Source organism: Bacillus sp. UNC41MFS5, from assembly GCF_000686805.1.
This window is the reverse complement of the sequence record NZ_JMLP01000010.1, coordinates 171975-229645: the sequence shown is the minus strand read 5'-3', so window position 1 is coordinate 229645 and position 57671 is coordinate 171975. Positions and strand designations below refer to the sequence as shown.

The 57671-nt window shown below is 38.1% G+C and carries 65 protein-coding genes (2 of these 65 cut by a window edge); 51 read left to right on the top strand and 14 right to left on the bottom strand.

Going from position 1 to position 57671, the window contains the following annotated elements; all coding sequences use genetic code 11:
* Positions 1-491, top strand: the 3' portion of a protein-coding gene (locus BR30_RS0103970; protein WP_026563873.1) for a nitric-oxide reductase large subunit. 1873 nt of this gene lie to the left of the window's left edge; 491 of the gene's 2364 nt are visible here — the last part of the coding sequence; its start codon lies off the left edge, out of view; the stop codon is at positions 489-491.
* 226 nt (positions 492-717) lie between these two features.
* Here the strand turns inward: BR30_RS0103970 and BR30_RS37250 are convergent, their stop codons facing one another.
* On the bottom strand, positions 718-864 hold the full coding sequence (locus BR30_RS37250; protein ID WP_197032288.1) for a hypothetical protein: 147 nt from the start codon (positions 862-864) through the stop codon (positions 718-720).
* Positions 865-980: 116 nt separating this feature from the next.
* On the opposite strand from BR30_RS37250, the gene BR30_RS0103960 reads away from it, so the two are divergent.
* Together BR30_RS0103960 and BR30_RS0103955 are read left to right on the top strand one after the other, a co-directional pair.
* Positions 981-1214 (top strand): DUF2249 domain-containing protein, encoded by a 234-nt coding sequence (locus BR30_RS0103960; RefSeq protein WP_026563872.1) that lies wholly within the window; start codon positions 981-983, stop codon positions 1212-1214.
* A 213-nt stretch (positions 1215-1427) separates the two neighbouring features.
* Positions 1428-2930 (top strand): carboxypeptidase M32, encoded by a 1503-nt coding sequence (locus BR30_RS0103955; RefSeq protein WP_026563871.1) that lies wholly within the window; start codon positions 1428-1430, stop codon positions 2928-2930.
* 58 nt (positions 2931-2988) lie between these two features.
* On the opposite strand, the gene BR30_RS0103950 is transcribed toward BR30_RS0103955, so the two are convergent.
* Genes BR30_RS0103950 through BR30_RS0103940 form a run of 3 tightly spaced genes read right to left on the bottom strand, consistent with a single transcriptional unit; the run spans position 2989 to position 5303 of the window.
* On the bottom strand, positions 2989-4656 hold the full coding sequence (locus BR30_RS0103950; protein ID WP_026563870.1) for a b(o/a)3-type cytochrome-c oxidase subunit 1: 1668 nt from the start codon (positions 4654-4656) through the stop codon (positions 2989-2991).
* Complete coding sequence (locus tag BR30_RS0103945; protein ID WP_026563869.1) at positions 4656-5132, bottom strand: cytochrome c oxidase subunit II; 477 nt, start codon at positions 5130-5132, stop codon at positions 4656-4658. Before BR30_RS0103945 ends, BR30_RS0103950 begins: the two co-directional genes overlap by 1 nt.
* A gap of 21 nt (positions 5133-5153) precedes the next feature.
* The gene (locus BR30_RS0103940) at positions 5154-5303 is read right to left on the bottom strand and encodes a cytochrome c oxidase subunit 2A (RefSeq protein WP_026563868.1); all 150 of its coding nucleotides are present in this window, start codon (positions 5301-5303) and stop codon (positions 5154-5156) included.
* A gap of 715 nt (positions 5304-6018) precedes the next feature.
* Between BR30_RS0103940 and BR30_RS0103930 the strand changes: the two genes are divergently transcribed.
* The 5 genes from BR30_RS0103930 (at position 6019) to BR30_RS0103905 (ending at position 13508) form a co-directional block, all read left to right on the top strand.
* On the top strand, positions 6019-7107 hold the full coding sequence (locus BR30_RS0103930) for a type III polyketide synthase (RefSeq protein ID WP_026563867.1): 1089 nt from the start codon (positions 6019-6021) through the stop codon (positions 7105-7107).
* Positions 7108-7683, top strand: coding sequence for an isoprenylcysteine carboxyl methyltransferase family protein (locus BR30_RS0103925; RefSeq protein WP_026563866.1), 576 nt, complete (start codon positions 7108-7110; stop codon positions 7681-7683).
* Between the two features lie 337 nt (positions 7684-8020).
* On the top strand, positions 8021-11677 hold the full coding sequence (locus BR30_RS0103915; RefSeq protein WP_026563865.1) for a dynamin family protein: 3657 nt from the start codon (positions 8021-8023) through the stop codon (positions 11675-11677).
* A 40-nt stretch (positions 11678-11717) separates the two neighbouring features.
* Positions 11718-12545, top strand: a complete 828-nt coding sequence (locus BR30_RS0103910; RefSeq protein ID WP_026563864.1) for a sulfurtransferase — start codon at positions 11718-11720, stop codon at positions 12543-12545.
* A gap of 69 nt (positions 12546-12614) precedes the next feature.
* Complete coding sequence (locus BR30_RS0103905) at positions 12615-13508, top strand: 5'-3' exonuclease (protein WP_026563863.1); 894 nt, start codon at positions 12615-12617, stop codon at positions 13506-13508.
* 104 nt (positions 13509-13612) lie between these two features.
* On the opposite strand, the gene sspL is transcribed toward BR30_RS0103905, so the two are convergent.
* Complete coding sequence (gene sspL, locus BR30_RS0103900) at positions 13613-13750, bottom strand: small, acid-soluble spore protein L (RefSeq protein WP_026563862.1); 138 nt, start codon at positions 13748-13750, stop codon at positions 13613-13615.
* Between the two features lie 84 nt (positions 13751-13834).
* Here sspL and BR30_RS0103895 point away from each other — a divergent pair, with 84 nt between their 5' ends.
* Positions 13835-14326: a divergent PAP2 family protein gene (locus BR30_RS0103895; protein ID WP_026563861.1), complete on the top strand. Its 492-nt coding sequence runs from the start codon at positions 13835-13837 to the stop codon at positions 14324-14326.
* A gap of 29 nt (positions 14327-14355) precedes the next feature.
* The gene (locus BR30_RS0103890; protein ID WP_231507620.1) at positions 14356-14637 is read left to right on the top strand and encodes a DUF6123 family protein; all 282 of its coding nucleotides are present in this window, start codon (positions 14356-14358) and stop codon (positions 14635-14637) included.
* Between the two features lie 35 nt (positions 14638-14672).
* Here the strand turns inward: BR30_RS0103890 and BR30_RS0103885 are convergent, their stop codons facing one another.
* Positions 14673-15602 carry a DMT family transporter gene (locus BR30_RS0103885; RefSeq protein WP_026563859.1) on the bottom strand — a complete coding sequence of 310 codons (930 nt, stop codon included), beginning with the start codon at positions 15600-15602 and terminating at the stop codon, positions 14673-14675.
* 5 nt (positions 15603-15607) lie between these two features.
* On the bottom strand, positions 15608-16015 hold the full coding sequence (locus BR30_RS0103880) for a reverse transcriptase-like protein (RefSeq protein ID WP_026563858.1): 408 nt from the start codon (positions 16013-16015) through the stop codon (positions 15608-15610).
* A gap of 199 nt (positions 16016-16214) precedes the next feature.
* Between BR30_RS0103880 and BR30_RS0103875 the strand changes: the two genes are divergently transcribed.
* Positions 16215-16871 (top strand): reverse transcriptase-like protein, encoded by a 657-nt coding sequence (locus BR30_RS0103875; protein WP_026563857.1) that lies wholly within the window; start codon positions 16215-16217, stop codon positions 16869-16871.
* A 20-nt stretch (positions 16872-16891) separates the two neighbouring features.
* Entirely contained in the window at positions 16892-17077 is a 186-nt protein-coding gene (locus BR30_RS35645) for a zinc-finger domain-containing protein (RefSeq protein WP_331280760.1), read from the top strand.
* 71 nt (positions 17078-17148) lie between these two features.
* Here the strand turns inward: BR30_RS35645 and cspD are convergent, their stop codons facing one another.
* A complete protein-coding gene (gene cspD / locus BR30_RS0103870; protein ID WP_026563856.1) occupies positions 17149-17349 on the bottom strand; it encodes a cold-shock protein CspD in 201 nt (66 codons plus the stop codon).
* 280 nt (positions 17350-17629) lie between these two features.
* Here cspD and BR30_RS0103865 point away from each other — a divergent pair, with 280 nt between their 5' ends.
* The 3 genes from BR30_RS0103865 (at position 17630) to mntR (ending at position 20778) form a co-directional block, all read left to right on the top strand.
* Entirely contained in the window at positions 17630-17917 is a 288-nt protein-coding gene (locus BR30_RS0103865; RefSeq protein WP_026563855.1) for a hypothetical protein, read from the top strand.
* 178 nt (positions 17918-18095) lie between these two features.
* Positions 18096-20285, top strand: coding sequence for a DNA topoisomerase III (locus BR30_RS32590; protein WP_051633449.1), 2190 nt, complete (start codon positions 18096-18098; stop codon positions 20283-20285).
* A gap of 70 nt (positions 20286-20355) precedes the next feature.
* Positions 20356-20778, top strand: a complete 423-nt coding sequence (gene mntR / locus BR30_RS0103855) for a transcriptional regulator MntR (protein WP_026563854.1) — start codon at positions 20356-20358, stop codon at positions 20776-20778.
* Between the two features lie 36 nt (positions 20779-20814).
* Here mntR and BR30_RS0103850 read toward each other — a convergent pair whose 3' ends face one another.
* Both BR30_RS0103850 and metA read right to left on the bottom strand, forming a co-directional pair.
* Complete coding sequence (locus BR30_RS0103850; RefSeq protein ID WP_026563853.1) at positions 20815-21024, bottom strand: DUF3892 domain-containing protein; 210 nt, start codon at positions 21022-21024, stop codon at positions 20815-20817.
* Between the two features lie 113 nt (positions 21025-21137).
* The gene (metA, locus tag BR30_RS0103845; protein WP_026563852.1) at positions 21138-22046 is read right to left on the bottom strand and encodes a homoserine O-acetyltransferase MetA; all 909 of its coding nucleotides are present in this window, start codon (positions 22044-22046) and stop codon (positions 21138-21140) included.
* A 227-nt stretch (positions 22047-22273) separates the two neighbouring features.
* Between metA and BR30_RS0103840 the strand changes: the two genes are divergently transcribed.
* From BR30_RS0103840 to BR30_RS0103775, 14 genes are all read left to right on the top strand, one after another.
* Positions 22274-23977, top strand: a complete 1704-nt coding sequence (locus BR30_RS0103840) for a formate--tetrahydrofolate ligase (RefSeq protein ID WP_442852955.1) — start codon at positions 22274-22276, stop codon at positions 23975-23977.
* An 18-nt stretch (positions 23978-23995) separates the two neighbouring features.
* Positions 23996-24517, top strand: a complete 522-nt coding sequence (locus BR30_RS0103835) for a hypothetical protein (RefSeq protein WP_026563850.1) — start codon at positions 23996-23998, stop codon at positions 24515-24517.
* Positions 24518-24645: 128 nt separating this feature from the next.
* Positions 24646-25497, top strand: a complete 852-nt coding sequence (locus BR30_RS0103830; RefSeq protein ID WP_026563849.1) for a DegV family protein — start codon at positions 24646-24648, stop codon at positions 25495-25497.
* Between the two features lie 290 nt (positions 25498-25787).
* Entirely contained in the window at positions 25788-26435 is a 648-nt protein-coding gene (locus BR30_RS0103825; protein ID WP_026563848.1) for an HD domain-containing protein, read from the top strand.
* A complete protein-coding gene (locus BR30_RS0103820; RefSeq protein WP_026563847.1) occupies positions 26432-28321 on the top strand; it encodes an ABC-F family ATP-binding cassette domain-containing protein in 1890 nt (629 codons plus the stop codon). The genes BR30_RS0103825 and BR30_RS0103820 overlap by 4 nt, the downstream gene beginning before the upstream one ends.
* Before the next feature lie 10 nt (positions 28322-28331).
* Positions 28332-29465 (top strand): conserved virulence factor C family protein, encoded by a 1134-nt coding sequence (locus BR30_RS0103815; protein WP_026563846.1) that lies wholly within the window; start codon positions 28332-28334, stop codon positions 29463-29465.
* A 63-nt stretch (positions 29466-29528) separates the two neighbouring features.
* Positions 29529-29963 (top strand): BrxA/BrxB family bacilliredoxin, encoded by a 435-nt coding sequence (locus tag BR30_RS0103810; protein ID WP_026563845.1) that lies wholly within the window; start codon positions 29529-29531, stop codon positions 29961-29963.
* Positions 29964-30106: 143 nt separating this feature from the next.
* Positions 30107-30700 carry a YpjP family protein gene (locus BR30_RS0103805; protein WP_026563844.1) on the top strand — a complete coding sequence of 198 codons (594 nt, stop codon included), beginning with the start codon at positions 30107-30109 and terminating at the stop codon, positions 30698-30700.
* Between the two features lie 101 nt (positions 30701-30801).
* Positions 30802-31383: a TerD family protein gene (locus tag BR30_RS0103800; protein WP_026563843.1), complete on the top strand. Its 582-nt coding sequence runs from the start codon at positions 30802-30804 to the stop codon at positions 31381-31383.
* A gap of 79 nt (positions 31384-31462) precedes the next feature.
* Positions 31463-32248: a TerC family protein gene (locus BR30_RS0103795; protein WP_026563842.1), complete on the top strand. Its 786-nt coding sequence runs from the start codon at positions 31463-31465 to the stop codon at positions 32246-32248.
* Between the two features lie 75 nt (positions 32249-32323).
* On the top strand, positions 32324-33511 hold the full coding sequence (locus BR30_RS0103790) for an HpcH/HpaI aldolase/citrate lyase family protein (protein WP_026563841.1): 1188 nt from the start codon (positions 32324-32326) through the stop codon (positions 33509-33511).
* Positions 33462-34838, top strand: coding sequence for a phosphoribosyltransferase family protein (locus BR30_RS0103785; RefSeq protein ID WP_026563840.1), 1377 nt, complete (start codon positions 33462-33464; stop codon positions 34836-34838). Before BR30_RS0103790 ends, BR30_RS0103785 begins: the two co-directional genes overlap by 50 nt.
* On the top strand, positions 34819-35940 hold the full coding sequence (locus tag BR30_RS0103780; protein WP_026563839.1) for a cysteine protease StiP family protein: 1122 nt from the start codon (positions 34819-34821) through the stop codon (positions 35938-35940). The genes BR30_RS0103785 and BR30_RS0103780 overlap by 20 nt, the downstream gene beginning before the upstream one ends.
* Positions 35937-36737, top strand: a complete 801-nt coding sequence (locus tag BR30_RS0103775; RefSeq protein ID WP_026563838.1) for an HAD family hydrolase — start codon at positions 35937-35939, stop codon at positions 36735-36737. Before BR30_RS0103780 ends, BR30_RS0103775 begins: the two co-directional genes overlap by 4 nt.
* Here the strand turns inward: BR30_RS0103775 and BR30_RS0103770 are convergent.
* Positions 36727-36978 carry a hypothetical protein gene (locus BR30_RS0103770; RefSeq protein WP_026563837.1) on the bottom strand — a complete coding sequence of 84 codons (252 nt, stop codon included), beginning with the start codon at positions 36976-36978 and terminating at the stop codon, positions 36727-36729. The two genes, BR30_RS0103775 and BR30_RS0103770, sit on opposite strands and share 11 nt — an antisense overlap.
* A gap of 218 nt (positions 36979-37196) precedes the next feature.
* Here BR30_RS0103770 and BR30_RS0103765 point away from each other — a divergent pair, with 218 nt between their 5' ends.
* The 18 genes from BR30_RS0103765 to BR30_RS0103685 all read left to right on the top strand — a co-directional run bounded on the left by BR30_RS0103765 (position 37197) and on the right by BR30_RS0103685 (position 52530).
* Positions 37197-38834, top strand: a complete 1638-nt coding sequence (locus tag BR30_RS0103765; protein WP_026563836.1) for a YceG family protein — start codon at positions 37197-37199, stop codon at positions 38832-38834.
* Between the two features lie 3 nt (positions 38835-38837).
* Positions 38838-39941, top strand: coding sequence for a toxic anion resistance protein (locus BR30_RS0103760; RefSeq protein ID WP_026563835.1), 1104 nt, complete (start codon positions 38838-38840; stop codon positions 39939-39941).
* Between the two features lie 31 nt (positions 39942-39972).
* A complete protein-coding gene (locus tag BR30_RS0103755; RefSeq protein ID WP_026563834.1) occupies positions 39973-40584 on the top strand; it encodes a TerD family protein in 612 nt (203 codons plus the stop codon).
* A gap of 36 nt (positions 40585-40620) precedes the next feature.
* On the top strand, positions 40621-41199 hold the full coding sequence (locus tag BR30_RS0103750; protein WP_026563833.1) for a TerD family protein: 579 nt from the start codon (positions 40621-40623) through the stop codon (positions 41197-41199).
* A 129-nt stretch (positions 41200-41328) separates the two neighbouring features.
* Complete coding sequence (locus BR30_RS0103745) at positions 41329-42036, top strand: anthrax toxin lethal factor-related metalloendopeptidase (RefSeq protein WP_026563832.1); 708 nt, start codon at positions 41329-41331, stop codon at positions 42034-42036.
* Positions 42037-42091: 55 nt separating this feature from the next.
* A complete protein-coding gene (locus tag BR30_RS0103740) occupies positions 42092-42886 on the top strand; it encodes a thymidylate synthase (protein WP_026563831.1) in 795 nt (264 codons plus the stop codon).
* Complete coding sequence (locus BR30_RS0103735) at positions 42883-43377, top strand: dihydrofolate reductase (protein WP_026563830.1); 495 nt, start codon at positions 42883-42885, stop codon at positions 43375-43377. Before BR30_RS0103740 ends, BR30_RS0103735 begins: the two co-directional genes overlap by 4 nt.
* Positions 43378-43589: 212 nt before the next feature.
* Positions 43590-43784, top strand: coding sequence for a twin-arginine translocase TatA/TatE family subunit (locus tag BR30_RS0103730; RefSeq protein ID WP_026563829.1), 195 nt, complete (start codon positions 43590-43592; stop codon positions 43782-43784).
* A 174-nt stretch (positions 43785-43958) separates the two neighbouring features.
* Positions 43959-44699, top strand: coding sequence for a twin-arginine translocase subunit TatC (gene tatC, locus BR30_RS0103725; RefSeq protein WP_026563828.1), 741 nt, complete (start codon positions 43959-43961; stop codon positions 44697-44699).
* A 284-nt stretch (positions 44700-44983) separates the two neighbouring features.
* On the top strand, positions 44984-45235 hold the full coding sequence (locus BR30_RS0103720) for a DUF2535 family protein (RefSeq protein WP_026563827.1): 252 nt from the start codon (positions 44984-44986) through the stop codon (positions 45233-45235).
* 52 nt (positions 45236-45287) lie between these two features.
* A complete protein-coding gene (locus BR30_RS37655) occupies positions 45288-45461 on the top strand; it encodes a hypothetical protein (protein WP_155928426.1) in 174 nt (57 codons plus the stop codon).
* A gap of 103 nt (positions 45462-45564) precedes the next feature.
* Positions 45565-46407 carry a DegV family protein gene (locus BR30_RS0103715; protein ID WP_026563826.1) on the top strand — a complete coding sequence of 281 codons (843 nt, stop codon included), beginning with the start codon at positions 45565-45567 and terminating at the stop codon, positions 46405-46407.
* Positions 46408-46539: 132 nt separating this feature from the next.
* On the top strand, positions 46540-48072 hold the full coding sequence (locus tag BR30_RS0103710; protein ID WP_026563825.1) for a spore germination protein: 1533 nt from the start codon (positions 46540-46542) through the stop codon (positions 48070-48072).
* 11 nt (positions 48073-48083) lie between these two features.
* Positions 48084-49205, top strand: coding sequence for a GerAB/ArcD/ProY family transporter (locus BR30_RS0103705; RefSeq protein ID WP_026563824.1), 1122 nt, complete (start codon positions 48084-48086; stop codon positions 49203-49205).
* Positions 49189-50355, top strand: coding sequence for a Ger(x)C family spore germination protein (locus BR30_RS0103700; RefSeq protein WP_026563823.1), 1167 nt, complete (start codon positions 49189-49191; stop codon positions 50353-50355). Before BR30_RS0103705 ends, BR30_RS0103700 begins: the two co-directional genes overlap by 17 nt.
* Positions 50356-50436: 81 nt before the next feature.
* On the top strand, positions 50437-51015 hold the full coding sequence (locus BR30_RS0103695; RefSeq protein ID WP_026563822.1) for an SCO family protein: 579 nt from the start codon (positions 50437-50439) through the stop codon (positions 51013-51015).
* A 111-nt stretch (positions 51016-51126) separates the two neighbouring features.
* On the top strand, positions 51127-51951 hold the full coding sequence (locus tag BR30_RS0103690) for an SGNH/GDSL hydrolase family protein (RefSeq protein WP_026563821.1): 825 nt from the start codon (positions 51127-51129) through the stop codon (positions 51949-51951).
* A complete protein-coding gene (locus tag BR30_RS0103685; RefSeq protein ID WP_026563820.1) occupies positions 51952-52530 on the top strand; it encodes a YpmS family protein in 579 nt (192 codons plus the stop codon).
* Between the two features lie 29 nt (positions 52531-52559).
* Here BR30_RS0103685 and BR30_RS0103680 read toward each other — a convergent pair whose 3' ends face one another.
* Positions 52560-53312: a DUF4397 domain-containing protein gene (locus BR30_RS0103680; RefSeq protein WP_026563819.1), complete on the bottom strand. Its 753-nt coding sequence runs from the start codon at positions 53310-53312 to the stop codon at positions 52560-52562.
* 341 nt (positions 53313-53653) lie between these two features.
* Here BR30_RS0103680 and rsgA point away from each other — a divergent pair, with 341 nt between their 5' ends.
* The 3 genes from rsgA to msrB all read left to right on the top strand — a co-directional run bounded on the left by rsgA (position 53654) and on the right by msrB (position 55820).
* Positions 53654-54721, top strand: a complete 1068-nt coding sequence (rsgA, locus tag BR30_RS0103675; protein ID WP_026563818.1) for a ribosome small subunit-dependent GTPase A — start codon at positions 53654-53656, stop codon at positions 54719-54721.
* Positions 54722-54852: 131 nt separating this feature from the next.
* Positions 54853-55389 (top strand): peptide-methionine (S)-S-oxide reductase MsrA, encoded by a 537-nt coding sequence (gene msrA / locus BR30_RS0103670; protein ID WP_026563817.1) that lies wholly within the window; start codon positions 54853-54855, stop codon positions 55387-55389.
* Complete coding sequence (msrB, locus tag BR30_RS0103665) at positions 55386-55820, top strand: peptide-methionine (R)-S-oxide reductase MsrB (RefSeq protein ID WP_026563816.1); 435 nt, start codon at positions 55386-55388, stop codon at positions 55818-55820. Before msrA ends, msrB begins: the two co-directional genes overlap by 4 nt.
* A 168-nt stretch (positions 55821-55988) precedes the next feature.
* Here msrB and BR30_RS0103660 read toward each other — a convergent pair whose 3' ends face one another.
* Positions 55989-56579 (bottom strand): DUF502 domain-containing protein, encoded by a 591-nt coding sequence (locus BR30_RS0103660; protein ID WP_026563815.1) that lies wholly within the window; start codon positions 56577-56579, stop codon positions 55989-55991.
* 119 nt (positions 56580-56698) lie between these two features.
* On the opposite strand from BR30_RS0103660, the gene BR30_RS38370 reads away from it, so the two are divergent.
* On the top strand, positions 56699-56857 hold the full coding sequence (locus BR30_RS38370; protein ID WP_081825339.1) for a YjcZ family sporulation protein: 159 nt from the start codon (positions 56699-56701) through the stop codon (positions 56855-56857).
* Between the two features lie 103 nt (positions 56858-56960).
* On the opposite strand, the gene BR30_RS0103650 is transcribed toward BR30_RS38370, so the two are convergent.
* Positions 56961-57671, bottom strand: partial view of a TrkH family potassium uptake protein gene (locus tag BR30_RS0103650; protein WP_026563814.1) — the 3' portion only. 651 nt of this gene lie beyond the right edge of the window; the window shows 711 of its 1362 coding nt (coding positions 652-1362); the start codon falls outside the window, past its right edge; the stop codon is at positions 56961-56963.

The following is a 57671-nucleotide window of genomic DNA, read 5'->3' as shown; positions in this document are numbered from 1 at the left end:
CAGGTGTGCTTGGCTTCTTAATTAACCTACCTGCCGTCAGCTATTTCGAACATGGGCAATTCTTAACCCCAGCACACGGCCATGGTTCGATGATGGGTGTATACGGTATGTTCGCATGTGCAGTACTCCTTTACTCATTAAGAAACATTGTGAAACCAGAAGCATGGAATGATAAATGGATTAAAATTAGCTGTATCCTGTTAAACGTTGGACTCGCAGGAATGGTGTTCCTATCCTTACTTCCAGTTGGATTCATCCAAATTAAAGAAGCCTTTAATCATGGATATGCTGCTTCTCGTTCAGCATCTTTCTTACAAAAGGATATTGTTGAAACACTATTAACTTGGCGCGCGGTGCCTGACACCATTTTCTTAATTGGTGTAGTGATATTGTTAGTATTCTGTATTAAAGCAATCTTTAATTTACGGAAGCCAACCCATAAAGAAGGAGAAAAGCTTCCAGTTAAAGATTTATCAATGGATGAAGATTAATAGGAACAAAAGGCGCAAGCGCCCGTTTAGCGGCGTATGGACTGGAGCGCTCCAACCGAGATAAAGGAAACACGAAGAGCGACAGCGATTCGATGTTGACTTATCGTAGGGCGGAGAGCGAAGTACACTAGCCGCTGGGCGCTGGAGCTGGATTCAGAGAACTATTTCTATTTTTCCACAATTAATTATTTTATAATTTCCTATACTGTAAAAAAATCCGCAAAGGTCAGCTTTGCGGATTTTCTTTGCTCTTTTTCTCAAAACACTCAAAACAATAGATTTCTTTCTCTTCTGTATGGATTCCGTTAAAGAAGCCGTCCAAACAATAGATTTCTTTACTACAGCATGTGCACTTTCCAATGAGTTCCTTCATAGTCATCCCCCCCGTATAAGCAAAATCATGTTTATGGTGTGATACCTCTCACTAAGTTTTCAAACCGGATTCAATATAATATAAGAGAAGTTAACATATTAATAGGAGTGATAATAATGCAAACCTACGCAAAAGTTATCAATGTACCAGACTTCCCGCCACGCGAGAAACATCCTACCATTTTTAACGGCTTTGACGAACTAGCATCAGGTGAAACTATGATGATTGTCAATGATCATGATCCAAGACCATTGTTATATCAATTCATGATGGAAAGAACAGATCAATTTTCTTGGGAGTACCTTGAAGAAGGTCCTGACACATGGAGAGTCGCTATTGCTAAAAAGTAATTTCATTTAAATTAATTCAACTAATCTTGGCTTACTTAATCATCGCTAATTTTTCGATTTATTTATTTTCCAAGATTCACTCTCTTTCCCTATATTTCTATTTTACAACAGAATTTCTTTCTGTTGTTTTTTTATTCGCATAGAAACAGCCGTTTACCTATTTTTCTGAATAATATGTTAAAATTTAAATGGGAATCTAAAGGGGGATTTAGAATGAATAAGGTACTACTAGAAAAAGAGTTTTTGGAATACGTGAAAAAAATGTCAGCATATAATGAAGCTTTAGGATTAATATATTGGGATTTAAGAACAGGGGCTCCGAAACAAGGAGTGGAGCAACGGTCTGAAGTGATTGGAATGCTTTCTTCCGAAGTATTTAAAATGTCAACCTCTGAGGAAATGGCAGCATACATAGCAAATTTAGGAAAACAGTCATTGTCCGAAAGAACTAGAAAAATTCTTGACGAATGCAAAAAAGAATATGAGAGAAATAAAAGAATCCCCGCTGAAGAGTATAAAGAGTTTGTCATTCTCCAATCTAAGGCTGAAAGTGTTTGGGAGGAAGCGAAAGAACAATCAGACTTTTCCCTGTTCAGTCCTTACTTAGAAAAACTGGTTGCTATGACTAAGAAATTCGTTGGCTATTGGGGACATGAACAAAATAAATACGACGTGTTATTAGATATGTATGAGCCAGGCATGACGATGAATGTACTAGACCAAGTATTTGGTGAACTGAGGGCGAAAATTGTGCCTTTAGTCAAACAAATTTCAGAGTCGTCACACAAACCTAAAACTGACTTTCTATTTAAAAAATTTCCTAAGGAAAACCAACGTGAACTGAGTTTAAAAATTCTCGAGAAAATGGGTTATAATTTTAAAGCAGGCCGTCTGGATGAAACAATTCATCCTTTTGCAACAGGATTAAACCCTGGTGATGTACGTGTGACCACGAATTATAATGAAAACGACTTCCGTACCGCCGTTTTTGGGACGATTCATGAAGGCGGTCATGCTTTATATGAACAGAATATTTCCAAATACTTAATTGGTACACCGCTTTGCACGGGAACCTCTATGGGGATTCATGAGTCGCAGTCCCTTTTTTATGAGAATATCCTGGGAAGAAGCTTTTCATTTTGGAAAAATAATTACCAACTGCTAAAGGACTATGCAACTGGACAATTTGATCAGGTGGAAATTGAAGATTTTTATCGTGCTATTAATGAATCTAAACCATCATTCATCAGAATTGAAGCGGACGAACTAACATATCCGCTCCATGTGATCATCCGTTATGAAATTGAAAAAGGGTTATTTAATGATGAAATTGCTGTGAAGGACTTACCAACGATTTGGAATGATAAATACGAAGAATATTTAGGCATTCGTCCGGAAACCGATGCATTGGGTGTGCTGCAGGATGTCCACTGGGCGGGAGGCAGCTTTGGGTACTTTCCTTCCTATGCCTTAGGGTATATGTATGCAGCACAATTTAAGCAGAAAATGGTCGAAGACCTTCCGAATTTTAATCAATTAGTCGAAGAGGGGAACCTTATTCCAATCAAAGAATGGCTGACAGCTAATATCCATCGATACGGTAAAATGAAAAAGCCGCTTGAAATCTTACAGGATGTTACCGGAGAGGGGTTAAATCCCAAATATTTAATTGATTATCTATATGAGAAGTTTGGAAAGGTATATAGATTAAACTAAAGAGAAAAACACAAAACAGGCTTCAATCGAAATGATTGAAGCCTGTTTACTTGATATCTTACCACTTACTCCAGGTCTGGAATCCTTTTGAGCCTGGAGGGGCATTTTGAATAATATCGATAAATGGAATAGTGTAAGCGAAAAGAATTAGGGCTGTGGCAATTCCTAACCATAATTTCCAGTTTTCAAATACCATTGGTGCTTTTTCTTCAAGATTCTCAGCAACCGCTACAGGGAATTCTTCTTCCCCTTTAGGAGCAAAGAATGCAAGATTGATGAAAATGATAATCACAAGAATAATTCCTAGGAATAAAATCGTTCCACCCACTGCTTGTGCAATTTGATAAGGAATCCATTCAGCTGCTTGTTTGGCTCCGCCGTAAGTAGAGAAAGCAGAACGTCTTGGTCCGCCAAGCAGGCCTTGGAAGTGCATGGCACCCGACATGAAGGCCATTCCAATGAACCATACCCAAGCTTGGATGATACCTAATTTATTCATAGCCTTTGTTAATTTCCGGCCAGTTAAATGTGGAACCAGCCAATAAGAAATTCCAAAGAAGGTTAATACAACAGATGTAGCAGCCGTTAAATGGAAGTGACCTGTTACCCAAATGGTATTATGCACCACTTGGTCCATTTGGTTGGAAGCGTTAATGATACCACCAGCACCCGCAGGAATAAATGAAGCCATACCGATAAATGGAACGGTAAATCTGGCATCGCCCCACGGCAGAACTTTAATCCAGCCAAAAAGGCCTGTTGCTCCTTTTGAGCGACCATATCTTTCAAATGTAGCGAATAACGAGAATGCAGTCATTAACGATGGAATAATAACCATGAATGTTAAGATAACCTGTAAGAACTTCCAAGCAGGGTCAATCCCTGGCTCTGTTAATTGGTGGTGAAAACCAACCGGAATCGAGAAGAGCAGGAACAAAATAAATGACAAGCGTGCCAATGAATCGGAGAAAATTTTCCCGCCGATAATTTTTGGGATAATCGCATACCAGCACATGTATGCAGGTAACAACCAGAAATAAACAAGTGGGTGACCAAAATACCAAAATAAAGTCCTGCTTACTAATACATCAACTGTATCCACTAATCCAAGTGACCAAGGGAGTAATTGGAACAATACCGTTGCTGCAACACCTAATGTAGCAATAATCCACATGACAGTATTAATTACAGCCATAAAACTCAATAATGGGCTTGGCTGACCTGGGTTGTTTTTCCGCCATTTTGCATATGTCATGATTTGAGCAGAACCATCAATCCAGCTTCCAATTACTACAAACGTTAAACCTAAGTAAAAAATCCAATGTGCTTTAAGTGGTGCATAAAAAGTGTAAAGTACTGAAGCTTCTTTTAGTAAAACCATGGTTGCTGCCATTAAGGTACCTACTAACATAATCCAAAAACCGATCCAGCCTGTTCGACGGGCAGCAATTGAATGACCGCCAGTGGTTCTACTTACGGCAGCATATTGAAATCCCATAATAAAAAACGTTGTTAAAACCAAGCCCATTAGCACACCATGGACAGTTAAAATTTGGTAATAATCAATGCCCCATGGCAGCTCCCATTTTCCGGAACGGACAAGGGTTTGTAATAGCCCCATTAAACCTCCAAGTGCAAGGGCAGAGAAGGCGACAAAAAAATGCGCCATTGAAAGCTTTGCATCACGCGGGTCTACTTTTACTTTCGTTGTTATGGAGTTGGCCATTATTTTTTCACCTCAATCATCGAACTCATTAGATGGTGTCCAGCACCACAATATTCGTTACAAACAATCAAATATTCGCCGGCCTTATCAAATGTTGTTGTATATTCGCTGACATAGCCAGGCTCTAGCATCATGTTGATATTTGTTCCAGCCACCTCAAAACCGTGGACGACGTCTTTGGTTGTAGCAATAACTTTTACTTTTGCTCCAAGTGGTACTTCCACTTTTACTGGATTATAGGAGAAAGCCGAAGCAACATAGACTAACTCATAATCCCAATCTTTCCCTTCAACCTTATGTAATCCTGGTTTATCAAATGGTTTCGTTTGATCGACCTTATCTACGTTAATCGTCGTTAAACAGCTTGGCGGCTTGTTGCCAAGATAGAACGCGCTTACACCTACAGTTGTTAAGAAAACAACCAAAGCGCCAATTCCAAAAGTAAGCCAAATTTTTTCGAATTTATGCATATGCATAATCTCTTCCCCCTTCAATCATTAAAAACGTTCAACAAATAAGTAATAGACACTTACCCAAGTGACAACAATAAAAGCTCCTAATAAGAAAACGGACGCTAATGTCCCTTTAAGAGAAGAGCTGTCTTCAATTTCTGTTTTATTGGTTGTTTTAAGTTCCGCCTTCGCCATCCCCCGCACTCCCTTCAGAGTAATAAAATAAATGATTAGTTCTCTTTCATAATACAAAACAATTGTGATGAAAAAATAACAAATTTCATAGTTCACAAATTGTTCATTCCTTAGGTATCTACTATGTTAATATTATAAAATTGATGTAACAGTGATTTATATCACAATCACCCAGGGGTATTTGTGAATAAAATGTGAACTATCACACTTCCTCTGTGATATAAGTAATTGAATAATCCTTCACAAACTATAAAAGACATCTTTTTGGAATCAATGTCACACTCTAGAAGTTCGAAAATATGATAGTAATAAATCATATTTTCCTCCAGAAAAGAGTGGATTTTTGTGGAAAAATATTATTGTGAACGATGCCGTCTTTTGTATGATAGTGTTGAAATTTGTAAAATTTGTGGAACGGTAGTAAAAAATAAAATTAAGATTGAAGTTCAAAAACAGCCTGATAAAAAATAGATCGAGAAAAGCATATTTCTTGCTTTTTGTTTAGAAAGTTGAAATTGGAAAACATTAGCTAATGAACGAAATTAGCATCCATTATATAATTTAAGAGCACAGCAACAACCTTCAAAACGTTTGCTCCCTTTAACGAGAAACTTTGGTTTCTCCCCTAAAGGGAGCTTTTTTTATGTGCTGACATTTTGCATAATAATCTTCAGGCTGGAAAAAATACCCTTACATAGCTTGAAGGAGAAAAAACATGCCAACGATTATATCAGTTGCGGAGGTAACGCCGCCATTTGAAGTAGACCAAAATCAAGCCTCGGAGTTTGCTCGCGAGCTGTTCTCCGATTCCTTTAAGGACATTGAAAGACTTTTACGAGCGTTTCAAAATGGTCAAATTGAAAAAAGGCATTTTGTAAAAAATGTTGATTGGTTTAAAGAAGATAAAACGTTTGAAGAAAAAAATACGGCTTATATTGAGTCGGCAGTTGAACTGGGAAGAGAAGCAATCGTGAAGTGTTTACATAACACTGATTTCTTAACAAGGAATATCCCTTATCAGGACATTGACGCCATTTTTTTTATTTCAACCACCGGTATTGCCACACCAAGCATCGAAGCCAGAATTATGAACTTACTCCCTTTCCTGCCTCACACTAAGAGGATTCCAATATGGGGACTTGGTTGTGCAGGTGGTGCTGCAGGGTTATCAAGAGCCTATGAATATTGCCTTGCTTTTCCGAAAGCAAAGGTACTTGTCCTGTCTGTGGAGCTTTGCAGCTTAACCTTTCAGCGCAATGATCTATCGAAAAGTAACTTCATAGGTACATCCTTATTTGCCGATGGTGTTGCCTGTGCGTTAGTTTGCGGTGATGATTCAAATTATTGTGATTATAGGAAGAAGAAGACTTCTCCCTTCATTATTGCAACACAGTCAACACTTATGCCAGATTCGTTAGATGTGATGGGATGGGATATAAAGAGTAACGGGCTCTATGTTGTTTTTTCTCGCGATATTCCTCACATAGTTGAAAATTGGTTGAAGCCGAATGTAACAGATTTTCTAGAAGAAAATCATGTAGACCTTAAAACAATAAACTATTTTATTGCCCATCCAGGTGGAAAAAAGGTAATCGATGCATATGTAAAATCATTAGAAATTCCTTCCTCAATGACAGAGGTTTCACTTGATGTGCTAAAACAGTTTGGAAATATGTCTTCAGCGACAATCCTTTTTGTGCTGAAGCGATTCATGGAGAAAGAAATTCCCGAAGGGGCCTATGGTCTTGGTACCGCTCTTGGGCCAGGGTTTAGTTCAGAACTGCATCTAATGAGGTGGCGGTAAATGGATGGATTTCTTGTATTCGAAATCATCAGTGGCTTCATTGTTCTTCAACGTATGGTTGAACTTAGAATCGCAAAACGCAATGAAAAATGGATGAAGAACCAAGGTGCCATCGAATTTGGTAAAAAACATTATCGATTTATGGTGTTGATGCATGTACTGTTCTTCTTTTGCCTAATTGCTGAAAAAGTTTTTGGGAATAGGGAACTTTCTTATTTTTGGCCGATCCTCTTATCAGTTTTCTTAGTGACGCAAATCATGAGGATTTGGGTGATTATTTCACTTGGAAGGTATTGGAACACGAAGATAATAGTTTTACGAGATGCAAACGTGATTAAAAAAGGTCCTTACCTTTATATCAGACATCCAAATTATTTTGTGGTTGCGATTGAATTAGTTGTGGTACCTCTATTGTTTAACTGCTATATAACGGCGTGTCTCTTTACCATCCTAAATGGCATTATCCTTATGATTCGGATTCCTGAGGAAGAAAAAGCCCTTAAGGAACTGACGGAATATGAAGGGATATTTCAGGATTGTAATCGTTTTCTCCCTAAAGTTGTTAAAAAAATGTGACAATTAAAATTGGACTATTGAAAATGATTATCACCTATGTTAAACTTTGATTAACAATGAAAATCATTCTCAACAACCTTGATAAGGAAGGTGTTACATATGACTTTTGCTTTAGTTGGCGGAACGGTTATTGTTTATGCATTTGTCATGAATCACGTTTTAAAAAACGTTACCCATTAAAAATAAATATCTATTTTTTTGAGCCAAGGTTGTTAACCTTGGTTTTTTGTCGTTTTTGGGAAAAATTTGTTTTAAGCAAAAGAAGTATCAGGATAGGAAAAGTTTGAATTATCGTATAAAATAAAAAATATTACAAAGTTGTTAAGGGGAATAAGTAATGATAAAAATAGCAAACCAAGAAGAAGCCCTCCAGATATTGAAAACGAAAATCGTTTCAATATATGAATATTTAATGAATCAAGAGGATTTTGAACATGCCAAAAAAATTAAACAATTAGCCAAAAAGCTAGGAAACAGAGAGTTTCTGATTGCCTTTTGCGGTCATTTTTCTGCAGGAAAATCGACGATGATTAACCAACTGGTGGGTGAAAAATTACTTCCATCGAGTCCGATTCCCACCAGTGCAAACTTGGTGAAAGTAAAAGCAGGGGAAGAATACGCCAAAGTCTTCTTCAAAAATGAAACACCTCGCATTTATTTAGCGCCTTATGATTATGAACTTGTTAAGAATTATTGTAAGGACGGCGATCAAATTGAAGAAATCGAAATAAGTCACAGCGATACGGGTTTGCCAGATCATACCGTCATTATGGATACACCTGGCATTGATTCAGCTGACGATGCCCATCGAATTGCAACGGAATCGGCAATCCATCTTGCTGATTTGATTCTTTATGTAATGGATTATAACCATGTCCAAGCAGAGTTGAATTTTTTATTTACAAAGGAATTGACTGAAGCAGGAAAAGAAGTTTACCTAGTCATAAACCAAATTGATAAACACAATGATGAAGAACTAAGTTTTCTGGAATTTCAAAACAGCGTGGTAGATTCGTTTGCTTCATGGGGAGTAAAACCGGCAAGGATTTTTTATACCTCATTGAAGCATGAAACCCATCCCTTCAATGAATTTTCTGATCTTCAAGAATTTATTGCAGATAAATTGGCATCTAAGGATCAATTATTAGTTCCGTCCATATTTCAATCTCTGAAGAAAATTACACAGGATCATATCCAGCAAAGGCGTAAATTAGATCAGGAGGAAATGGCACCTATTCTTGCTATTCTAAATGAATTATCTGAAGAAGAAAGAAGTACATTGTCCAATGCTGCCGAAGAAGCGGTTGGTAACCTCAAGACATTAAAAGATGGGGTTGCTGGAACAGAAAAGGAATTTGATCATCAAATTGCTCAAATCCTTAAAAACGCCTATCTGATGCCGTTTCAAACCAGAGAATTGGCTGAAAGTTATTTGGAATCATGTCAGCCAGAATTTAAAATTGGATTTTTGTTTTCTAAGCAAAAGACAGTAGAAGAGAAAAAGGTAAGGCTAGACCGTTTCCAGCATGATATCCTTGATAAAACGAAAGCTCAACTCGAATGGCATGTCCGTGAATTTTTACTGAGTACATTAAAAGAAACAGGGCTTGATGAGGGGGAACTGCAGGGATTGGCGCAGTCTTATTCCATCGATGTTCCGACAAGTCTTTTAACGGAAGCAGTAAAGTCTGGGGCACGAGTATCTGGTGAATATGTATTACATTATACAGAAGATGTGGCCAATGAAATTAAAAGACTGTCACGAATCCAACTCACGACTTTTAAAGAGGAGTTTCTTAAAGCCTTAAAGGAACGAACGACCAGATTAATAGGGAAGTATGAACAAGAACTAAAAAGAACGGATCGATATGTTGAGGCATTAACAGAATTAAAAAAATCTCAGCAGAAAATTACCTTGATGGAAACAAAAATGGAAAAGTTATTAACAACGGATGTTGTGCTACAAGAAGATATTTATCATCTTTTTGAACAGGATGAAGAAGAATTTGAAGTGGTAAGGGCCCAGCCAACAACTAGCACTCGTTTAACTGCCACCACTCCTTCTAAGCCTGAAATCGTTGAAAAATCCATATTAAAGGAACCGGAAGTAAATTCATCGAATGACCATGTAATAAAAACAGTAGAACGTCTCAGTCTGACTTCAACATTAATCAAAGACATTCCAGGATTTCAAAAGCTCTCAACAGAATTAGTGGAAAAAGCAGAAAGACTTGCAAACAAAGGATTTACCGTCGCATTATTTGGAGCTTTCAGTGCAGGCAAATCTTCCTTTGCCAATGCACTTATGGGTGAAAAGGTCCTACCTGTTTCACCAAATCCCACCACTGCTGCGATTAATAAAATTAAACCAGTTACGGAAAATCATCCTCATGGCACTGTGCTTGTTAAATTTAAAGATGCTTCATCCATGCTGGAAGATGTTAATCGTTCTTTAAAAGTATTTGAACTTCAGGTTGCAGATTTAGAAGGTGCATCCAAGAAAATAAATCAGATTATGCTTCAAACAGGGCAAGAAGGCGGTGTTTTAGAAAAGACCCATTATGCCTTCTTGCAGGCATTTATGAAAGGCCATGCATCATATGGGACTTTGTTAGGAACCGTTCTTGAAACGGATGTTACTGAATTTAGCGAGTTCGTCGCAAAAGAAGAAAAATCCTGCTATGTTGAATGGATCGAGCTCTATTATGATTGTGAGTTAACGCGAAAAGGCATCACACTTGTTGATACACCTGGAGCGGATTCTATCAATGCCCGTCATACTGGGGTAGCCTTTGATTATATTAAAAATTCAGATGCGTGTTTTTTTGTTACTTATTACAACCATGCTTTTTCTAAAGCCGACCGTGAATTCTTAATCCAACTTGGGCGTGTGAAGGAATCATTCCAAATGGATAAAATGTTCTTTATTATCAATGCTATCGATCTTGCAGAGAGTGAAGAAGAGAAGGAAACCGTGATTGATTATGTTGAGGATCAACTAAGCAAATATGGGATAAGGAATCCTCATCTTTATCCTGTGTCTAGTTTACTTGCCTTAAAGGAAAAAACGGATCCTAATCCAAAATTTGAATCAGGAATGAATAAATTTGAACAGGCGTTTTATCAATTTATAACCAATGAATTAACAGAAATGGCTATCTCTTCAGCAGAAAAGGAAGTAACTCGTGTCCATGATTTAATCACAAATCTGATTCAGAGTTCACGGGAAGATCAATCGGTTAAAGAGAAAAAACGTGAGAATATTAGAAACCAGCAAGCGCTGATTCAAGATTTATTTACAAACCAAACAGATGGAAATTTACAAAACCGTTTGCATCAAGAAGCAGATGAGCTGGTTTATTACATTAAGAAACGGGTCTTCTTACGCTTCGGGGATTTCTTTAGGGAGTCATTTAATCCAAGCTCCCTTAGGGATGATGGACGTAATTTAAAAAAGGTTTTACAAGGTGCGTTGGATGAATTTCTCGAAAGTCTAGGGTTTGATTTTGCTCAAGAAATGAGAGCAACTACTGTGCGTATTGAGCGCTTTTCTGAAAAACAATTGGCTGATTTCCAATCAGGTCTTATTCGGAATCTACAAGAAATCAATCCAGACCTCTCCTTTTCACCATTTGAAGTAGAGCATAAAGCAACAATCGAATTTCCAAATGCCTTTAAAAATGTTGATAAACAAGTATTTACGAAAGCAATGTCTTATTTTAAAAATCCAAAATCCTTCTTTGAAAAAAATGAAAAGAAACTAATGAGTGATGAACTTAATCAAGTACTAGATTTACCTGCAGAGGAATATTTAGCAGAAGAAGCGAAACGATTAAGTAGTCACTATAGTGATGAAATCACAAACGAATTCAATCGCCTATTAGAACAAATGATCGAACAAGTAAATGATTTTTATTTAAGCCATCTCTCGGCCTTAGACGGCGGCATCTCTATTGAATTTTTAAGGGATATCCAAACAAAATTGGCGGATTAGATTTTAAGTGGGAAATATCAGATTCGAGGAGGATGCTCTAGTGAAATATATTAAAGACCAGGAATGGGTTTTAAAAAGCTTAAATGAGAACCATGTCAGGATTATCGATTGCCGGTTTTCATTAGCTGAACCAGAAAAAGGCAAGCAGGAATACTTACAAGGTCATCTTCCTGGGGCAGTGTTCTTTGATTTAGAAAAAGACCTGTCCAGTCCGAAACAAACCTATGGCGGCAGGCATCCAATGCCTGTGCTAGAAGAATTTATATCCAAACTTGAGAATGCAGGTATTGATGAAAACAAACTTATTGTTGCCTATGACCATGGGGAAGGAGCATTTGCAGCTCGTTTTAGCTGGATGATGCAATACCTTGGCCATGAAAATGTCTATGTGATTGATGGCGGATATAAAGGCTGGGTAGATGCAGGACACCCTGTAACTAAGGAAATTCCTGTCTTTGAAAAAACTGAATTCCATTTTCGGGTTCAGCCAGATTTGCTGGCTACAACGGAAGAAGTAAAAGAAATAGTTGAAAAACAGTTGAATTATAAAACCTTAATCGATTCACGGGAAGAAAAACGCTTTTTAGGTTTAGAAGAACCAATAGATAAAAAAGCTGGCCATATTCCTGGAGCAATCAATAAGCCATGGATGGAAGGATTAAGTGAGAATCGCTATAAACCTTCCGAGATTCAGAAACAAAGGTTCGAAAATCTCGACCCGGCTAAGGAATTGATTGTATACTGCGGTTCAGGGGTGACAGCCGCCCCAAATTACTTGGCTTTGAAAGAAGCAGGTTTTGAGAAAGTAAAGCTCTATATTGGAAGCTTTAGTGATTGGATCTCATATGAGGATAATCAAATAGAATAAAATTTTGGAGCAACTTATGTTATAATGGTAATCGTGTTGTTTTTAAACACCCAACTAAGGAGGTCCAAAATGACGAATCAAAAACCTTCACTGATGCTTGTTGATGGAATGGCTTTGCTATTCCGTGCTTTTTACGCTACTGCAGTTACCGGACAATTTATGATAAATTCAAAAGGAACACCCACGAATGGAATTCATGGCTTTGTGAAGCATTTATTCACGGCTGTAAATTCCTTTAAGCCCACACATCTTGCAGTTTGTTGGGATATGGGAAGTAAGACCTTCCGTACTGAATTGTTTTCTGATTATAAAGGGAATCGGGGGGAAGCTCCGGTCGAGCTTATTCCGCAGTTCGATTTAGTAAAAGAGGTTGTTGCCTCTTTTGATATACCCAACATCGGATTAGCAGGATACGAAGCTGATGATTGCATTGGAACAATTGCCAATCAATCAAAGGAGTACGCACATGTATCGATTTTAACGGGTGATCAGGACATGCTGCAGCTTCTTGATGATAGTATTTCCGTTATTTTATTGAAAAAAGGTTATGGGAATTATTTGGTTCATACGCCAGAAACTTTTTTGGAAGAGAAGGGGATTACTCCTCGGCAAATGATCGATTTAAAAGCTCTAATGGGTGATACTAGTGATAATTATCCTGGAGTAAGAGGAATAGGGGAAAAGACAGCTCTTAAGCTCCTACAGGAGTTCGAACATATCGAGGGTATAATCTCCAATTTAGAACGTTTATCTAAATCCAATAAGACTAAAATTGAACAGGATTTAGAAATGCTCCATTTATCGAGAATACTTGCAGAAATAAAATGTGATGTTCCCGTTAGTTGTGCCTTGGATGAGGCGGGCTTAAGAATTGAAAAAGAAAAAGCATTGAATAAGTTAATGGAATTAGAACTTCGTGGATTGCAGCGTCTACTGCCAATAGACGAAGTGTTTGTTTCATAAAAAAATGAGGTTGTCCATTCGAGACAACCTCATTTTTTATGGATAAACAAGATTTGTTGAAACTGGCTGTCAAAAAATGGGCAGTCAGTTTCATGTTTATCTTCTTATTTTGTATTTTTTTTCTTGGCGGCATTTTCTAATTTGCTTTTCGGTTCTTCGGCAAACTCGGCATCTTGACCATATCCCTGAGGATTAACCCCTGGTGCTTTCACGCCGCGATTTGCTTGACCATTTTTACCCATAAACGTTCACCTCCCACTTTTTTAGTATTTCCAGTTGGAATAATAAAACTCAGGAATTCGAACAATAGTAGCAGGGGTGATTTGATGAACAAAGGTGTTTATTTAGCGCTTTTTAGCATAGGACTAGCACAAGGAATGAAAATTCCGATTCACTTTATAAAAGAGAAAGAATGGCGCCCTGAATTGTTCTTTGGAACCGGCGGGATGCCTAGTTCGCATTCAGCCGGGGTTTCTACCTTAACAACCTACATTGCCATGCAGCGTGGCCTGCCAACCTTTGATTTTGCCCTTTCCCTCATCTACGGATTAATTGTCATGTATGATGCACAAGGGGTTAGAAGGCAAACAGGTGAATTAACCTTAAAGGTAAATTCCATGAATGAGTTAATTGAAAAAATTCATAAAGAGGAAAGTGTTGAATTTAAACAGGACTCTCCAAAAAAGTTAAAAGAGATGTTAGGTCATGAACCGGAAGAGGTTGTTGGCGGAGCCATTCTAGGTGCTTTGGTGGGAGTCATTGGTCACTTATGTACAAAAAAGAATAGAAAATTTTCGAAATTTAAGTTAAGATTTTAAAGGGATGTTCAGAGTTTGTTGGGAGAGGGATGGCAAAGTCAGTGGGAACAGTCGAAGATTATTTGCATCACTTGAAAGGAAAGGGTTTTCAATTCCAAGAGGATGCAATTGGGTTTATTTTCTTTGGGAAACACTATACAAACGCTTCTGATGAAATGATTAATACGGCCATTGAAATGACTCTTAAAGCACAAAGAAGTTTTGATGGAAGTTTTTACGTATCATTATTGGAAACCTTAATTTCAAACAAAATCAACACTAGAAAAGAAGCGATTCAATTTGTTAAAGAAAAGGAACTTTTAGCGATATAAACATGAAAAAACTCCCTTTTTTAAAGGGAGTTTTTTCATGAAATTTTATTTTCAACACTCTTACTTCTTTTAAGTAAAGTAATTTTTGGGGTTGGGAGTTCAGCAAATATCATACCTGCAAATATTAGGAAACAGCCTATTAGAGCACTATAGGATAGTCGTTCATGAGCCCAATAAAACCCTGTAATTGCAGCAAACACCGGCTCCATTGCAAAAATCAAGGCTACTCTTGTTGCTGAAGTATACTTTTGGAAATTGGTCTGAATTAAAAAGGCCAGAGCCGTCGCGAACAAGCTCGTGATGATTAAGGCAATGAGCACCTCTTGTCTAAATAGTATCTCGGGATTAAATGACTTCCTCCAATCTTCAAAAAGGAAAGAGGATACGATCGATAATATAGCTACAGTTGTAATTTGGATAATTGTTAACAGCAGTGTTGGATATTTATTGCTAAATTTACCAGTATAAATAATTTGAAGCGCGAAACTAATCGCACAAATGAAAACAAAGCCATCTCCCTTATTCAATGCAATCACATCAGTCATTGTCAGCAGAAATAAGCCAATCGTCGCTGTTAACACACCGAAAACAGCATTTCTGGTGGGGAACTGCTTTAATAACATCATGGAAAACAATGGAACGAGAACAACGTTTAGCCCTGTTATAAATCCTGCTTTAGAAGAAGTTGTATATAATAGCCCGATGGTTTGCGTAGCATACCCAAGAAATAGCCAAAATCCGATGAAAACACCGGATAAAAGTAATTTTCTATCCAATTTTTTCAACTGCTCTTTATCAAATAGGAGAAGGCAGACAATTAATATTATGGCTGCCGCAAGAAAGCGAATACTATTAAAGGAAAATGGTTTAAGGAAATCAATGGCATTTTGAACCAATACAAAAGTTGTACCCCAAATAATCGTGACAAGGAGCAAACTTAAATCAGCAAATATAGGTTTTTTCATGAGTTTCATTGCTCCTCGGGAAGATTTTTTCGAATCGCCTGCCGTGCTAATTCATCAGCAACTTTATTTTCAGCGCTCGGAATCCATTTCATAAAAAATAAAGGAATTTGTTTGGATAAATGTAATGCATGTTCAAGTAATGGTGTGTAAAGCTTATTTTTTACAAACTCTTTTTCAACTGCCTGATTAACTAATTGGGAATCCGTTCGAAAAGACAAAACGGAATCCTGAATCCCTTTTTCTAAACATAATTCTAATGCTTTAATAAATGCATGATATTCTGCTTCATGATTTGACATGTTTCCAAGAGGAATGGAATATTTTTCAGTAATGCCATTTCCTTTTATAAAAATCCCGGCCCCGCTTGGTCCAGGATTTCCAGCGCTTGCCCCGTCAATATAAACTTCAATCAATTCTGTTTCCTCCATAAGTGTACTAATGAAAGTTTATCATATTTCTTTTAAGGCAGAAAATATTTATTCTTATAACAACTATGAAGAAGTGGGTATGATAAGAATATATCAGAATAGGTTAGGATGAAGTGGTAAAATTGCCGAATAGGAATCGATTATTTTATATACCATTGAATTCTTTAAAGAAAGGTTGAAGACATTGAAATATCGGTTAGAGTGGATGTATAAAACGAAAAGTAATGATAAGGTTCAGTTTTCCTCTGAATTGGTATCAGGTGAAACAGCGATACAAATCGGCGAAGAGCTTGAAAGTACTGGGAAGGTATCGGATTTGTTTTTTTATGATGAGAAAGGAACATCTTGGATTTTAAAGGAAATGAAAAAGTTGATGACAGAAATTGAAGAAGATCCACACGAAATAACCGTTTACTTTGATGGGGGTTTTCAAAAGGAAACAAATCAAGCAGGTCTTGGTGCTGTTATATTTTTTAAACAGGGGAAGAAGAAATACCGTATTCGAGCGAATGAACGGATAGATGAATTGGAGACAAACAATGAAGCAGAATATGCTGCTTTTTATTATGCCTTAAATATTTTAGAAGATTTAGGAGTACATCATCTATCTTGTGAATTTAAGGGTGACTCCCAGGTTGTGTTAAAACAATTAGAAGGGGAGTGGCCATGCTATGAAGATACACTTAACAGCTGGCTTGACCGAATTGAGGAAAAAATTAAAGCCTTAGGTTTAATACCTAAATATACGTCCATTAATAGAAAAGATAATAAAGAGGCTGATAAACTGGCGACACAAGCATTAGAGGGAAAAGAAATATTTGCAAAAACATTAATTCTTTAGGAAATGGGTGTGAAACTCTTGTGAAGGAAATCAACAGAATAGAATTATTGAGTCATGTCGAATCTTTAATGGCTCAATACTGTGAAGGCTGCTTTTTACATCAACATATGAAAAAAGAAGGCGGGCGAAGATCAGCACACCGGTTTTGCATTTCCCAGTGTACAGTAGGAGAACAACTTCAGGAGTTTGGGAAAAAATTAAGTTAATGCATATCATATAGTACCTGCAAAAATAAAAAGGCTGACGATATTCGTCAGCCCTAATTGGTTAATTTAGATTATAGTTTTACAACGTTAGCTGCTTGTGGTCCACGGTTTCCTTCAACGATTTCAAAAGAAACTTCTTGGCCTTCTTCTAAAGATTTGAAGCCTTCGCCAGTGATAGCGCTGAAGTGTACGAATACATCGTCGCCGCCTTCTACTTCAATAAAACCAAAACCTTTTTCATTGTTAAACCATTTAACTTTACCGTTTTGCATTTACTTCTTCCTCCTAAGCCTTTTCAAGCCACCCTTATGGTGCCAAAGATAAATATTATCATGTAGACAATCTGCACTAGTATAAAAATGCATATAGTAGATACATGATGCTTTAAATATACAATACTGAAAATTTACAGTCAAGGAAGGACTTAGGTTTTTTAGTGAATTTATCATAGATTCTATGAAAATATTTGGATAATCGTTTGCAGGCACTAACATAAAACTACTTTTGCATCATATGTTTAAATAACCAATATACATGCAGGAGGCAGATACCATGTACCGATTTTCCATTGAAGGTGCGGAATGGATATTAAGATTTTCACCGCAAGTCTATATTGATTCAGTCGAAAAACAGGCGATATTAATGGCTCTGCTTCATATCGGTGCTGATCTAATTAAATACTCTCATGGAAGTGCCTTTATCATTTTTACGAAAAAAATAGGTGCGATAGTTTTCGAAGTTGAGAGAATTCCATCTTTAATATTAACAGTTTCAAATATTATCCCTGATGACAATTGGTATGATAATCCAGAGATTACCACTTTAAAACAAATAAAGTAATGATAAGTTCATCCAGGATGGCCATAAAATGGCCATCCTTTTATTTATTCTCCAGTGACTCATTTGTCATAATTTCGTCAAGGAAAATACTGGATGCCCAGTATTTTATCTCTTTACTAACTATCGATTTAATGGGTAAAATGGACTTCGGGATGCTTGTAAAAAAGGGAGCAATCATATGAAATTAATTATTGCCGAAAAGCCGGATCAAGGTTCGACTTTAGCATCAATCTTTAAACATAAAAAACAAAATGGTTTTATTGAAATTTTTTCGAATGATATTTTTCCAGAGGGAGCCTATGTAACTTGGGCGATTGGACATATATGCCAATTAGTCTCACCTGAAAAATATCAGCAAGGCTGGAAAAAATGGTCATTAGATCATTTACCAATGATTCCCGAACAGTTTGAATACGAGGTAACAAAGGATAAGGCAAAACAATTTGCCGTCATTAAGACATTGGTCTCTGACCCAAGGGTTACTGAAATTATTCATGCGGGTGATGCGGGGCGGGAAGGTGAGCTGATTATCCGCAATATCCTCAGGCTGACTAAATGTCATAAACCCATGAAGAGGCTTTGGATTTCTTCGTTAACAGCCAACAGTATTCGAGAAGGATTCCAGAAACTTTTGGATGAACAACAGACGCGGAGTTTATATTTTGAAGCCTATACCAGGGCTTGTGCGGACTGGGTGGTTGGTATGAATGCCTCACGGCTCTATAGCCTCTTATTGCAAAAACAAGGGTTTTCCGATGTATTTTCAGTTGGCAGAGTGCAAACCCCTACCTTAGCCCTTATTGTTAAAAGAGAACTAGAAATAGAGAACTTTAAGTCTGAACCCTTTTGGGAGGTTCTAGCACATTTTAATATTGATGGTAAAAAGTACACTGGAAAATGGCAGAATGATGGCGAAACTCGAGTATCCAATAAAGAGTTAGCAGAAAAAGTTGCGGCTTTTTGCAAGGATAAACCCGCTGAGGTTAGTGAGGTTCAATCAGAAAGAAAAGAATTTCTCCCTCCACTCTTATATAATCTATCGGCCCTCCAAGCTGAAGCGAATAAACGGTTTAAGTTTTCTCCGAAGAAAACACTAGATGTTATGCAAAAGCTCTATCAAAAAGGAAATGTCTCATACCCTCGTTCCGATTCACGGTATGTCACGAAAGAAGAAGCCAATACTTTCCCAGATATCTTAAACAAATTAAGTCATATGAAAGATTACGAAAGTTTCTTCCCCTTGCCAATAACATCGATCTCAGAAAACAAACGCTATGTGAATGAAAAGAAGGTCACGGACCACTATGCAATTATTCCAACGGAACAAATCCCAAATGTAGAGCGGCTTACCCCAGATGAAAAGAAAATATATGATTTAGTCGTAACAAGTTTAATAGCTGCACATTACAGTAAGGCGATTGCGGAATATACTACTGTAACTACATTAGTAGATGTCAGGGCGGCATTTATTTCAAAAGGAAAGGTCCAAATTGAAGAAGGCTGGCGAAAGGTACTGAAACCAAAAGATAATGATGATGAGCCTGCACTGCCAAAGTTAACAGAAGGTGAGCAAGGGAAGACAAATAAAGTGGAAGTGAAAGAAAGTAAAACTCAGCCTCCAAAACGTTATACCGAAGGTCAATTGATTACGTTAATGAAAACGGCCGGAAAGCATATAGATGATAAAGAACTTGAAAAAATTCTCACTAAAACCGAGGGTCTTGGCACGGAAGCGACGAGAGCAGGCATCATTACGATGCTAAAGGACCGCTTGTATATTGAGGTTAACAAAAATTTAGTCTATGCCACAGCAAAGGCCAAAATCTTGATTGAAGCCATCGGCAAAGAAATTTTAGCTTCACCAGAAATGACCGCCAAGTGGGAACAGAAATTGAAGGAAATTTCAGAAGGATCCGCAGCACCCAAACATTTCATGGAGCAAACGAAAAAGATGGTTTTTCATTTAATTACGTCTAGTATTGACCAAGCGGCAAATTGGTCGTTTTCAGATGAAATGCGTGAAAACTTTGCACCAGGGAAGCAAAAAGGAAGAAAGCAGTCATATACCAAACTAGGGCCTTGTAAAAAATGTGAGGGTTCGGTAGTGGACAAGGGCAGTTTTTACGGCTGTTCCAATTACCAAAAAAATCATTGTGATTTTACTATATCCAAGAAGATTTTAGGTAAAAATATTACGCAAAAGAATATTAAGCTTCTTTTATCAGAAGGGAAAACAGAGCCGATTGAAGGGTTTGTTAATAAAGATAAAACTTTTAATGCACGGCTTTATTTAGACGAAGCTGAAAAAAAGGTCAAATTTTTATTTGAACAAACGCCTCAATATAAGGAAGTAATTATAGATAAATGATAAAGTGCCTTGTCACTATTTTTTTCTTATAGTACACTTTTAGTTGAGTAATTTTTTTGGAGGGTAAGGGATGCCAACACCAAGTATGGAAGATTATATTGAACAAATATATATATTGATTGAAGAAAAAGGATACGCTCGGGTCTCAGATATTGCCGAAGCGCTGTCTGTACATCCCTCCTCAGTAACGAAAATGGTGCAAAAGCTTGATAAAGATGAGTACTTAGTTTATGAAAAATATAGAGGTCTTGTGTTAACAACAAAAGGTAAAAAGATTGGTAAACGCCTTGTCTTTAGACATGATTTGCTAGAACAATTCCTAAAAATCATCGGTGTAAAAGATGAAAATATTTATAACGATGTCGAAGGGATTGAGCACCATTTAAGTTGGGATTCCATCGATCGAATTGGTGACCTTGTTCAGTTTTTTGAAGAGGATCAAAAGCGAATTGATGCATTAAATGAAATTCAAAAACAGAATGAAAATGAATAATAAGAAAGCACCTAGCTAAAATTACGCTAGGTGCTTTTAATATAAATCTGGGAATTGGTCAAAAGATTGGCTGCTTTCTGGGATTAAAGACATTTTCCCGTGTTCCTCTATCGCCTGGACCCCTTGGATTAGACCGTCTTCGGCCTCTTGTAACGCTTTTCGATACGAGATGATTCGTCCCTCAGAAGTAACGAAGTTAATAATTTCACCATAGTAATTGCGATGAAGTGCGACGATTGATTCCATGAAAACTCTCCCTTTTAGATTTTTTATGAAGCCCTTACTTTTTTTATATTCTTTCTATTTTTACAAAAAATAAACTTAAAAAAGCATCGGAAGTTATTTTCCGATGCTTTCTGCTAACCCCAATAAAAAGGAGTTTCTTGGTATACATAATAATTGAGCCAGTTTGAAAAGAATAAATGGCCGTGTGAACGCCAGCGATTTATTGGCGGTTGGGTGGGATCATTATTTGGGAAGTAGTTTTCGGGTATATGGATTTCAAGACCCTTATTCACATCCCTTTCGTACTCCTGTGCAAGCGAATCTGATTCATATTCTAAATGTCCGGTAATCATCACATGCTTCCTGTCTCGAGATGCAATTAATAAGGCTCCCGCATCATCTGAAGCAGCTAATAATTTTAATGCTGAATTCTTTTTAATTGCTTCAATCGAAACATCTGTATAACGAGAATGCGGAGCGTAAAATTGATCATCAAAACCACGCAGCAAAATATCATTTTGATCGAAAATCCGGTGGGCATAAATGCCGGAGCATTTTCTCTGTAATTCAAATTTACCAATTCCGTAATGGTAATGTAGCGAAGCCTGAGCTCCCCAGCAAATATGTAGTGTCGAAGTGACATTTTCATTTGCCCAATCCATTATTTCTGTTAACTCCGACCAATATTTCACTTGATCAAATTCTAACAGCTCCACCGGAGCACCAGTAATAATCATCCCATCAAATTTCAGGTTCTTCACTTGGGAAAAGGTCGTGTAAAACTGTTCGAGATGCTGTTTACTGGTATGGGTCGATTCATATGAATTCGTTTTTAAAAAATTAACATTTACTTGTAAGGGCGAGTTTCCCAATAATCGTAAAAGTTGTGTTTCTGCTCTTTCTTTTTCAGGCATTAAATTCAGAATGAGTATATTTAGTGGTCTGATGTCCTGAGCAATTGCACGTTCATTGTCCATAATGAAAATATTTTCTGTTTCAAGAATTTCCCTTGCTGGAAGGAGTTTTGGAATGTTAATTGGCAAGTGACCATCCCCTTTTTCTGGTTAATTTCAGGCGTTTTTCTTAATACTACATCCATTAATATAACTACTTCAGACGACAAGAAGTCAATGAATATTTAAAAAATTTAATAATTATATTATAAACATTATTGTAATTTCAGAAAAGATAATAATTTGTTCATAATTAGCAATCGGATTGAAAGCGCTTTTTTGATACAATGAAACCGTAGGTCCAATTCTAATGCGGAATGCGGGGGATAAAGGTGGTATTGAAAACAATAGTGAAATCAGACATTGAAATTGCACAAGATTCAGAGATGAGGCCAATTGTTGAAATCGCCGAAAAAATTGGTCTGGAAGCAGATGATTTAGAGCTCTTTGGTAAATACAAAGCCAAAATTTCAAACGAGACTCTTGCTAAACTGAGAACAAAGGAAAGTGGGAAAATTATCCTTGTCACTTCCATTAATCCAACACCAGCTGGCGAAGGAAAGTCGACCGTGACCGTTGGGCTGGCCGATGCTTTCAATCAGATTGGTAAAAAAACGATGATTGCCATAAGAGAGCCTTCCCTAGGCCCTACAATGGGTATTAAAGGCGGTGCGACTGGTGGTGGGTACTCACAAGTCCTGCCAATGGAAGATATCAATCTACACTTTACTGGAGATCTTCACGCGATAACGACTGCAAACAATGCCCTCGCAGCATTAATCGATAATCATCTCCAACAGGGTAACGAACTTAACATCGATCAACGCAGGATTGTCTGGAAACGGGCGGTAGATTTAAATGACAGAGCCTTAAGAAAAGTAATCATCGGTCTTGGCGGTCCGCTTCAAGGGGTACCGCGGGAGGATGGTTTTGATATTACAGTTGCATCAGAAATTATGGCGGTTCTATGTTTAGCCACAGATTTAAAAAATTTAAAATTACGACTATCACGGATGGTTGTTGCTTATAATTATGATAAGAATCCGGTGACTGTTGGTGACCTAGGGGTGGAAGGTGCATTAACGTTATTGTTAAAAGATGCGGTTAAACCCAACCTTGTACAAACAATTGAACACACGCCAGCACTAATTCATGGCGGTCCATTTGCAAATATCGCCCATGGATGCAACAGTGTAATTGCTACAACCACTGCAGCTAAATTAGCGGATTATGTGATTACAGAAGCAGGATTTGGGGCGGATTTGGGTGCAGAGAAATTTTTACATATTAAATCGAGAAGCGCAGGTATTAAACCGGAAGCTGTTGTCATTGTTGCGACAATTCGTGCCTTGAAAATGCATGGCGGTGTAGTGAAAAGTGAGTTAGCTAATGAAAATATTCCATCATTAACGCTGGGCTTTGCAAATCTAAAGAAACACATTGAGACAATTCAGAGCTTTGGATTACCAGTTGTTGTGGCCGTTAACAAATTCATCACCGATACCAAGCAGGAGGTAGAAACATTACTTGAGTGGTGTCAAAGAGAAAATGTGCCTGTTGCCTTAACTGAAGTGTGGGAAAAAGGTGGAGCAGGCGGCATTGATCTAGCTAATACACTGTTAGCTGTCATGGACAAGGAAGAAATCCATTATAAGCCTCTATATGACTTATCTGATTCAATCGAGAAGAAAGTTCGGACGATTGTTCAAAAAGTTTATGGAGGAAACGAAGTTGAATTTTCATCAAAAGCCAAGAAACAATTAATTGATTTTGAAAAGTTTGGCTGGTCTAATTTGGCGGTTTGTATGGCGAAATCCCAGTATTCTTTATCTGATGATCCATCAAAGTTAGGCAGACCTTCGGATTTTAGTGTAACAGTCAGGGAATTTAAACCATCAATCGGGGCTGGATTTATTGTCGCCTTAACAGGAGATGTCATGACGATGCCGGGATTACCAAAAAAACCGGCAGCCTTGAATATGGATGTCGATGAAAACGGGAATGCAATCGGGCTATTCTAAGAGGAGAGTCGAACGTTTATGTTTGATCCAACTGCATTTGATAACATGAAAGTAGTGATTGAAGGAGCTCTTTATGATCTTGATATTAGTGGAGAGATAGTTATTTCCGATCGAAACGATACCGTTAATATGGCTAAAATGTCACGAACATTTGACATTTCGTTCCGATTACCCGAAAAAAAGGTAATGGCAACAATCGAACTGAAATCAGGACTTGTTAATTTGGCAGCGGAGCTTTTACCATCCTTACAATCAGAGGAGCAGGCAGGAAGTATGTTAAGTCTGCAATTTCGTACAACCAAAGATGAATTGGACATAGACTTTACCACACTAAAAGCCCATTTAATGGATATTTGGGGGCCGACCAGAACAATAACTCAAAGTGTTCTCTATGACCCGTTAAGAATTGATTCAGTCCATGCTCTTATAATAACAATTGAATTTGACCGGCTGATACATGAAGACCAAATAGAGGACTTAGTCGAAATGACAGAGTTTATTATCACAACGCTAAAGAAACTAAACGAGGAAATTAGTTAAAAATCCAAAACCAGCTTTTTTTATTAAAGGCTGGTTTTGTTATTGTTCTTATAATATTTACAATATTCTAATTTTTATGTACGATTAATTTACATACTAGTTCAAGATTATAGAAAGGGGAGATGACGTTGGTCAAAACGGCATGGGTTACAGATAGTACTGCCTATTTAGACGAAGAATTAAGAAATCATCCGGATTTATATACAATACCGTTAACAATTTTACTTGATGGCGAGGAATATTCAGATGGGATTGACTTAACATCTGCTCAATTATTTGATCGACTAAAGCAGCTTAAAAATCCTCCAAAAACATCACAGCCTTCTATTGGGGCATTTCAGGGATTATACGAAAAATTGTCAGCGGATTATGACCAAGTGGTTGCCGTACTTTTGTCGGGAAAATTAAGTGGTACGGTATCCTCAAGTGAGCAGGCAGCAAAATTGGTTGATATTCCGGTTACCACGATTGATTCTAACATTCTTACTTATCCGCTGACGGCCTTGCTTAAAGAGGGAATAGCCTTGCTAGAGGCTGGTGCTAGCCTCGAATCAGTAATCGACCAACTTGAAAGGATAAAGAAAACGAACGAGACTTATGTCCTTGTTGGCAGTTTAGAACAACTTCACCGAAGCGGCAGAATGTCAGGCTTGAAATTCTTTCTCGGCAGTATGCTTAATGTTAAACCAATCATATCCATCGTAGACGGGGCATTGAATGTAAAAGAAAAAGCACGAAGCGAGAAAAAGGCGAAAGAAAAAATATTGGATTATTTACGATCATCCTACGAGCAGCATCACTTTAAAGAAGTATATATTTTATATGGATTGCATGAGGAACAGGCTTCTAATTGGGAAAATGAAATCAGAAAGGAATTTCCTGATTTAGAGATAGTACATTGCCCCTTAGGAGCGGTAATCGGTGTACATGCAGGTGAAAATACGCTCGGGATTAGCTGGCACAATGGGTTGAATAGATAGGCTTAAATAACCTCGGAGATTCGGGGTTATTTTTTATTGTATAGGAAATTATAAAATAATTTATTGTGGATAAATTCAAATGTCTCTCTGAATCCAGCTCCAGCGCCCAGCGGCTAGTGTACTTCGCTCTCCGCCCTACGATAAGTCAAGCACGAATGCGCTCCGCTCTTCGTGTTTCCTTTATCTCGGTTGGAGCTCTCCAGTCCATACGCCGCTAAACGGGCGCTTGCGCTTTTTGTTCTTTGTTTTTCATGATAAAATAGCAGGGGTGAAAGTGGGTGTTCGGGAAAATGAAAAACCAAATGATAGAACTAACAGAAAATTATGTCCGCAACGAATTAGGGGAAGATCCTACTGGCCATGATTGGTTTCATGTGGATCGTGTTCGAAGAAATGCCCTACATATTTGCGAGGAAGAAATGGCAGGAGATTCGTTCATTATTGAAATGGCTGCTCTTCTCCATGACATATCGGATGAAAAGCTCAATGAAAGCAGCAAAAAAGGGGAAGAAAAACTGGAATCTTATTTACAAACCCTTCCGCTGACAGATAATGATAAAAGGCATATAAATCAGATTATCGCCACGATTTCCTTTAAGGGTGGACAAACGACAACTTTGTCAACGATTGAAGCAAAAATTGTTCAGGATGCTGACCGTTTAGATGCGATTGGGGCCATCGGGATTGCGAGGGCGTTTGCCTACGGCGGCAAAAAAGGGCAATCCATCTATGACCCAAGCATTTCTGTTAGAAATGAAATGACACTAGAAGAATATCGAAAAGGGAAATCAACAAGCGTTCATCATTTTTATGAAAAACTGCTTAAATTGAAAGACTTACTAAATACAGATACTGCTCGAAAAATGGCAGAAAGTCGTCAACAAATGATGGTATCATTTCTAGAACAATTTTACCAAGAATGGGATGGACAAGTATGAAAATGCTCACAGTTGAAAATGTTTCAAAAACATATGGGGAAAAACAACTCTTTAACTCTATTTCCTTTACGATTGGAGAAAAAGAACGTGTCGGGTTAATAGGGGTCAATGGGACTGGTAAATCATCACTCTTAAAAATTATTGCTGGACTGGATACGCCGGACGAAGGCAAAATCATCACTAGCAAAGATTATTCAATCACATTTTTAAACCAGCAGCCAGAATTAGATGGGGATAAAACAGTGCTAGAACAGGTTTTCCATGGTGAAGCCCCAATTCTAAAACTAATGCGTTCCTATGAAAAAACATTGTTGGAGCTTACTAGTTCTCCAAATGATACGAAGGTCCAAGAAGACCTTTTTCGTTTGCAAAAGCAGATGGATGCACTAAATGCCTGGGATGCGAGTACAAATGCAAAATCGATATTAACAAAATTAGGGATTGAAGATTTTACAAAAAGAATTGGTGAGATGTCCGGGGGACAGAAAAAAAGGGTCGCATTAGCACAAGTGTTGATATCGGAACCAGATTTACTAATTTTAGATGAACCAACCAACCATCTTGATTTTGATTCGGTGAAATGGTTAGAAGATTATTTAAGCAGATATAGTGGTTCGATTTTGCTTGTCACTCACGACCGTTACTTTCTAGACCGAGTGGCCAATCGGATGTTTGAACTAGATGGCGGGCAAATATATAGCTATAAAGGAAATTATGCAGCCTTTTTAGAAGCAAAAGCGATTCGTGAAGAGAATGAAGCAGCGACATTTGAAAAAAGAAAGAATCTTTTCAGAAGAGAACTTGAGTGGATCAGGCGCGGCGCAAAAGCAAGAACCACAAAACAAAAAGCCAGAATTCAACGATTTGAAGAGCTCGATGAGAAGGTTACTAATGGAAAGCCAGCCTCTGAAAAACTTGATATCACTTTAAATGGCAGCCGCCTTGGAAAACAAGTATTTGAACTGAAGGATGCATCCAAGCGATTTGGATCAAAAACAATCTTACATCACTTTGATTTGCTTGTGAAGCCGGGGGATCGGATTGGTATTATTGGGAAAAATGGGACGGGTAAATCGACTCTGTTAAATATTCTTGCCAAACAAATCCCGCTAGATGAAGGGGAATTCATCATGGGTCAGACCGTGAAAATCGCTTATTATACCCAGGAAAGTGAAGACATGGATGAAAATAAGCGGATGATTGAATACATTAAAGAGACAGCCGAAGTTGTAAACACATCGGATGGGAAAACAATCTCAGCGGCCCAAATGCTCGAACGCTTTTTGTTTCCGCCCTTTACGCACGGAACACCAATCCGCAAGTTATCGGGTGGAGAAAAACGACGTTTATATTTATTGAAAATACTAATGACAGCACCAAATGTGCTTCTTTTGGACGAACCTACCAATGATCTTGATACACAAACACTGACCGTTCTCGAAGATTATTTGGAAGATTTTCCAGGAGTGGTAATCACGGTTTCCCATGACCGCTATTTCTTAGATAAGGTGGCCGAGCAGCTTCTCGTTCTACAAGGGGAAGGGGCAATCGAATCCTTCTATGGAAATTACACAGAGTATCTTGAAAAGGAATCGGCATTAGAGGCACAAAAAACAATCACTGTTACAACTAAGCCTACAAAAACAATTGAAAAAGAAAAAAAGAAAAGAATGACCTATGCAGAGAAAAAAGAATGGGAATCCATTGATGGAGACATTGAGACAACGGAAACCCGTCTGGAAGAAATAGCCTCCGAAATGGCGAAGACAGGCAGTGATTTTACGAAAGCACAGGACTTGATGAATCAAGAGACTGAATTAAACGAAAAACTCGAGCATTTAATCGAGCGCTGGTCCTACTTGGCCGAACTTGCGGAAAAGGAATGAGGTGGTCGTGTTGAAAATTAAGGCGATTGAACCAACGCCAAGTCCAAATACAATGAAAATCATTTTAGATGAAGAACTTCCAATGGGTAAAAGCCATAATTATAAAAAAGAAACTGCTGCTGATGCGCCAGCAATGATTCAAGCCATCCTTCAAATCGATGGCATAAAAGGTGTTTATCATGTGGCAGATTTCCTTGCCATTGAACGAAATGCGAAATATGATTGGAAGGAATTATTACCTCAAGTTCGCCAAGCATTTGGGGAAAAAGCGGAAGAAATTATTCAAACCAATCAGATTAACGAACATTTTGGTGAGATTAATGTTGAAATCCAGATGTTTAAAGATATACCGCTCCAAGTAAAGCTGACGGACGGCACATCAGAAAAACGTTTCGGAATGCCGGAATACTTCTTAAAGGCGAGAGAACGGGCACAACTGCCTGATGATCATTATCTTTTACTTAGAAAGTGGCAAAATCAAGGCGTCCGCTATGGAGAGTTTGAGCAGATTGGTCAGGAAGTGGTGGACGAACTTATTGCCGCCTATCCAGAGGTGCGGCTTGAGGAATTGGTTGCAAAAGCTCAATCCACGGATCCTAAGCCTGAACCAAAATATAGTAAAAAGCGAAAAAAAGTATCAATAGAAGATTTAAATAATCAGGATTGGCAAATTCGCTATCAGGTTCTCGAACAAATGGATGACCCAGAACTAGAGGATTTACCCGTCCTTGAAAAAGCGTTATCAGATGAAAAGGCTTCGATTCGAAGGCTAGCTACCGTGTACCTCGGTATGATCAAGGAAAAGAAAGTGCTGCCGTTACTATATAAGGCACTGAAAGATAAAACGGTGACTGTTCGCAGGACGGCAGGAGATTGTCTATCAGATTTAGGGTTTTCGGAAGCCACAGACGAAATGATTATGGCATTGAAGGATAAGAGCAAGTTAGTCCGCTGGCGGGCAGCTATGTTTTTATATGAAGCAGGCGATGCAATGGCCCTTCCCGCGTTAAAAGCTGCCGAAAATGATTCGGAATTTGAAGTTAGTTTGCAAATCAAAATGGCGATAGAAAGAATTGAAGGCGGCTCAGAAGCAAAAGGTTCTGTTTGGAAGCAAATGACGGAAGCTAGGAAGAGCGTGGAATAAAATTGCAAATAGGCAATAGATTAGGTATTCTAAAATGGATGAACCGAAACGGAGTGATTTTAATTGTCAAATGCATATGAAGAATATATGAAACAAATGGTTTTGCCGATGCGCGAAGAATTAACAAGAGCTGGTTTTGAAGAGCTCTCAACAGCACAAGAGGTAGAAGAATTTATGGAAAATGTAAGTGGAACAACGCTTGTTGTCGTAAATTCTGTATGCGGTTGTGCGGCTGGATTAGCTCGTCCTGCTGCAACACAAGCCGTCCTAAATAGCGAGAAAAAACCGAACCAAATCGTAACCGTGTTTGCTGGACAGGATAAAGAAGCAACCGCAAAAATGCGTGAGTATTTTGAAGGAATTGAACCATCATCTCCTTCAATGGCCTTATTAAAGGATAATAAAGTTGTTCATTTTATTCCAAGACATGATATTGAAGGAATGCCGATGGAATCAGTAATGCATAATTTACTAGGGGCATTCGAAGCCCATTGCTAAAAAGGATGTCAGCCGACATCCTTTTTTTATGTAGTGGTGGACGCAAATTTTTCCAATTGTTCGAAAAAAGAAGTATAATAGTTTCTATAAAAACTAATTTTAGAAATTAATAGAAAAATAGATAAAGAATAAGGTGACTAATAATGAATAATTGGGTTCGTAAAACGTTATTTGTACTAGTATCTGTTTTAACTTTTGGACTTGTTACGCCAACACAATTAATGGACCATATTAACGCTGAAAATCTCACCGATCGTGATGCGTTTGAAGCCCCTTCAACAGAAAGTGCCCTTGGACAATCGAACATGTTTGAGGAAGCAACGGAGTTCGATAAAGACAAATTTATAGAAGCGTTGTTGAAACAGGCAGAAATCCAGTCCTATCAGAAATTTGGTGCCAAAATAAAACCTGTCATCGAAAATGAATTCAAAGACATTATTTTACCGAATATCGAAAAAGCTCTTGAGGATATGGCCATTCAATTTCCTGAAGAAGATTTAAAAAATCTCAACATTACCGAACATCCCGGAGGAGGACATTCGGAGAAAATATTTAATATTAATAATCGAGGAACCGGCAAAGATGTCCTTCGTTTTCATGTGAGACGGGATAATCCGCCCCAAGAAGGCTATTGGTTTAATTTTCATTATCACACCTATCATGATGATTTCCAGACCCACCATGAATTAGGTGCCATTTATTGGGCTAAGAATACACCACCCAAATGGATGAGTTAAAGCGATTTGCTAATAAGCACAAAAAAAATTTATTATAATAATTGAAACCTTTTTATGACAAACTCGTAAATAGACTATTACCTAAATTGGAGGAATGAAAAATGGCAGTAAGTTTATCAAAAGGTCAAAAAGTGGATTTAACAAAAACCAATCCAGGATTAACAAACGTGGTCGTTGGACTTGGTTGGGACACGAACAAATATGATGGCGGTAATGATTTTGATCTTGATTCATCCGTTTTCTTATTGGGGGAAAATGGGAAAGTAACGAATGAAACTGACTTTATTTTCTATAATAATCCTCAAGGGGCAAATGGTGCTGTAGTACATACCGGTGATAATCGCACAGGCGCTGGCGATGGTGATGACGAGGGTGTAAAAGTAAATCTTACAACAATCCCTGCTAATATTCAGCGAATTGCTTTTACAATTACAATTCATGATGCAGATAGCAGAAACCAAAACTTTGGGCAGGTTTCAAATGCCTATGCCCGTATCTATAATGAAGCCAATGGAGAAGAATTAATTCGCTATGATTTAGGTGAGGACTTCTCGATTGAAACAGCCATTGTTGTCGGTGAATTATATCGCCACAATGGTGAATGGAAATTCAGTGCCATTGGCAGCGGTTATCAAGGCGGATTAGCGGCACTTGCCACAGACTTCGGCTTACAAATTGGTTAATTGTAAATTGTAAAAGATCCAGTTTCATACTGGGTCTTTTTAAAAAAACTTTTTAACAACTCGGGAGGAATTTTTGTAAATGTCAGTTATTAATCATATCTTGGACACATATGCACAATTTTTTGATTTAGATATGTGGGGTAAGATATTAGCAGATCCGGTCAGCTGGGGACTTATTGGAACTCTTATTATTTTAGAAGGTTTGCTTTCTGCGGATAACGCGCTTGTTTTGGCCGTAATGGTTAAACACTTGCCGCCTGAAAAGCGGAAAAGAGCTTTATTCTATGGTTTATTAGGTGCATATATATTCCGATTTATCGCAATTGGAATCGGAGTATACTTAATCAAGTTTTGGGTCATTAAAGCCCTTGGTGCCGCATATCTTGCATGGTTAGCGATTAAGTATTTCATCGATAAGCGTAAAGGCATTTCTGGTCATGATGAAGAGGAAGCAGAAGGAATTAATCAAGGCGGCTTGCTAATACGTTTATTTGGTACCTTCTGGGGAACCGTAGCAGCTGTTGAATTAATGGATATTGCTTTCTCGGTCGATAGCGTTCTTGCAGCCTTTGGGGTAAGCAACCAAGTTTGGATTCTGTTTGTAGGTGGTATCCTTGGTGTGTTAATGATGCGTGGTGTCGCTGGTGTATTCCTTACATTAATTGACAGAATTCCAGAACTTGAAACCACTGCTTATATCTTAATCCTGATTATTTCTATTAAGATGGCTCTAACCTTACCGTTATTCAATATTCATATTGAATCATTACATTTCTTTATCATTCTAGCAGTAACATTTGGAGCTACCTTCATTGTTCACTTCATGAATAAGAAGAAGGAAGCCACAAAAGAAAACCAATCATAAACTATTGACTAAAAAGGGGAGCTGACGAGAGTCCGTCTCCTCTATTTTTTAGCTCTAAAAGAGGAGAAATTGGTTATGGAATTTTTTACATACTTTTACCAAGATGAAATCAAACGCTTCTTCTTTCAAAAACCTCAGACATTCACTAAATATTCAAACCGTGAACTCCTATCCTATGGGTTAGGGGCTACTCTTTATATGCCAGCGACACGCCCAAATATCCATCAAGAAATACTCTCTAAAAAGCATGAAGGATTAACCTCTCTTGTCATCGACTTAGAAGATGCTGTAGGGGATCACGAGGTAACTGATGCGGAAGAAATGCTCATTCATGAATTGGTAAAGTTACATGCTGAAATGAATAGGGGATTCCTAAGCTATACGGATCTCCCACTCATGTTTATCCGAATTCGGAATCTTGAGCAGTTAAAACGGGTAACTGCTCAATTAGCTGAGGCCATTCATCTCCTGACGGGAGTGGTGCTTCCTAAATTCAGCGCTGAATCGGGGGAAGAGCTATTATTGGAGGTACGTAGAATACATACGGATCAGCATCCATTTTATGCTATGCCCATTTTGGAGACAGCCAAGGTCATACAAAAAGAAACGAGAATGGAAGAATTAAGAAGCATAAAAACTCTACTTGATCGCTACAAGGATCATATTCTAAATGTCCGAATTGGAGCGACAGATTTTTGTGGATTATATGGAATACGTCGCAGTGCAGAAACAACTGTGTATGATATAGCTGTTTTGAGAGATTGTATTTCTGATATAATCAATGTCTTTCAACGTTTTGAGAGCCCTTACGTTGTTTCTGGTCCTGTATGGGAGTATTTTTCTGCGAAAAAAAGAATGCTCAAGCCACAATTAAGACAAACCCCTTTTCGTGAGCGATACGGTGATGAAGGGCTGAAATGGCGGGCAAAATTAATTGATGATCATATGGATGGATTAATTCAGGAAATCCTCATGGATATCGCAAACGGACTAACAGGAAAAACGATTATCCATCCCACACATATCAAGGTCGTTCAAGCTCTTAATGTGGTTTCCTACGAAGAATTCATTGATGCCAGCAATATCATAGCAGCAGCAACAGGAGAAATTGGAGTAATGAAAAGTAATTTTGCAAATAAAATGAATGAGATTAAACCTCACTATTATTGGGCTAAGAAAACCATCTTAAAATCAAAGTTATACGGGGTGCTGCATGAAGAATTCACAACCATTGACCTTATCAAAAAAGAAGTATACGTATAATATATTAGACTCGATTGAGACTGAGATAGAAGTGACTGATAATCCGTATGAGCTGCCAATCCAAGAGTTATTTACCATGGCGGCAAGAATAAATAAGAAGCGTTCGTTTCTTTTCGTAAGTAAAGTGCTAGGTAAACACTTACCCATAAATCCCCATAAAGGGCTGCTGACTGCTGCTCTCCTAGGTTCGAGATATTTAGAAACCGTTAAGGGAACCAAATATGTAGAAACTGAGAAACTATTATCCTCCTTTAAAAGAGAAGAATTATACCAGAGTAAGGCGTTTATTCCTGAACATGTTAGTCCAGTAGTGATTGGCTTTGCTGAAACGGCCACAGCCCTTGGGCATGCCTTCTTTGATTGCTTTCAATCTGCAGATTTCTTTCACACCACTCGGGAAGAACTCAAGCAGATGAGACCGGAAATTACCTTTGAAGAAGAACATTCTCATGCTACATCCCACCGCTGCTATATTCCGTTAGAGATGATTCAAAATGAACGAGAAATTATCCTTGTTGATGATGAATTGACCACGGGGAAAACGGCCTTAAATATTATCGAATCCATTCATAGCAAATTCCCGAGACGTGTTTATACGATCGTTTCCATTTTGGATTGGCGTTCAGAACAAGATCAAAGAAGATTTCAGCAGGTTCAACAGGAACTTGGTATAAAAATCAATGTTGTAAGTCTGATAACTGGTACTGTCCAGGTGAAGGAGATGCGAGAAATAGCGAACCGCTCGCCAATCATCGAAAGGAAAGAGTATGCTAAGACATCCGTAGAATGGGTTGACCTATCGTGTTATTTTTCAAACACTACCTTATCAGTGGATAACCCAATGAATCAATCAGCATTTATTCAAGAAACAGGTCGATTTGGCCTTAGTAGTTCAGACAACCATTGTCTTCACCAGAAAGCCTCTCTAGCTGCGGCAATATTGAATCAAAAAAGAACGGGGCGTAGGACTCTTTGCTTAGGAACGGGAGAGTTTATGTATCTTCCTATGAAACTCGCTTCTCTAATGGGAAATGGGGTTTTTTATCAATCGACCACCCGCAGCCCTATCTTCATCGAAAACAAAGTGGGTTATGGGGCAAGGTTTGGGGCATCTTTTCCAAATCCGGAAGACTTATCGATTTCCCACTATGTTTACAACATCCCACCAGGATTCTACGATGAACTCTTTATCTTCATGGAAAGAAAAGTGGAACTAGAGAGTCTTCTGCCGATCCTGAAAGAACTGGAAAAATTACAGATAAAGATGATTAAGCTCGCCTATTTTTCTACTAATCGAGGGGAACAAGATGAAAATCACAACCAATAAACCAGCAAGCATCGGAAGTTATAACGCGGAGGACGTTCAATTTCTATTAAAGGATTTAAGTGAGATTTCCTTAGAAGATACCACAGAGAATCGAGAAATGAAGGTTCAATCAGGTGTTCACTACAGTGAATCGTTACCAATCGAGTACCAGCCGCCAAAAGCCTATGTAGATTTATTCTGGTCTACTCTTAAGGAATACAAACAAAAAGTGGCCTTTTGCATTGGAATCGTGGCCGAACGAATTTATCAATCGAAAGGTGATAAGACTGTCCTCGTGTCCCTAGCACGTGCAGGAACACCAGTTGGAATTTTGATAAAAAGATATATACACATGAACTACCAAGTATTAGTGCCTCATTATAGTATTTCTATCATTCGTGACAGGGGAATCGATGAGAATGCTTTGAAGTACATTTTAGGCCAACATCCTAATGCTGAAATTCAGTTTGTTGATGGATGGACGGGTAAAGGGGCCATTTCGATTGAATTGACAAAAGCCTGTCATGAGTATCAAAAAAAATATGGGATACTGCTGGATGATACATTGGCAGTCATTGCCGATCCCGGCTACTGCACTACATTGTTTGGAACAAGGGAAGATTTTTTAATCCCTAGTGCATGTCTTAACTCAACGGTATCTGGGTTGGTAAGCAGAACAGTTTTAAATGATCAATATATCGGTAAGGATGATTTCCATGGAGCGAAGTATTATCAGGAATTGATTCCCATTGATGTTTCCAACGAATATATTGATTTGATTAGTAAGGAATTTGGAAGCATTTCTGAGGAAGCGGCTGAAGTAGCTCGAAATATAATTGCCGATAGCGTAGAAACGGGATTCCTAGGGATGGAGGACGTCAAACGAATTCAAACTGAATTTGGGATTGGTAGCCCCCATTTTATTAAACCAGGAGTTGGCGAAACAACAAGAGTTTTGCTCCGCAGGGTTCCTTGGAAAATTCTGATGCGCGATTCTTCTAGTCCCTTTGTTAAACATATTCTGATGCTTGCAGAAGAAAAGGGTGTTGAAGTCGTACATTATCCAAATTTAAAGTATTTATGCTGCGGCTTAATTAAATCGGTTAAGGGGAGTAATGTATGATTTTTGCTTCTGACCTTGACCGTACATTGGTTTATTCAAAACGGGCGATTGAGGATCTAGGGAATGATGATCAGTTCGTCCTTAAACCAGTTGAAAAAAAAGACGATAAATGGGTTGCCTATATGATCGAATCATCTTATTCAGCATTAAAAGAGTTAGCAAGGACTAGTTTATTTATTCCAGTTACCACAAGGACAACGGAACAATTTAACCGTTTTCACATTTTTAAGGATGACATTCCAATTAAATATGCAATCACATCAAATGGGGCCAATATTATTTATCAGGGTAAGTTGTTGACAGAATGGTCAACACATATTATCAACCGTATGACTAAGGAATCAGTTACCCAAGAGGTTATGCTTTCAAAGCTAAAGAAGGAAGGTTTCATATTCGATGGGCAAATGAAGCAGGCGGAGAATTTATTTTTCTATTTCATTTTAAACAGTCTTCCACCTGCTTCTGATCTCCAAGTGATTCAAGAAGTGGCAGTTCTAAATGGATGGAGAATCTCCTTACAAGGGAGAAAACTCTACTTTATCCCTCGTGCAATTAGCAAAGGGGATGCACTAGAATTTATCTCTAAACGAGAAGGAATGAAAGTAATGGCGGGTGCGGGGGACTCCATACTAGATTGGGACTTTCTAAGAAACTGCCACTATCGTTTTGTCCCGGCCCATGGTGAACTGGCAAGGGTGTCAGGCACCAATGATTATACTCTTACAAAAAATAAGGGTGTTGGTGCAGGGGAAGAGATTATTCAGCAATTTCTACAACTGCTCCGTCTTACAGTTTAATCTTTTTCTCTTTTCGGGTAATAACGAAAAAATAAACACAGGAAAATAAACTATACGTTCCCAAACAGAATAGGACGGACAAGGCTAATGATTGCAATATTGGAGATAGTAGAAACGTAAAGATGAAACTGAACACAAATAAATCTAAATAAACAAAAACATCGGAAACCATTACATCCATAACGGTATTCAATTCCTCTTGTATCTGCTCCATCCGCGGCCGCTTATATAAAAAACGCATTTGAGTCACCTACTTTAGTGTGAGTACTCAATAGTATGTAAGGACAAGGAAAAAGGTGAAAAATGAGGGAAATACCTGTAGTATGAAACATTTTTTAAGGAGTTACGTATAAACAAATGAACCAATTAAATAACTGTGATATGATGTTATGGAAACCTTACATAATTTTCTAAACGCTTGAAAATAAAGCTTTCGCTTCTAGAGGGAAGGGATTATGAATGAATCCATCATATAATCAGTTAAAGGCCCAACCTGTCTCCCTTTCATATGAAAATTGGCAGGCTTTGCTGAAGAAACCGCTGCCAGAGCGGCCAAATTATTCATTAGAAAATGGCACCATTCACATTGGGCAAGTAATTGGGAAGTTCCTTGGAACCCCTATCGACCAAGACCATTATTATAACGAGCTCTTTGAGTATGTGAATAATCCGGAATGGAATCTTCATTTATTAAGTGAAGATTCACTGGATAAGACGATTAATAACCATCACTTTCAATCCATTCAAAAAGTCATTAATATTCATCGAGATCAAAAGCTTTCCATCAACCGATTTACTGCTTTTCTTGAAGGGGAACAGCTATTGTTAAAATCAAGGGTCCCAGTTATTCATCGGAAACTGCGTGAAGCGATGATTGCAACATTAGAGATGTTCGCGAAGATTGAAAAAGATGGTTTAGTAAACCATGATCTAAGGCGGGTCCTAGTTGATCTTGTGAAATGGTCCATCAATCATTTAGAGCCAGTTTTAGAAAAGTGCGATCCACTAACAGAACTGCCTAAATTTTTGTGGTACGGCGACTTTAAGAAAAGTCACCAATATTTTTTATATTATTTAATAAAGCTTGGCTGCGATCTAGTCATTTTTCATCCAGAAGGTAAGGATATCCTAGAAGGGATTATGAATGAGCCGATATTCTCTCATGAATTCCCGAATCGGATGCCTGCAGAACCGTTCCCTAAGGCAAAGCGCACTCGCAAAGCAACGGTTGCTTACCAAGCCTCCAAGGAAATTGAAACCATACTAAACCAAGAGGGGTCTGGCCTTTATAAACCATGGCAATTAAGGGATTACACGCCGTCTTCGATAACGTTAAAAACCACGTATGATGAACTTTTTATCCTTGGCAAAGAAATAGCCATGATTCGGCCTGATTTTGAGGTAGGTAACGGACAAGTTAAAATTCCTTCCATCTTTGCGAAGGTTCAGGGTGTGAGTAAGAATCGTAAAGAGTACTGGGACCGTTTGCAAGCGCTGAGTGAATTAGAACATAGCTTGCTGATTCGTCGTTTGCCGATCACGATGGAAAGCACCAGTGATTTTCGCTTTCATTATCGAAATGCCCACGGTAAGGATGGCTTCATTAACCCTGAAATCATGATGAAGTCCCATTACTGGCCCTACTCATTCCTATCCACAGGCTTACAAAAAGGAATTGCTAACGCGGTCAGAAGAATATGTGATAAACCGGGTTTAAAGCCCCTGCCAACGGAAACGATAGAAGACGTAAAAATGTATTTATTTACGCAGGCCTTGTTTATGCCTAAACCGATTATTCAGTTGATTGAGAAATTTGACTACTCCCAGCATGTACCGAAGTTAATCATTTTCAATAATGAATTAGCCGGTATGCTGTCAAGGTCCGATGCAGCCCTGCTTTTACTTTTAAATCAGTTTGGGATCGATATCATCCTGTATAATCCTCCTGGCCATAATGATATAGAAAATTTTCTTGATGAACGATTATTTGATAAGCATTGGCTCGAAGATGTTGTTTTTGAATTGGAGTTTAAGGAACCATCCATTTTCAAAAAAGGGCTATTCCAAGGAATCTTAAAAAATTTAAGGGGAGATTAATAAGTGAATCTTACGCCTAATCCATCAAGCAGTTTAACGCCAGCAGGTGCAGATGACATCCTCACAGACAGAAAAGTCTCTGACATTAAACTTGCACTTCGGAAAGAACCTGAAATTCAAAATTTGGCCCGGACAATTGATGAACGTGACCAAATTCAAGTGCTAGAGTTTGGGAAGGAACCTGCTGTTCAAATTTCCCGTTTTTCTGACCAGATTTTAAATAATATGCGGACAACGAAAGTAGAGGACTCAGGGGAACTTCTTAAACAACTGGGCCGCATCATGGATAAATTTGATGCCAAGGACTTTCAAAAAACGTCAGGCGGACTTTTCGGGAAGCTCTTTAAGAAGGGTGAAAAGATGGTCGAAAAGCTGTTTGGCAAGTACCAAACCATGGGCTCTGAAATTGACAAGGTTTACATAGAAATATCAAAATATCAACATGAAATGGTTGATTCAACCAATATGCTCGAACAAATGTATGAGCAAAACTATCAATACTATTTGACACTTGAAAAATATATTGTTGCGGGAGAAATAAAAGTAGAGGATTTAAAGAACAATCAACTTCCACAGCTTGAAGCCCGTACAGCAGCCGGTGATCAGATGGCCTCGATGCAATTGGATTCTTTGAAAAATGTCATCGAATTATTGGAACAGCGCATCTATGATTTGGAAATGGCGAAAATGGTTTCTTTGCAAACAGCTCCTCAGATTCGACTTTTACAAAAAGGAAATACGAAACTGATTGGCAAAATTAATTCGGCATTTGTCACAACCATTCCGATATTTAAGAATGGGTTAATTCAAGCGATGGCAGCGAAAAGACAAAAGTTAGTGGCCGATTCGATGAGTGAATTAGACCGCAGGACAAACGAGATGCTTCTTAAGAATGCGCAGAACATTTCGCAGCAAAGCACGGATATTGCGAGACTGGCTGGTGGTCCAAGCATTAAAATTGAGACGATTGAAGAATCTTGGAACATTATAATTAAGGGTATGCAGGAAACCAAGGCCATTGAAGAGGAAAATAAACGGATGCGGGTGGAAGGCACAAAACGTTTAGAACAGCTGCAAGATAACTTTAAAAAGTTGAAACAATCTTAAATTTACTAAATTTCAAATAGGAGTGATTAATTTGGCTATTAATTTACAAAAAGGTCAACGAGTTGATTTAACAAAGAGTAATCCGGGATTATCTAAAATCATGGTCGGTTTAGGATGGGATCCAGTTCAAAGCGGAGGTGGCGGCGGCTTATTCGGTGGTTTATTTGGCGGAGGCGGGGCGGCTAATGTGGACTGTGATGCTTCTGTTATTATGCTTGGTGCAAACGATAAGCTTCAAAACAATAAGGATGTCATTTACTTTGGAAATTTACGAAGCAATGATGGCAGTGTACAACACTCAGGAGATAATCTAACAGGGGATGGTGACGGCGATGACGAGCAGGTAATGATTGATTTAAGCCGTGTTCCAGCCAATATCCAGAAACTTGTTTTCGTTGTAAATATTTATGACTGTGTTAAGAGAAAGCAGCATTTTGGAATGCTTAAAAATGCATTTATTAGGGTCGTAAATCCAGGGAATAATCAAGAGTTACTACACTACAACCTAACAGATAATTACAGCGGTTTAACATGCCTTGTGACAGGAGAAATTTATCGTCACGGCAATGACTGGAAGTTTGCAGCAATCGGCAGCGGCACAAATGCAGCTAGCCTAAGTGAAGTCGTTCGTTCCTTTAGTTAACTATGGTTAAAAATGTTCATATAGAGGTGATTACTTTTGGGTATTAACTTGTCAAAGGGGCAAAGGATTGATTTAACAAAAACCAACCCTGGCTTAACGAAAGTAATTTGTGGCCTGGGTTGGGATACGAATCGGTATCATGGCGGAAATGACTTTGACCTGGATGCTTCCGCGTTTTTAGCTGACGCGAATGGCAGAGTCGTTAACGATTCGGACTTTATTTTTTACAATCAGCTCGTCCATCCTTCAGGTTCGGTTGAACATACTGGGGATAATCGAACGGGTGAAGGTGATGGCGACGATGAGCAAATTAAGATTGACTTCAGTAAAGTCCCATCACATATTCAGCGTATTGCCATTACAGTAACCATTCATGATGCGGAGGCCAGATTTCAGAATTTCGGTCAAGTTTCCAACGCTTTTGTTCGTCTTGTTGATGAAGATACGGATAATGAGGTCTTGCGCTTTGATCTTGGTGAGGACTTTTCCGTAGAAACAGCCGTCGTATTTTGTGAACTCTATCGTCATAATGGTGATTGGAAATTTAACGCAATTGGCAGCGGTTTTGCAGGTGGATTAGCAGCCCTTTGCCGAAATTATGGTTTAGAAGTGTAAATTTGAGAAGCTGCTGTTATCGGCAGCTTCTTCTTTTTTTATACAGAAATTCCTTATAATTTCCAAATCGTGCATTCACGTTCCCATGTTATAATTCAAGTAATCTATGAATGACAAGGGGATGATAGGGTGCGAAAAACTATCGTTACAGTATTATTGACTAGTTTGTTTCTATCCTCAATCACTACTTCGCAAGCATCCTATGATGGTGTTTGGCTTGGAAATTATTCTACGAATACAGTACTCTACCAATCACTTAAGGTTGATCAATCATTATCACTTCTCGATCAAATTATTGTCTTGCCAAAGAATAATTTTGATCAAAAAGAAGCTGCCGAAATGATTAATCGAATTAGCTTGATCCCCGACTCTATATTAGAAAAAATAAAAAACAATGGAATCACTTTAAATCTTTTTACTGGAAAACTTACAGATAATCCGACAGCAAGTCACCTGAAAGGGAAAATCCCAAGGGGATATGCCAATAATGTAACCTGGGATGATGTCCCTGGGATTGGCGGTTCTAAGGTGGTATTGGTTAAAATTGGTGCTAGTGAAAAAGGACAAGGTCACGGCTCGATAAATTTGGAATTACATGAATTGGCGCATTCTATCGATTACTATGTGTTTAATGAAATTAGTGGTTCAAAAGAATTTTTGAATATGTGGGAAACGGAACATGAACAATTGTTTCCGGGAAACAGTTATTTTCAATATCCAGAAGAATATTTTGCAGAGACATTCGCAATGTACTATTTAAATACAGATTCGAAAGAACTATTACGGACGAAAGCACCGAAAACATTTGAATTTATGAAACAGCTATCACTTCCCTAATCGGTCCCTGATTGTTAAAATAAATAAATATGTTCAAATAAGGGAGTGGTCCGGGTTGAAGCAATATTTAGAATTATGTAAGCATGTCCTTGAAAATGGAACCGTAAAGGGCGACCGAACAGGTACGGGAACGATTAGCACCTTCGGATACCAAATGAGATTTAACTTAGCGGAAGGGTTTCCGTTAATGACTACGAAAAAACTGCATTTAAAATCAATTATCTATGAACTGCTTTGGTTTTTAAACGGTGATACCAATGTACGGTATTTACAGGAGCATGGCGTCCGGATTTGGAATGAGTGGGCCGATGAAAACGGAGAATTAGGTCCTGTATATGGTCACCAATGGCGTTCTTGGACGGGGGCCAACGGTAATACCGTTGATCAAATTAGCGAACTTATCGACCAAATCAAAACGAATCCTAATTCCAGAAGACTGCTCGTTAATGCTTGGAATGTGGCGGAAATTGATAACATGGCGCTGCCGCCGTGCCACTGCATGTTCCAATTTTATGTAGCAGACGGAAAATTGTCCTGTCAGCTCTACCAACGGTCAGCTGATGTCTTTCTGGGTGTTCCGTTTAACATTGCATCTTATGCGCTTCTGACGATGATGATCGCTCAGGTATGTAACCTTGAACCAGGCGAATTCATCCATACATTCGGTGATGTTCATATTTATCAGAATCATCTTGAACAAATAGAGTTACAAATGGGGAGAGAACCTCGTGCCTTGCCTGTCCTGAAAATAAATCCGTCCGTAAAAGATATCTACTCCTTTGAGTTTGAAGACTTTACACTTGAAGGCTATGACCCACATCCCCATATTAAAGGAGTGGTTAGTGTATGATTTCCTTTATTGTCGCGATGGACGAAAATAGAGTGATTGGGAAAGAAAATCAACTGCCTTGGCATTTACCCGAGGATTTAAAGTTCTTTAAGCGGGTTACCATGGGCCATCCCATTGCGATGGGAAGAAAAACGCATGAATCCATTGGCCGTGTTCTTCCAGGCAGAGAGAATATTGTAATCACTCGCCAAGATGATTATCGCAGTGAAGATTGTACGGTTTTTACATCTGTTGAGGAGTTTGTCACGTATTGCCAGAAACAAAACGATGAAATCTTTGTGATTGGCGGTGCTGAAATATTCAAAGAGACATTTGCATTCGCGGATCGTCTTTACATTACGCTTATTCATGATGAATTTGCAGGAGACACGTTTTTTCCTGAATTTGATTCAAGCGATTGGGAACTAGTGTCTAATGAAAAAGGCCTAAGAGATAATAAAAATCCGTATGATTATGAGTTTAGAATTTATGATAGAAAGTCAAATGTGTAATTAATAATTTATCATTGACTTCATTACGTTGTAATTGTTAAATTATCAGTAGTAATTTATAATGTGATAAGAAATACTAAATATCACAAAGATGTTATTTTTAATGGATATTGTGAAATTACTATGAACTATTGATGATAAATTACCTAAATTGGAATTTAGGTAATATAATCATAGTAGCAATAATAAACAATTAAAGGGGATGTACATCCATGTTTTCAAATATCGGAGTACCCGGATTGATTTTGATTTTAACACTTGCATTAATTATATTCGGACCTAAGAAACTTCCAGAAATCGGCCGTGCGTTCGGACAAACCTTAAAGGAATTTAAAAAGTCCACACGTGAACTCACAGATGATGTAATGAATGACATTGATGAAGAAAAGAAAAATTTGACTAAATAAGGTGTGAGATTTCTGTCTTACACCTTTCTTCTTTAAATTTACCCTATGAAAAATATTCAACGTTGACTAAGGAATTTTATGGTACATTTCGTATATAATCATAGATGAAGTTGTATTACTCAGAGTACAAGCACGTGCTCTTTTTTAATCTTTTGATAATGGCAGGGGAAGTACATGGATGATAGAGAATTAAATTTAGTGGATCATTTAGAAGAACTGCGCAAACGGATTATTATTTCTGCACTTGCCTTTGTAGTTTTTTTTATTGTAGGTTTTATTTATGTTGATGATATCTATAAATGGTTTGTTGGAAATGAAAAACTACTAGTTCTCGGCCCTAGTGATATTATGTGGATATATTTCATGCTGGCAACCGTTATTGCCGTGGCAGGAACCATTCCTGTCCTCGCCTTACAAATTTGGCTGTTTGTTAGACCAGCATTGAAACCGATTGAAAGAAGAATAACCCTTTCCTACGTTCCGGCCTTATTTTTCTTATTTATTATCGGTCTAGCCTTTGGATATTTTGTCATTTTCCCAATGGTGTTGGACTTTTTAGTGAACATAGGCAAAGATATGTTTGTCACAAATTTCACAGCCGAAAGATATTTTAGCTTTATCTTGAACATGACCCTGCCATTCGGGGTATTGTTTGAACTTCCAGTTGTTGTCATGTTTTTAACTTCGCTGGGAATCATTAATCCGTTTGTTCTTTCAAAAATTCGAAAATATGCCTACTTCGTACTTATTATTATAGCGATTGTTATTACACCACCGGACTTTATGTCTGATTTTGTGGTAACAGTACCACTTTTACTGCTTTACGAAATCAGTATTAACTTATCGAAATTTGTCTACCGTAAACGGTTAAAAAAGCAGCAGGAAGAGGAAACAGAAGAGATGGTCGAAGCGTAAATATGCTGTAATAGCAAAAAAATGAGCCCTCATTCCATTAGGAATGGGGGCATATTTTTAGCCTTTGTTCTGTTCTTTCATCCATGACTGAAAATTTATGTAGTTGCGATACTCATGAAAGTCTCCTTCTTAAAACCATCCTCAATGCCGTTTTTATTGTTGGGTAATAACTATCGACTAGGAAATAATTCATAAATATTTCTTAATCCAAGCAGAATAAGACACAATTCGAACAGTTTTGGGTGTATAATATACACAAACGGGTGAAAAAGAGGATTGATATTTTGTTATTCAAGAGCCTAGAGTTCAAAAATGATATTGGACAGAAGGTTAAAATTATTGAAATTCCTGTATTGGAGGAAGATAGCACTTATAAATTTATGATCCAAGTCCGTTTACAGACGTATGCTACGTCGCTCTATGAGGAAAAAAGCTTGAAAAAATGCTATTCCTTTAAAGATTATTTGAAAAATATCATGAAATGGCCTGATTATGAACGCTTATTTAAAATAGGAGAATTAAAGAATAACGCTTAATGCATTCTGAGCATCGCAGGGTTCCTCCGGCGATGCTCTTTAATTTTAGGCTGTGTTAAGGTTAAATGTTGATTTAGCCACTCTGATGATTGGAGTGGAAGGCGCGAAGACTCCTGCGGGAGTACGGGGCAGGGGAGACCCCGCAGGCGCTAAAAGCGCCGAGGAGGCTCCTCGGCACGCCCGCGGAAAGCGAAGCGCCTGGAACGGAAATCAACAGACAAGTTAAACACAGCCTAATTTTAAAAAGTCATCAAAAGTGATGTATGTTATTCCTTTCCACTGCACTTAACTGTATAATACAAAGCAGTACTGGTAGGGAAGTGACTGTTTTGAGCAAAATTAAAATTGTAACCGATTCAACAATGGACATGCCATTAGATATGACCGAAAAACTTGGTATTGTAGTAGTACCATTGTCCGTAACGATAAATGGAGAATCTTACTTAGATCGAGTGGATATAGATCCTGCTGAATACATAGAAGTGATGAAAAAGTCTGAGGAATTACCGAAAAGTTCGCAACCTTCTGCTGGAACTTTTCTTGAAGTGTATGACCGACTTGGCGAAGAAGGATATGAGGTTTTATCGATTCACATGACAGGCAAAATGAGCGGTACCGTTCGTTCCGCCGAAAGTGCTGCCCAGATGACGAAAACAAAAGTCACCGTTGTTGACTCGATGTTTATTTCGTTGGCTCTCCAGTTCCAGGTCAAGGAAGCAGCGGAAATGGCGAAGCAGGGGAAGAGTATCGAGGAAATCTTAACACGCCTAGACAAGATACGTGAAAATACCAAACTTTATATTATGGTCGATACACTTGAAAACATGGTGAAGGGCGGCCGGATCGGTAAGGGGAAGGCCTTTATAGGTTCGTTACTTAATATCAAGCCCATTGCCTCACTTGAAGGGGCTGAATACAACCCCGTTGCCAAGGTTCGAAGTCATTCCCAAGTAGTTAAATATTTGGCAAAACAATTTGCGGAAGATGTGAATGGGAAAACCATCATGGGTGCTGGCATTGTACACGCTGAAGCTATCGAACTCTCATCGAAATTAAAGGAAGCGATCTCGGATTTAACAAACTATAATGATATATCCATTGATTATACAGGGCCAACAATTAGTACCCACACAGGACCAGGTACAATCGCCTTAATGTATTATTTTGAATAAATTTATCAATAGAAGGGTGTCAGGCACCATGTGAATTTTTCACATGGTGCCTGACACCCTTCTTTTTTTCTTTTGGATAATATTAGATGTTCTGGTAAAGATAAAAAAAATTGAATGGTTAAGGTGTTGCTTATGTTTAAGCGGAAATCAGAAAACAAAAAGTCAGATAGTAAACAATCAGAGGATAAGAAGCCGCATAGTTTAAATGTGGATGATCTTAAATCAGAGTTGGAAACAGAGATAGGCGATTGTTCAGACCTGAATTTTCGCACCCTTAAAAAGAATGGGAAGAAAATTGTCTTTTGTTTTTTAAGTAGCCTCATTGATAAAACTAGCTTTGATGAATTTCTCTTGTCACCTGTCCAGCAAAGTACACAAAATGAATGGACAACGGAAAGTCTTGCACAAATCTTGCCGATTGCAGAACTTTCTGTTGCCAATCAATTAAAAGAAGTTGTTTCCTCATTAATAGAAGGAAAATCGTACATTTATATTGATGGTGAACCTTACGGAATACTTGCCAATGTCGGTTCAACGGTGGAAAGATCGCTTGAAAAGGCAGAAACTGAGTCGCTTGTATATGGGCCGAAGATTTCTTTTACAGAATCTCTTATAGGTAATTTAAATATTATAAGGAGTAATTTAAAAGATCCACAATTGTGTATGGAAGATATCACGATTGGAAAAAGGGTGAAGACCCCTGGAAAACTTGTCTATGTTAAGGATATCGCTGATGAAGAAAATGTGAGTACCTTTCGGCAGAGGATCACGGATTTAGATTATGACTACATACCGGATACAACGGTCTTGGGGCAATTAATCGAAGATAATAGTTGGACGATTTTCCCGCAAATTATGTCAACCGAACTGCCAGACCGGGTCACTCTTTCCTTGATGAGGGGGCGTGTGGCAGTATTAATGGACCGGTCCCCGTCTGCTATTTATGGTCCAACACCTTTTCTTAGCTTCTTTGAATCAACAGAAGATGTTTATATGCGTTGGAATATGGGTTTTTTCTTACGGATGCTGCGGATTATTTCGATTTTTTTATCTGTCTTATTAACCCCTGCCTATGTGGCTGTACTGACCTACCATTATGAGGTTATCCCATCAGCCCTGCTCATTTCACTTGGTCAATCAAGGGCAAATGTTCCGTTTCCACCAGTCCTCGAAGCCTTTCTCTTAGAATTTGTCATCGAACTTTTAAGGGAGGCAGGCGCAAGGTTGCCTACTAAAGTAGGTCAAACAATGGGTATCGTTGGTGGTATCGTCATCGGACAGGCAGCGGTACAAGCAGGATTTACAAGTAATATCTTAATTATCATTATTGCACTCAGTGCCCTTGGGTCTTTTACATCACCTAGCTATTTAATGGGTACTGCCGTTCGGATGGTTCGTTTTCCAATTATTATTTTAGCTGGTATGTGGGGGGGGATTGGGATTATGTTTTCGTTTTGTTTTATTCTGATTCACCTTTTAAGATTAACTACCATTGGGAGGCCCTACCTTACTCCCGTCTATCCCTTTAGGTGGAAAGACTTTGGATACAGTATTTTTAAATTTCCGTCACAATATTTATCCTACAGGCCAGAAACAAATCGTCCTATAGACAAACAGCTTTTTCCTAAGCATAAAGGTGTTGAAAAAAAGGATGTAGATGAATAGGAGTGGTCAGGATGAAAGTAAATGTACAGCCAAAAGAAGGATTATTGGTTAATGCATTCCTGGTCATGTTTTTTATACACTCTACACAAACAGGCGTAGGAATTGTTGGATTACCTAGAATTGTCTATTTAGCAGCAAAACACGATGCGTGGATCTCTGTTTTTCTTGGAGGACTATTTTCGGCTTTTGTCTTAGCCATGATGGTTCTCATGCTTAAAAAATATGAAAGTGCGGATTTATATGGAATTCAGGTAGATGTGTTTGGAAAATGGCTTGGGAATGCGTTGAATGTTTTTTATATGATGTATATGACCATAAGTTTTTTTGTTATCCTGATGAATTATATTGAAATTGTCCAAGTGTGGATTTTTCCCGAAATGCCCACATGGCAAATCTCGCTTGCTCTAATCCTCTTAACTATTTATGGAGTTAATGGCGGCGTTCGTATCATTGTCGGAGTAGCTTTTATGTCAGTCTTAGGGACTATTTGGATGATTTTTATTCTAGTTGTACCTATGCAGTATGCGGATCCTAAAAATTTGTTGCCTCTTTTAAACACAGATCTGAAGCACATTCTCAATGGGGTCTATAAAACCTCTTTATCTCTTATGGGCTTTGAACTACTTATGTTCCTATATCCATATGTAAAAGATAAAAAAAAGATATTTATGTACTCACAAATAGGGAATTTATATACAACGGTATTTTTCACGGCTGTGACAATGGTGTGCATTACTTTCTTCGCTGAAAACGGGTTGGCTCGGACTATTTGGCCTGTTTTATCAATGTTTAAAATTGTTAGGTTACCAAACTTAGAACGGTTTGAATTTATTGCCGTTTCTTTTTGGATGTTAGTCATCTTGCCAAACATGTGCGCCTATTTGTGGGCGGCATCTAAGGGGTTTAATCGAATTATTAATTGGAAACAAAAAAAGGGGATTTGGATCATCGGTATCCTTGTTTGGGGTGGATCGTTTTTTATTAAAGCAAGGTATCAAATGAATGAATTGACGGATTTTGTTGGTCGTCTCGGCTTTTTAACTGCCTTCTGTTATCCTGTCCTCTTATCAATGATTGTTTTGGTGAAGAAATGGTTCCAAAGGAGGAAGAAATCAAGTGCAGAAGCCTCATAAATGCAATCTAATTCTTTGGACAGTATGTTTGATGACGATGATTCTCTGTGCTGGTTGTATACAGCAAAAGCCACTTGAAAAATTAGGATTAATGACAACCTCAGGGTTCGATTTGGAAGGGAAAAATAAAATTAAAGGAACTGCAGTTGTTCAAAAGTTTGACCCGATGACTAAAGCGGCAACGAAAGTAATCACATCCGTAGCAAAAACAAGCAAGGGTTTAAGACAACTAGAAAATCTTCAATCCAATCAGAAGCTCGTTTCAGGACAACTCCGTTCTGTTGTTTATAGTCGAGAGCTTGCAGAAAAAGGGATTATCCAGCTGGTCGACACGTTGAATCGCGATGCTGCGATTGGGAATATGGTCTATTTAACGATTGCGGATCAAACTGCTGCAGAAATCATGCAAATTGAAAATAAGAATAAAGGGAATTTAAACCTTGGGACATATATGTACAATTTAATTAAACAAAATGTAGAGGGAGAGCAAGTTATTTCCCCGACCTTGCATGAGTTCAACCATAATTATTATGATATTGGGAAGGACCCTGTGCTCCCAATCTTAAAAGTTAAGGGGAAAGATGTTATTATCGATGGGGTTGGTCTCTTTCAAGATGATCGTTTAGTGGATGAATTGAAGCAAGGGGACCTTTTTTATTTGAAAATATTAGTGGATAAATATAATGCGGGTACCAAAGAAATGGGGTTTAAGACGGAACAATTAAAAAAAATCATCTTAAAAAATGAAAATTATACGAAGAAACCAATATTCAGCAAAATATATGTCACAATTGATAATATACGAACTAAGACAAAGATAAAATTAGTTAATAAAAAAAACCTCCGATTTAGAGTCGATATTAAACTAGATTCAAGAGTATTAGAGATGACCCAAGCCTTAGATTTAGGTAAACCTGCTTCGGTAAAGTTACTTGAAAACAAACTCAATCAGTCAATGAAAAAGAAAATTGAAGAGTTACTCCTTCATTTTAAGGAATTAGAAATTGACCCAGTCGGATTTGGAAATGAATACGAAGCACATCTAAGAGGAAAAACAATCACAAAGGAAGAGTGGGACAGGGTATATAAGGAGGTAACATTTGATGTGCACGTCAAAAATACAATAGAACGAACCGGTGTGATTGATTAACAAGCCAAATCCTTTCTTCTTTTTCAATTCTTTGTTAAACTATTCACCATATGGAATAGAAAAAGGGTTGCAGGTGATTGTATGAAGGCACGGTATTTATTAGTTATCATGGTTCTAACAACTATGATAGTGACAGCATGTGGTCAAAAAGAAATAGAAAATGCTGTCGATTGGCCTGTTAAGGAGTTTACAGCAACCAATCAAGACAATAAATCCTTTGGTTTAAAGGATTTAAAGGGAAAAGTATGGATTTCAGACTTTATTTTCACCAGTTGTGCAGATGTCTGCCCGCCGATGACAGCCAATTTGACGAAATTACAAAAAATGGTCAAGGATGAAGGGTTGAAAAATATTGAATTTGTTTCATTCAGTGTCGACCCGACGGTAGATACCCCGGAAGTATTGACACGTTACGCGGAGCAATTCCAAGTCGATTTTAAAAATTGGACCTTTCTGACTGGCTACTCACAGGCCTATATTGAAAACTTTGCCTTGAAAAATTACAAAGCACTGGTTAAAAAGCCCCAAGAGGGTAATCAAGTCATCCATGGAACATCCCTTTATTTAGTAGACCAAGAAGGGCATATTCGGAAATCCTACGATGGTTACAAGAATGTTCCTTTTGATGAAATCATTCATGATATGAAAGCATTGCAATAGACCTTTGGACAGGTCTATTTTTTTTGGCAGGAATAGGATATAGTACATATTGTTTTGAATGATTCAAGCCGTGCTATAATAAAAATAATTTAGAAGGAAGGTGAAATGAAGATGAAAAAGCTTTTCCCCCTTCTCATTCTCTCGGTATTATTCCTATGTTCTTGTAATCCAGTTGATCAATTGACACTACATTCTGAAAAGAAAACTGCTGCACAAGCCTTTGCCCAAGTTCCCGCTGACTTTGTCCCACGTAAATTAACAGTCTTATCTGTGGGCGATTCACTAACCCAAGGGGTAGGCGATAGTACAAACAAAGGCGGCTACTTGCCATATTTAGAAACGATGCTTGAAAAAGAAAAGGGAATCAAGGAAGTTGATTTTAATAATTATGGTGTGAAAGGCAATCGGACAACTCAACTGTTAAAAAGATTGAATACATCAGAACTGAAAGGTGCGCTAAAAAAGGCAGATTTGGTCATAGTAACAATTGGCGGTAACGATATAATGAAAGTAGTCAAGGACAATATTGAAAACCTTCAACTATCTACGTTCACAGCTGAAAAAGAATCCTATCAAAAACATTTAACTGAAATTTTTGACCTTATTCAACAGGAAAATCCCCATGCACAGGTTGTATTAGTGGGGTTATACAATCCATTTTCTAAATGGTTTTCAGAAATTAAAGAGTTGGATGAGATTGTAGCTGACTGGAATAAAACCGGACAAACGGTCATTGCCAATTATTCAAATGCCTATTTTGTTCCAATCGAAGATATGTTTTTAAATGCAACAGAAGACCTTTTATTTACTGATAATTTCCATCCAAATGACAAAGGCTATGAGTTGATTGCACAAAGGTTGAACGAGACCTTAGAAGATCAAGTATTACCTGGATTAGATAAGCCGCCATTTATGGTTAATACAGAGGAGAATTAGATGAAAAACAAATGGAAAATAGGATTCCTAATCTTGCTGGGAATCAACCTTTTGTTCGCTATTATTATCTTGTCCCTTATGATGTTCCCATCGGAGGGCCCGGAAACAAGCAAAATGAAGGGGCTGGCGGGTGAACATGTTTCCTTTCATGTTAAATCCAATAAGAATGATTTAAATCAGTTAATTAATCATTATCTTAAAGAAGAGGCTGTGGGTTCTTCGATTGATTATCAAGTCGTTCTGGGGGATGAGGTCGAACTGTATGGTACCCTGCCGTTTTTTAGTGAAGAATTAAATATGAAATTAACCTTTAAACCAAGTGCCCTTGAAAATGGTGATTTGGTATTAAAGCAGAAATCAATGACTATCGGGAGTTTACACCTTCCCATTTCATACGTTCTTAATTTTATTAGCGATAATTATAAAATCCCAAAAGGTGTTGAGATCAGACCAAAAGATAAACTGATTTATATCAATATGCAGCAATTGAGATTAAAAAGTGATATTAAACTAAAGGCGGACAAATTTGACCTGAAAAAGGATGATATTAGGTTTACGATATTAGTTCCAGTGAAATAGGTGCCTCGTTAAATTAGAGGCACCTATTTTTAATCCTTCATTTTGATAAATTGGAATGCTGGTTCATTTTTTGAAAGACCAAAGAAGACAATCGTATAGCTTTCATTTGGCAAAAATTGAACTCTCGGCATCGGTAATAGCACGTTTTTTGTATCGGCCTCCCTAACCTCCAAATCTACTGTCATTGGTGTTAATCCTAAATATTCTGTGGCCAGTTTATACGATACTTTTGGGAAAACCACATCTCTGTCTTTCACTGCAATATCTAAGGGTGGGGAATCTGGTGATAAGTTGATAAAGCGAACTTTTGATTCATTTGCTGGGACTATTGGTTTATTTTGGAAAACTAACAGGCGCATTTTCTTCACAGAGTCAATGGCAGCAAGTGTGTACGATTTTCCAGGTTCAACTGTTATCTTTTTATTTAAAACACTGTCGACCATATTTCCCGTTGGGTAAATATCGATATGATGTTTTCCTGCTTTTAATGATAGGTAATTACTTACATTATTAAATGGTAAGTTCCTTATCACTCGGTGTCCATCAATATATATATCAACGTTAGGGGAATCAGGGGACGTGTGGAGGACGCGAACAGTCGCTTCTCCTTGGACTGCTTGGGGATTTGTTCTCATGAAGTTCATCGCTTTATTCATATATTCGACATGTTTTAGGTAGTAATGCATGTGTAAGTTTGGAAACGAGTATTTATAAAATTGAGCCAGCAAATCATACATAGCCGCCTTTTGGAGATAATCGGGATGAGTTCTTTTCTCGGACATATTATCAACTCCTATCAAATGGATTACACCATAATTTATTCAAGCTTAAATAGGTAGGTGTCTAACTTCTTCTGCACAAATCTGGATTTTTTTCATTTTTTATTTACAAATGGGAATATTACACATATACTTAAAACAAATATATTTGAAAGTGGGTGACGTGCAATGTTAATTGAAACAATGAGAGCAATCAGTCAGTTGAATATTGTTAGTTGCACAGCCCAATGTCTACCTCGTTAGGGTTCCTTTGTACATTTATTCCAATAGCGAATAAACCATGGGCTGTGTGTGCCTATGGTTTTTTATTATGTAAAAAATAATGATTCGCTGGAGGAATACAAATGAATTTAGTAACAATGGGGTTAACTGAAACGGTAAAACAACATTTTTATACTTTAAATACAAATGAAGAAATGATTCTAGGTCGTGTCGCACTTGAACATAAACGAATGTATCGGGTCTGGACGGAGCAGGGGGAATTATTGTGTGAGGTTTCAGGCCGACTTAGTTTTAATGCGCTCAACCGAGAGGACTTCCCAGCTGTTGGAGATTGGGTAGCACTAAAGCCGAGGAGCAACGAAGGAAAAGGGACCATTTTAGCCATCATGCCCAGGAAAAGTAAATTTTCAAGAAAATCAGCAGGGCTTACCTCAGAAGAGCAAATTGTGGCCACCAACGTCGACACGGTGTTTCTCGTCAATTCATTAAACGAGGATTTGAATTTAAGAAGGATTGAACGCTACCTCTTGCTTGCATGGGAAAGTGGGGCAAATCCTGTTATAGTTTTAAGTAAAGCAGACCTTTGTCAGGATCTAGATCGTAAGTCAGCTAAGGTTGAAGCAGTTAGTATGGGGATTCCGATGATTGCTGTAAGTGCAGAAACGGTGAGTGGTTTAGATAAATTAGAACCATTCTTGCAGCCGGGAAAAACGATTGCTTTGCTTGGATCCTCAGGGGTAGGTAAATCAACATTAACGAATCGCCTTTTAGGTAAGGAAAAACAAGAGGTTCAGGATATTCGCACGGGGGATGATAAAGGACGTCATACGACGACGCATCGTGAACTAATCCATCTTCCCAATGGCTGTGTCTTGATTGATACGCCAGGTATGAGGGAACTGCAGCTTTGGGAAAGCACGGACGGTTTATCGGAAACCTTTTCAGACATTGAAGAATTAGCCACCTCATGCCGCTACCGGGATTGTCAACATAAAAATGAGCCTGGCTGTGCAGTGGTGAGGGCGATTGAAGAAGGATTGGTAGCAGCTGAACGGTTAACAAGTTATAATAAACTGCAAAAGGAATTAGCGTTTATCGAACGAAAGGCGGATAAACGGGCCCAAGCTGAAGTCAAAAAACATTGGAAAAATTTGAACAAACAAATCAAACAGCAACGAAAAAGCTATTAAAGGAAAGCTGAACAAGTTAAGTCGATATCGACCATGACTTGCTCAGCTTATTTATGGTTTATGAAATTTTATTTTTACTAATACTTTCTGTATACTTTTAATCAAGAAGATATTGTTAAAGGGGTGGGAACATGGAAAAGCCATTTCAAGTTGCAACATTTGCAGGCGGTTGTTTTTGGTGTATGGTAAAACCATTTGATGAACAGCCAGGAATTAAAAGTGTTCTTTCTGGCTACACAGGGGGAACGGTTGAAAAACCGACGTACCAGCAAGTATGCTCTGAATCAACCGGTCACTATGAAGCCGTACAGATTACATACGATCCAGAGGTTTTTCCTTATCAGAAATTGCTGGAGTTATTCTGGCAGCAAATCGATCCAACCGACCCAGGCGGTCAATTTTATGATCGCGGGCAATCGTATCAAACGGCGATTTTCTACCATGATGAGGAACAAAAAAAGCTAGCAGAAGACTCCAAACAAGCATTACAGGAAAGTGGCCGTTTTAGCAAGCCGATTGTCACACCAATTTTGCCTGCAAAAACCTTTTATCCAGCTGAAGACTATCATCAGCAGTATTATAAGAAAAATCGGGCCCATTATGAGTCCTATCATGTAGGATCAGGCCGTGCTGGCTTTATTCAAAGTCATTGGGGGGAGAAAAAGTGAAAAACAAAGACCAATTAAAAAAGGAATTAACACCAATTCAATATGAAGTCACACAAAATAATGGCACCGAGCCACCGTTTCGAAATGAATATTGGAATGAAACAAGAGAGGGTATTTATGTGGATCTTGTCTCGGGGAAACCATTGTTTAGTTCATTGGATAAATTCGATGCTGGCTGCGGTTGGCCGAGCTTTACCAAACCGATTCTAGATGAAGAAGTGATTGAGAAAGCTGATTTCAGTCATTATATGACGCGGACCGAGGTAAGAAGTAAATCGGCCGATTCCCATTTAGGACATGTATTTAATGACGGACCAGCGCCTACTGGGTTGCGTTATTGTATTAACTCCGCTGCCTTACGGTTTATTCCGAGTGATAAGCTAGAAGAGGAAGGGTACGGGGAGTTCATTAAGCTATTCGAAGCAAAATAAAAAGCCGCGCTATGCGGCTTTTTTCAATTTTAGTGGCGGATGACTGGTCTTTACTGGCGGATAACAGGTTTATACTGGCGCATGAGAAATTTTACTGGCGGATAACTGGTTTATACTGGCGCATGGGAAATTTTAGTGGCGTATAACCGGTCTTTACTGGCTGATGACCTATTTTGCTTTTTGTTTAGAGGTAGATGTCATCCCGCCTGAAAGAATAAATTTCATCGCATCCTCAGCTTTGAGGTCAATAATTTCAACTTGTTCCTTGGGAATTAAAAACGTGAACCCGGCCACTTGGAAGGTTTGTGGAATATATACGGCCACATGGTCTTTTAAGGGAGAATAGAAATCCTCTAATTGTTCAGAGGTAATAAAACCAAGACTCCGCATCTCAGTTCCTGGAATGACGACAAGAGCAACTTTGGAAAAGGACTTCTTCTCACCAAGAAAGGATTGAACAGTGTCTTTAATAACAGAATAGATTGTTTTAACAACAGGAATCTTATCGAGAAGCCAATCAATCAACCTGATAATCTTTCCTGAGATATATTTCGTGGATAGCCAGCCCAATACTGTAATTAAAATAAGGGTCGACAGTAAGCCAATGCCAGGGATGTAATCCTCCTTTAAATATGGCTTCAGCATATTACCCAGTAAACCATCTAAAAATAGAAAAGTTTTGTAAATGACATAGACCACCAGGGTGATAGGGACAATCGTTAAAATACCGTTAATAAAATTTTTCACTATCGATTTCATCGTTTCACCTACAATTTTTATCATTGTCTTTCATAATATAGGCGAATGCACATGCGGGTCAAGTACCCACTACATATTGTATCAGTGTTAAGAAACAATTTCGCGAGGAGTGAATGTGCATGTATTACGGACATGGTGGTTTTGGTGGTTGTGGTGGTTTTAGTGGTTGTGGGTACCCTGCATATCCAGTAGGAGGCTGCGGAATCGGCAGTGGATTTGCGTTAATTGTTGTCCTCTTTATCCTATTGATTATTATTGGAGCAAGCTGGGGCTGTTAATAGTGAATTAAAGGCTGACTCAAAACGAGTCAGCCATTTTCTATATTTTGCGGAGTTTTTTACAAAAAATATAAGGATAAACAAATCCTCCACCCTGTATGTATTACCCAATTGTTACTTTTTCCTTCGGATATTTGATCTTTTCCTTACTGCCTTTGCCTCTCAAAATAAGTAAACAAGTAACAATTCCGACTCTCCCAATAAACATAAGGATAATAATAAGAATTTGTCCAAAGGTAGACAGTCGAGGTGTTAACCCTAGCGATAATCCATTTGTTCCGAAAGCAGATGAAACCTCGAAGATGACCTCAAGAACTGTGCCGTTTTCAGTAATCGATAATACTAAAATGGAAAATAAACATAATAGCGCTCCCGTCATGATGACAATAAAGGATTTCAGCACATCCTCACTTAGCAATTCACGTCTAAAGATCTTGATTGAACTTTTTCCTTGAGCATAAAATACAATGGCTAAAATAATGATCGCAAACGTAGTCGTTCGGATGCCGCCGCTAGCACTACTAGGGGAGCCGCCAATGAACATTAATATGGACAAGAACAGTTGGTTGCTCGGTGTAAAGTCATTAATATTCATGGTTGCTAAGCCCGCACTTTTGGTGGTCACCGAATTAAATAACGAGTAGAAAAAGGATTGATGCCAACTTTTATCCGTAAAAAAGTGTTGACTATCAAAAATATAGATAACTATGGCCCCTATTACGGTAAGAAGGACAAACGTTATGGTTGTTAACTTCGTATATAAAGTGAAATGAAATTTCTTCCTCTTATTAAGATTTAATAAGAATTCATAAAC

What these genes read in the sequence shown, in the direction of transcription:
- BR30_RS37250 (WP_197032288.1), bottom strand. Translation starts at nt 864, where the DNA reads ATGAAGGAACTCATTGGAAAGTGCACATGCTGTAGTAAAGAAATCTAT.
- BR30_RS0103960 (WP_026563872.1), top strand. Translation starts at nt 981, where the DNA reads ATGCAAACCTACGCAAAAGTTATCAATGTACCAGACTTCCCGCCACGC.
- BR30_RS0103955 (WP_026563871.1), top strand. Translation starts at nt 1,428, where the DNA reads ATGAATAAGGTACTACTAGAAAAAGAGTTTTTGGAATACGTGAAAAAA.
- BR30_RS0103950 (WP_026563870.1), bottom strand. Translation starts at nt 4,656, where the DNA reads ATGGCCAACTCCATAACAACGAAAGTAAAAGTAGACCCGCGTGATGCA.
- BR30_RS0103945 (WP_026563869.1), bottom strand. Translation starts at nt 5,132, where the DNA reads ATGCATATGCATAAATTCGAAAAAATTTGGCTTACTTTTGGAATTGGC.
- BR30_RS0103940 (WP_026563868.1), bottom strand. Translation starts at nt 5,303, where the DNA reads ATGGCGAAGGCGGAACTTAAAACAACCAATAAAACAGAAATTGAAGAC.
- BR30_RS0103930 (WP_026563867.1), top strand. Translation starts at nt 6,019, where the DNA reads ATGCCAACGATTATATCAGTTGCGGAGGTAACGCCGCCATTTGAAGTA.
- BR30_RS0103925 (WP_026563866.1), top strand. Translation starts at nt 7,108, where the DNA reads ATGGATGGATTTCTTGTATTCGAAATCATCAGTGGCTTCATTGTTCTT.
- BR30_RS0103915 (WP_026563865.1), top strand. Translation starts at nt 8,021, where the DNA reads ATGATAAAAATAGCAAACCAAGAAGAAGCCCTCCAGATATTGAAAACG.
- BR30_RS0103905 (WP_026563863.1), top strand. Translation starts at nt 12,615, where the DNA reads ATGACGAATCAAAAACCTTCACTGATGCTTGTTGATGGAATGGCTTTG.
- sspL (WP_026563862.1), bottom strand. Translation starts at nt 13,750, where the DNA reads ATGGGTAAAAATGGTCAAGCAAATCGCGGCGTGAAAGCACCAGGGGTT.
- BR30_RS0103895 (WP_026563861.1), top strand. Translation starts at nt 13,835, where the DNA reads ATGAACAAAGGTGTTTATTTAGCGCTTTTTAGCATAGGACTAGCACAA.
- BR30_RS0103890 (WP_231507620.1), top strand. Translation starts at nt 14,356, where the DNA reads ATGGCAAAGTCAGTGGGAACAGTCGAAGATTATTTGCATCACTTGAAA.
- BR30_RS0103885 (WP_026563859.1), bottom strand. Translation starts at nt 15,602, where the DNA reads ATGAAAAAACCTATATTTGCTGATTTAAGTTTGCTCCTTGTCACGATT.
- cspD (WP_026563856.1), bottom strand. Translation starts at nt 17,349, where the DNA reads ATGCAAAACGGTAAAGTTAAATGGTTTAACAATGAAAAAGGTTTTGGT.
- BR30_RS0103865 (WP_026563855.1), top strand. Translation starts at nt 17,630, where the DNA reads ATGTACCGATTTTCCATTGAAGGTGCGGAATGGATATTAAGATTTTCA.
- BR30_RS32590 (WP_051633449.1), top strand. Translation starts at nt 18,096, where the DNA reads ATGAAATTAATTATTGCCGAAAAGCCGGATCAAGGTTCGACTTTAGCA.
- mntR (WP_026563854.1), top strand. Translation starts at nt 20,356, where the DNA reads ATGCCAACACCAAGTATGGAAGATTATATTGAACAAATATATATATTG.
- BR30_RS0103850 (WP_026563853.1), bottom strand. Translation starts at nt 21,024, where the DNA reads ATGGAATCAATCGTCGCACTTCATCGCAATTACTATGGTGAAATTATT.
- BR30_RS0103840 (WP_442852955.1), top strand. Translation starts at nt 22,274, where the DNA reads ATGCGGGGGATAAAGGTGGTATTGAAAACAATAGTGAAATCAGACATT.
- BR30_RS0103835 (WP_026563850.1), top strand. Translation starts at nt 23,996, where the DNA reads ATGTTTGATCCAACTGCATTTGATAACATGAAAGTAGTGATTGAAGGA.
- BR30_RS0103825 (WP_026563848.1), top strand. Translation starts at nt 25,788, where the DNA reads ATGAAAAACCAAATGATAGAACTAACAGAAAATTATGTCCGCAACGAA.
- BR30_RS0103820 (WP_026563847.1), top strand. Translation starts at nt 26,432, where the DNA reads ATGAAAATGCTCACAGTTGAAAATGTTTCAAAAACATATGGGGAAAAA.
- BR30_RS0103805 (WP_026563844.1), top strand. Translation starts at nt 30,107, where the DNA reads ATGAATAATTGGGTTCGTAAAACGTTATTTGTACTAGTATCTGTTTTA.
- BR30_RS0103800 (WP_026563843.1), top strand. Translation starts at nt 30,802, where the DNA reads ATGGCAGTAAGTTTATCAAAAGGTCAAAAAGTGGATTTAACAAAAACC.
- BR30_RS0103795 (WP_026563842.1), top strand. Translation starts at nt 31,463, where the DNA reads ATGTCAGTTATTAATCATATCTTGGACACATATGCACAATTTTTTGAT.
- BR30_RS0103790 (WP_026563841.1), top strand. Translation starts at nt 32,324, where the DNA reads ATGGAATTTTTTACATACTTTTACCAAGATGAAATCAAACGCTTCTTC.
- BR30_RS0103785 (WP_026563840.1), top strand. Translation starts at nt 33,462, where the DNA reads ATGAAGAATTCACAACCATTGACCTTATCAAAAAAGAAGTATACGTAT.
- BR30_RS0103780 (WP_026563839.1), top strand. Translation starts at nt 34,819, where the DNA reads ATGAAAATCACAACCAATAAACCAGCAAGCATCGGAAGTTATAACGCG.
- BR30_RS0103775 (WP_026563838.1), top strand. Translation starts at nt 35,937, where the DNA reads ATGATTTTTGCTTCTGACCTTGACCGTACATTGGTTTATTCAAAACGG.
- BR30_RS0103770 (WP_026563837.1), bottom strand. Translation starts at nt 36,978, where the DNA reads ATGCGTTTTTTATATAAGCGGCCGCGGATGGAGCAGATACAAGAGGAA.
- BR30_RS0103765 (WP_026563836.1), top strand. Translation starts at nt 37,197, where the DNA reads ATGAATCCATCATATAATCAGTTAAAGGCCCAACCTGTCTCCCTTTCA.
- BR30_RS0103735 (WP_026563830.1), top strand. Translation starts at nt 42,883, where the DNA reads ATGATTTCCTTTATTGTCGCGATGGACGAAAATAGAGTGATTGGGAAA.
- BR30_RS0103730 (WP_026563829.1), top strand. Translation starts at nt 43,590, where the DNA reads ATGTTTTCAAATATCGGAGTACCCGGATTGATTTTGATTTTAACACTT.
- tatC (WP_026563828.1), top strand. Translation starts at nt 43,959, where the DNA reads ATGGATGATAGAGAATTAAATTTAGTGGATCATTTAGAAGAACTGCGC.
- BR30_RS0103710 (WP_026563825.1), top strand. Translation starts at nt 46,540, where the DNA reads ATGTTTAAGCGGAAATCAGAAAACAAAAAGTCAGATAGTAAACAATCA.
- BR30_RS0103705 (WP_026563824.1), top strand. Translation starts at nt 48,084, where the DNA reads ATGAAAGTAAATGTACAGCCAAAAGAAGGATTATTGGTTAATGCATTC.
- BR30_RS0103695 (WP_026563822.1), top strand. Translation starts at nt 50,437, where the DNA reads ATGAAGGCACGGTATTTATTAGTTATCATGGTTCTAACAACTATGATA.
- BR30_RS0103690 (WP_026563821.1), top strand. Translation starts at nt 51,127, where the DNA reads ATGAAAAAGCTTTTCCCCCTTCTCATTCTCTCGGTATTATTCCTATGT.
- BR30_RS0103685 (WP_026563820.1), top strand. Translation starts at nt 51,952, where the DNA reads ATGAAAAACAAATGGAAAATAGGATTCCTAATCTTGCTGGGAATCAAC.
- BR30_RS0103680 (WP_026563819.1), bottom strand. Translation starts at nt 53,312, where the DNA reads ATGTCCGAGAAAAGAACTCATCCCGATTATCTCCAAAAGGCGGCTATG.
- rsgA (WP_026563818.1), top strand. Translation starts at nt 53,654, where the DNA reads ATGAATTTAGTAACAATGGGGTTAACTGAAACGGTAAAACAACATTTT.
- msrA (WP_026563817.1), top strand. Translation starts at nt 54,853, where the DNA reads ATGGAAAAGCCATTTCAAGTTGCAACATTTGCAGGCGGTTGTTTTTGG.
- BR30_RS0103660 (WP_026563815.1), bottom strand. Translation starts at nt 56,579, where the DNA reads ATGAAATCGATAGTGAAAAATTTTATTAACGGTATTTTAACGATTGTC.
- BR30_RS38370 (WP_081825339.1), top strand. Translation starts at nt 56,699, where the DNA reads ATGTATTACGGACATGGTGGTTTTGGTGGTTGTGGTGGTTTTAGTGGT.